At 41.4% G+C, this 57,671-nt stretch carries 52 protein-coding genes and 1 pseudogene (1 of these 53 cut by a window edge); 26 read left to right on the top strand and 27 right to left on the bottom strand.

The window, feature by feature from the left end; translation table 11 throughout:
* From FTT84_RS00860 to FTT84_RS00840, 5 genes are all read left to right on the top strand, one after another.
* Positions 1-239: the 3' portion of a DUF3060 domain-containing protein gene (locus FTT84_RS00860; protein ID WP_081410296.1), read on the top strand. It extends 118 nt beyond the left edge of the window; only the last 239 of its 357 coding nucleotides appear in the window; its start codon lies beyond the left edge, outside the window; its stop codon occupies positions 237-239.
* A 107-nt stretch (positions 240-346) separates the two neighbouring features.
* A complete protein-coding gene (locus tag FTT84_RS00855; protein ID WP_180079606.1) occupies positions 347-736 on the top strand; it encodes a hypothetical protein in 390 nt (129 codons plus the stop codon).
* A gap of 352 nt (positions 737-1,088) precedes the next feature.
* Complete coding sequence (locus FTT84_RS00850) at positions 1,089-1,736, top strand: hypothetical protein (protein WP_180079604.1); 648 nt, start codon at positions 1,089-1,091, stop codon at positions 1,734-1,736.
* A 209-nt stretch (positions 1,737-1,945) separates the two neighbouring features.
* Positions 1,946-2,488, top strand: a complete 543-nt coding sequence (locus tag FTT84_RS00845; RefSeq protein ID WP_067763997.1) for a hypothetical protein — start codon at positions 1,946-1,948, stop codon at positions 2,486-2,488.
* A gap of 114 nt (positions 2,489-2,602) precedes the next feature.
* Positions 2,603-3,112 carry a hypothetical protein gene (locus tag FTT84_RS00840; RefSeq protein WP_180079602.1) on the top strand — a complete coding sequence of 170 codons (510 nt, stop codon included), beginning with the start codon at positions 2,603-2,605 and terminating at the stop codon, positions 3,110-3,112.
* 82 nt (positions 3,113-3,194) lie between these two features.
* On the opposite strand, the gene FTT84_RS00835 is transcribed toward FTT84_RS00840, so the two are convergent.
* The 4 genes from FTT84_RS00835 to FTT84_RS00820 all read right to left on the bottom strand — a co-directional run bounded on the left by FTT84_RS00835 (position 3,195) and on the right by FTT84_RS00820 (position 6,356).
* Positions 3,195-3,620 carry a hypothetical protein gene (locus tag FTT84_RS00835; protein ID WP_180191830.1) on the bottom strand — a complete coding sequence of 142 codons (426 nt, stop codon included), beginning with the start codon at positions 3,618-3,620 and terminating at the stop codon, positions 3,195-3,197.
* Positions 3,621-3,675: 55 nt separating this feature from the next.
* A complete protein-coding gene (locus FTT84_RS00830) occupies positions 3,676-4,629 on the bottom strand; it encodes a 2-hydroxyacid dehydrogenase (protein WP_067764006.1) in 954 nt (317 codons plus the stop codon).
* A 109-nt stretch (positions 4,630-4,738) separates the two neighbouring features.
* Entirely contained in the window at positions 4,739-4,930 is a 192-nt protein-coding gene (locus tag FTT84_RS00825) for a hypothetical protein (protein WP_245668218.1), read from the bottom strand.
* Positions 4,931-5,048: 118 nt separating this feature from the next.
* On the bottom strand, positions 5,049-6,356 hold the full coding sequence (locus FTT84_RS00820) for a hypothetical protein (protein WP_180079598.1): 1,308 nt from the start codon (positions 6,354-6,356) through the stop codon (positions 5,049-5,051).
* Positions 6,357-6,440: 84 nt separating this feature from the next.
* Here FTT84_RS00820 and FTT84_RS00815 point away from each other — a divergent pair, with 84 nt between their 5' ends.
* Positions 6,441-7,217 carry a class I SAM-dependent methyltransferase gene (locus FTT84_RS00815; RefSeq protein WP_180079596.1) on the top strand — a complete coding sequence of 259 codons (777 nt, stop codon included), beginning with the start codon at positions 6,441-6,443 and terminating at the stop codon, positions 7,215-7,217.
* A 19-nt stretch (positions 7,218-7,236) separates the two neighbouring features.
* A complete protein-coding gene (locus FTT84_RS00810; RefSeq protein ID WP_180079594.1) occupies positions 7,237-7,812 on the top strand; it encodes a hypothetical protein in 576 nt (191 codons plus the stop codon).
* A gap of 76 nt (positions 7,813-7,888) precedes the next feature.
* On the opposite strand, the gene FTT84_RS00805 is transcribed toward FTT84_RS00810, so the two are convergent.
* The 3 genes from FTT84_RS00805 to FTT84_RS00795 all read right to left on the bottom strand — a co-directional run bounded on the left by FTT84_RS00805 (position 7,889) and on the right by FTT84_RS00795 (position 10,278).
* Positions 7,889-8,299, bottom strand: a complete 411-nt coding sequence (locus FTT84_RS00805; protein WP_180079676.1) for a GFA family protein — start codon at positions 8,297-8,299, stop codon at positions 7,889-7,891.
* A 116-nt stretch (positions 8,300-8,415) separates the two neighbouring features.
* On the bottom strand, positions 8,416-9,621 hold the full coding sequence (locus FTT84_RS00800; RefSeq protein ID WP_180079592.1) for a TIGR03862 family flavoprotein: 1,206 nt from the start codon (positions 9,619-9,621) through the stop codon (positions 8,416-8,418).
* 6 nt (positions 9,622-9,627) lie between these two features.
* Positions 9,628-10,278, bottom strand: a complete 651-nt coding sequence (locus FTT84_RS00795) for an SAM-dependent methyltransferase (RefSeq protein WP_180079674.1) — start codon at positions 10,276-10,278, stop codon at positions 9,628-9,630.
* 84 nt (positions 10,279-10,362) lie between these two features.
* Here FTT84_RS00795 and FTT84_RS00790 point away from each other — a divergent pair, with 84 nt between their 5' ends.
* Positions 10,363-10,548 carry a DNA gyrase inhibitor YacG gene (locus tag FTT84_RS00790; protein ID WP_067764029.1) on the top strand — a complete coding sequence of 62 codons (186 nt, stop codon included), beginning with the start codon at positions 10,363-10,365 and terminating at the stop codon, positions 10,546-10,548.
* Positions 10,549-10,649: 101 nt separating this feature from the next.
* On the opposite strand, the gene FTT84_RS00785 is transcribed toward FTT84_RS00790, so the two are convergent.
* From FTT84_RS00785 to FTT84_RS00765, 5 genes are all read right to left on the bottom strand, one after another.
* Positions 10,650-11,294, bottom strand: coding sequence for an MBL fold metallo-hydrolase (locus FTT84_RS00785; RefSeq protein WP_067764032.1), 645 nt, complete (start codon positions 11,292-11,294; stop codon positions 10,650-10,652).
* A 20-nt stretch (positions 11,295-11,314) separates the two neighbouring features.
* Positions 11,315-12,328 (bottom strand): ferrochelatase, encoded by a 1,014-nt coding sequence (gene hemH / locus FTT84_RS00780; RefSeq protein WP_180079590.1) that lies wholly within the window; start codon positions 12,326-12,328, stop codon positions 11,315-11,317.
* A 65-nt stretch (positions 12,329-12,393) separates the two neighbouring features.
* The gene (locus tag FTT84_RS00775) at positions 12,394-13,422 is read right to left on the bottom strand and encodes a DUF4062 domain-containing protein (RefSeq protein WP_067764038.1); all 1,029 of its coding nucleotides are present in this window, start codon (positions 13,420-13,422) and stop codon (positions 12,394-12,396) included.
* Between the two features lie 121 nt (positions 13,423-13,543).
* A complete protein-coding gene (gene murI / locus FTT84_RS00770; RefSeq protein WP_067764041.1) occupies positions 13,544-14,428 on the bottom strand; it encodes a glutamate racemase in 885 nt (294 codons plus the stop codon).
* 48 nt (positions 14,429-14,476) lie between these two features.
* Positions 14,477-15,085, bottom strand: coding sequence for a DUF1285 domain-containing protein (locus FTT84_RS00765; RefSeq protein WP_180079588.1), 609 nt, complete (start codon positions 15,083-15,085; stop codon positions 14,477-14,479).
* Between the two features lie 194 nt (positions 15,086-15,279).
* On the opposite strand from FTT84_RS00765, the gene FTT84_RS00760 reads away from it, so the two are divergent.
* Positions 15,280-16,992 carry an electron transfer flavoprotein-ubiquinone oxidoreductase gene (locus FTT84_RS00760; protein WP_067764047.1) on the top strand — a complete coding sequence of 571 codons (1,713 nt, stop codon included), beginning with the start codon at positions 15,280-15,282 and terminating at the stop codon, positions 16,990-16,992.
* A 179-nt stretch (positions 16,993-17,171) separates the two neighbouring features.
* On the opposite strand, the gene FTT84_RS00755 is transcribed toward FTT84_RS00760, so the two are convergent.
* The 4 genes from FTT84_RS00755 to tusA form a co-directional block, all read right to left on the bottom strand.
* Positions 17,172-17,687, bottom strand: coding sequence for a hypothetical protein (locus FTT84_RS00755; protein ID WP_180056271.1), 516 nt, complete (start codon positions 17,685-17,687; stop codon positions 17,172-17,174).
* Complete coding sequence (locus FTT84_RS00750; RefSeq protein WP_180079586.1) at positions 17,684-18,469, bottom strand: lipase family protein; 786 nt, start codon at positions 18,467-18,469, stop codon at positions 17,684-17,686. Before FTT84_RS00750 ends, FTT84_RS00755 begins: the two co-directional genes overlap by 4 nt.
* Positions 18,469-21,225, bottom strand: a complete 2,757-nt coding sequence (locus tag FTT84_RS00745; RefSeq protein ID WP_180079584.1) for a type VI secretion system Vgr family protein — start codon at positions 21,223-21,225, stop codon at positions 18,469-18,471. The genes FTT84_RS00750 and FTT84_RS00745 overlap by 1 nt, the downstream gene beginning before the upstream one ends.
* Before the next feature lie 148 nt (positions 21,226-21,373).
* Positions 21,374-21,628: a sulfurtransferase TusA gene (tusA, locus tag FTT84_RS00740; RefSeq protein ID WP_180079582.1), complete on the bottom strand. Its 255-nt coding sequence runs from the start codon at positions 21,626-21,628 to the stop codon at positions 21,374-21,376.
* A gap of 234 nt (positions 21,629-21,862) precedes the next feature.
* Here tusA and FTT84_RS00735 point away from each other — a divergent pair, with 234 nt between their 5' ends.
* Positions 21,863-22,702, top strand: a complete 840-nt coding sequence (locus FTT84_RS00735; protein ID WP_067761204.1) for an HlyC/CorC family transporter — start codon at positions 21,863-21,865, stop codon at positions 22,700-22,702.
* The gene (gene lnt / locus FTT84_RS00730; protein ID WP_180079580.1) at positions 22,699-24,258 is read left to right on the top strand and encodes an apolipoprotein N-acyltransferase; all 1,560 of its coding nucleotides are present in this window, start codon (positions 22,699-22,701) and stop codon (positions 24,256-24,258) included. The genes FTT84_RS00735 and lnt overlap by 4 nt, the downstream gene beginning before the upstream one ends.
* A 98-nt stretch (positions 24,259-24,356) precedes the next feature.
* Here the strand turns inward: lnt and FTT84_RS00725 are convergent, their stop codons facing one another.
* The 4 genes from FTT84_RS00725 to gspF form a co-directional block, all read right to left on the bottom strand.
* The gene (locus tag FTT84_RS00725; protein ID WP_180079578.1) at positions 24,357-24,695 is read right to left on the bottom strand and encodes a tRNA-binding protein; all 339 of its coding nucleotides are present in this window, start codon (positions 24,693-24,695) and stop codon (positions 24,357-24,359) included.
* Between the two features lie 228 nt (positions 24,696-24,923).
* The gene (locus FTT84_RS00720) at positions 24,924-25,259 is read right to left on the bottom strand and encodes a hypothetical protein (RefSeq protein WP_067761210.1); all 336 of its coding nucleotides are present in this window, start codon (positions 25,257-25,259) and stop codon (positions 24,924-24,926) included.
* A gap of 283 nt (positions 25,260-25,542) precedes the next feature.
* Complete coding sequence (gene gspG / locus FTT84_RS00715) at positions 25,543-25,980, bottom strand: type II secretion system major pseudopilin GspG (protein WP_180079576.1); 438 nt, start codon at positions 25,978-25,980, stop codon at positions 25,543-25,545.
* 26 nt (positions 25,981-26,006) lie between these two features.
* The gene (gspF, locus tag FTT84_RS00710) at positions 26,007-27,212 is read right to left on the bottom strand and encodes a type II secretion system inner membrane protein GspF (RefSeq protein ID WP_067761214.1); all 1,206 of its coding nucleotides are present in this window, start codon (positions 27,210-27,212) and stop codon (positions 26,007-26,009) included.
* Between the two features lie 150 nt (positions 27,213-27,362).
* On the opposite strand from gspF, the gene FTT84_RS00705 reads away from it, so the two are divergent.
* The 11 genes and pseudogenes from FTT84_RS00705 to FTT84_RS18220 all read left to right on the top strand — a co-directional run bounded on the left by FTT84_RS00705 (position 27,363) and on the right by FTT84_RS18220 (position 38,325).
* Positions 27,363-29,585: a primosomal protein N' gene (locus FTT84_RS00705; protein WP_180079574.1), complete on the top strand. Its 2,223-nt coding sequence runs from the start codon at positions 27,363-27,365 to the stop codon at positions 29,583-29,585.
* A 77-nt stretch (positions 29,586-29,662) separates the two neighbouring features.
* Positions 29,663-31,504 carry a monovalent cation:proton antiporter-2 (CPA2) family protein gene (locus tag FTT84_RS00700; protein WP_180079572.1) on the top strand — a complete coding sequence of 614 codons (1,842 nt, stop codon included), beginning with the start codon at positions 29,663-29,665 and terminating at the stop codon, positions 31,502-31,504.
* Between the two features lie 50 nt (positions 31,505-31,554).
* The gene (gene hslO, locus FTT84_RS00695) at positions 31,555-32,430 is read left to right on the top strand and encodes an Hsp33 family molecular chaperone HslO (protein WP_180056266.1); all 876 of its coding nucleotides are present in this window, start codon (positions 31,555-31,557) and stop codon (positions 32,428-32,430) included.
* 246 nt (positions 32,431-32,676) lie between these two features.
* Positions 32,677-33,132: a DUF2147 domain-containing protein gene (locus FTT84_RS00690; RefSeq protein WP_067761811.1), complete on the top strand. Its 456-nt coding sequence runs from the start codon at positions 32,677-32,679 to the stop codon at positions 33,130-33,132.
* Positions 33,133-33,416: 284 nt separating this feature from the next.
* Entirely contained in the window at positions 33,417-33,878 is a 462-nt protein-coding gene (locus tag FTT84_RS00685; RefSeq protein ID WP_180079570.1) for a DUF2147 domain-containing protein, read from the top strand.
* Positions 33,879-34,065: 187 nt separating this feature from the next.
* Entirely contained in the window at positions 34,066-34,530 is a 465-nt protein-coding gene (locus FTT84_RS00680; RefSeq protein ID WP_180079568.1) for a DUF2147 domain-containing protein, read from the top strand.
* Between the two features lie 106 nt (positions 34,531-34,636).
* Complete coding sequence (locus tag FTT84_RS00675) at positions 34,637-35,938, top strand: IS4 family transposase (RefSeq protein WP_039891156.1); 1,302 nt, start codon at positions 34,637-34,639, stop codon at positions 35,936-35,938.
* A 132-nt stretch (positions 35,939-36,070) separates the two neighbouring features.
* A complete protein-coding gene (locus FTT84_RS00670) occupies positions 36,071-37,021 on the top strand; it encodes a DnaJ C-terminal domain-containing protein (RefSeq protein ID WP_180079671.1) in 951 nt (316 codons plus the stop codon).
* 10 nt (positions 37,022-37,031) lie between these two features.
* On the top strand, positions 37,032-37,370 hold the full coding sequence (locus FTT84_RS00665; RefSeq protein ID WP_180079566.1) for a chaperone modulator CbpM: 339 nt from the start codon (positions 37,032-37,034) through the stop codon (positions 37,368-37,370).
* 71 nt (positions 37,371-37,441) lie between these two features.
* Complete coding sequence (locus FTT84_RS00660) at positions 37,442-37,705, top strand: YdcH family protein (protein WP_180056260.1); 264 nt, start codon at positions 37,442-37,444, stop codon at positions 37,703-37,705.
* Positions 37,706-37,875: 170 nt separating this feature from the next.
* Positions 37,876-38,325 (top strand): annotated as a pseudogene (locus FTT84_RS18220) (DUF2147 domain-containing protein).
* Between the two features lie 43 nt (positions 38,326-38,368).
* Here the strand turns inward: FTT84_RS18220 and FTT84_RS00650 are convergent.
* The 6 genes from FTT84_RS00650 to FTT84_RS00625 all read right to left on the bottom strand — a co-directional run bounded on the left by FTT84_RS00650 (position 38,369) and on the right by FTT84_RS00625 (position 52,696).
* Positions 38,369-39,637 (bottom strand): magnesium transporter CorA family protein, encoded by a 1,269-nt coding sequence (locus FTT84_RS00650; RefSeq protein ID WP_180079564.1) that lies wholly within the window; start codon positions 39,635-39,637, stop codon positions 38,369-38,371.
* A 93-nt stretch (positions 39,638-39,730) separates the two neighbouring features.
* The gene (gene pnp, locus FTT84_RS00645) at positions 39,731-41,818 is read right to left on the bottom strand and encodes a polyribonucleotide nucleotidyltransferase (RefSeq protein ID WP_171256641.1); all 2,088 of its coding nucleotides are present in this window, start codon (positions 41,816-41,818) and stop codon (positions 39,731-39,733) included.
* A 274-nt stretch (positions 41,819-42,092) separates the two neighbouring features.
* A complete protein-coding gene (rpsO, locus tag FTT84_RS00640) occupies positions 42,093-42,362 on the bottom strand; it encodes a 30S ribosomal protein S15 (protein WP_067761248.1) in 270 nt (89 codons plus the stop codon).
* A gap of 859 nt (positions 42,363-43,221) precedes the next feature.
* On the bottom strand, positions 43,222-44,937 hold the full coding sequence (gene recD / locus FTT84_RS00635; protein ID WP_180079669.1) for an exodeoxyribonuclease V subunit alpha: 1,716 nt from the start codon (positions 44,935-44,937) through the stop codon (positions 43,222-43,224).
* A gap of 194 nt (positions 44,938-45,131) precedes the next feature.
* Positions 45,132-48,902, bottom strand: coding sequence for a UvrD-helicase domain-containing protein (locus FTT84_RS00630; protein WP_257223341.1), 3,771 nt, complete (start codon positions 48,900-48,902; stop codon positions 45,132-45,134).
* Positions 48,899-52,696, bottom strand: a complete 3,798-nt coding sequence (locus FTT84_RS00625; RefSeq protein ID WP_180056257.1) for an exodeoxyribonuclease V subunit gamma — start codon at positions 52,694-52,696, stop codon at positions 48,899-48,901. The genes FTT84_RS00630 and FTT84_RS00625 overlap by 4 nt, the downstream gene beginning before the upstream one ends.
* Positions 52,697-52,875: 179 nt before the next feature.
* Here FTT84_RS00625 and FTT84_RS00620 point away from each other — a divergent pair, with 179 nt between their 5' ends.
* Positions 52,876-53,397, top strand: a complete 522-nt coding sequence (locus tag FTT84_RS00620) for a hypothetical protein (protein WP_180056256.1) — start codon at positions 52,876-52,878, stop codon at positions 53,395-53,397.
* A 71-nt stretch (positions 53,398-53,468) separates the two neighbouring features.
* On the opposite strand, the gene FTT84_RS00615 is transcribed toward FTT84_RS00620, so the two are convergent.
* Entirely contained in the window at positions 53,469-54,887 is a 1,419-nt protein-coding gene (locus tag FTT84_RS00615) for a phosphate--AMP phosphotransferase (protein WP_067761260.1), read from the bottom strand.
* Between the two features lie 209 nt (positions 54,888-55,096).
* Here FTT84_RS00615 and FTT84_RS00610 point away from each other — a divergent pair, with 209 nt between their 5' ends.
* From FTT84_RS00610 to FTT84_RS00600, 3 genes are all read left to right on the top strand, one after another.
* Positions 55,097-55,810: a hypothetical protein gene (locus tag FTT84_RS00610; RefSeq protein ID WP_067761263.1), complete on the top strand. Its 714-nt coding sequence runs from the start codon at positions 55,097-55,099 to the stop codon at positions 55,808-55,810.
* Between the two features lie 227 nt (positions 55,811-56,037).
* Positions 56,038-56,982 carry a bifunctional demethylmenaquinone methyltransferase/2-methoxy-6-polyprenyl-1,4-benzoquinol methylase UbiE gene (ubiE, locus tag FTT84_RS00605; protein ID WP_180056255.1) on the top strand — a complete coding sequence of 315 codons (945 nt, stop codon included), beginning with the start codon at positions 56,038-56,040 and terminating at the stop codon, positions 56,980-56,982.
* A 16-nt stretch (positions 56,983-56,998) separates the two neighbouring features.
* A complete protein-coding gene (locus tag FTT84_RS00600) occupies positions 56,999-57,667 on the top strand; it encodes an SCP2 domain-containing protein (protein ID WP_067761269.1) in 669 nt (222 codons plus the stop codon).
* The last annotated feature ends 4 nt before the right edge of the window (positions 57,668-57,671 follow it).

Here is a 57,671-nt window from a genome sequence, read left to right as displayed (position 1 = left end):
GTTATGATTGCGCGGGACGCTCAGTGAATATTCCTGCTCCAGATAGCCGTATTACTCTAAAAGGCAGTTGCCCGATGATTACGGTTGCAGGTCCAAATACAACGGTCTATGTAGAATCAGTCAATAAAATCAATATTTATGGGCCAAATTCGAAAGTGTATTATCAAAAAAGCACCCATCCATCACGCCAAGTCAGCATCAATGCCGTTGGTCCAGGAAGTGCAGCCTATAAACGTTAAATATTAAGTGAATGAAGTTGAATTTAGGATTAAGACTTAAATCTATAGCCAATAATTCACCAATTCCCTATACTCAACCTTAACAACACTCAACAAGAAAGAAACTTATGAAATTGAAAGCATTCATTTTGACTGGTCTTGCGGGTCTAACACTTTCTGCATGTACATCTGCACCAACAATTCCGCAACTTGAAACAGGTGTATTACAAGAAGTTCAAAACATTGATGTCTATCCAGATACCACGGATAACAAAGCAAAACTGACTAAATTTGTAGATAAATGCGTGATTGAATTTACAGGCAATTTAGAAGAAGCAAAATCGGTTGAACAATGGTCATTTAAAGGCTTAACCCTGATTTCAGGTGGTACAGCAACCTTTGCCAAAGATGGTACAAGTTCAGCGCACAATTTTGATTTAAATGCGGCGGATGTACAAAAGAACTTCCTTGCATTACGCAGTCATTTTGCTAAAGATGCGCTTACACAATGTGAATAAATAATAAAAACCATATCTCCAAAATGGAGGTATGGTTTCATTTTTCCTTGAATCTTGAACAATAATTCGTTCAAATCCATAATTTTTAATCATGAAAATCGTAACTAGCACCACACCACAGCAACGCGTAAAACACATATAAGCCACTGTATTTTCATAAAATTACAATACTGCATTAACTTAACCAAGTTTCCACACTTCAAACTTCCGCGTATCTGAGCTGTTATTGCATTGTGTGACTTATCGCACAAAACCACTTTTTGCTTTTTTTTACTCTTAAGATGTCCTCTGCTCCAAAAGCGCTAATGCTGAGTGCAACAGCAGCGTTCAATAAAAGAGGACAAATGCAAAGATGAAACCTTTATTTAAAACAACACTGATCACCGCAGCATTATTCGCAACCACTCCACTATTTGCGAACACCGCAGTAGAAGCCAATGCGAAAGTTGAAACACAGCAACCATCTGTACTGCAAAATTTAAAACAAGACATTAATCAATCTGCACATAAAGCAGGTGATAAAATTGAAAAAGGCGTCGATAAGACCAAAACATTCACTCAAGAAAAATGGCAAGACACCAAAGAATTTAGTGCAGACAAGAAGCAAGATGCCAAAGACAAATGGGCTGAACTAAAACAGTCTAAAGATGAGAAAGCCGAAGCATCTAAAGCTGAAATTGATGCCAAAAATGAACAAAACAAAGCCAAGCTAGATGAACGTAAAGCACAGCTTGATGAAAAAGCAGCAAAAGACAAAGCAAAACTGGATGAGCGTAAAGCCAAAGTTGACAATAAAGTAGATCAAACCAAAAGTTATTTAGGTGAAAAAGCGGATCAAAGTCGTCAATTTGCAAGTGAGAAATGGCAGCAAACTAAGGATAATTTCCAAAAAGGTCAACAAGCCAATGTCAGTGGTGGCAGCAATGTTCAGCTGAATACGCCTGTCGCTCAAGCAGAAGTTCATAGCTCACATGAAGCCTCTATTGGTGCGCATAAATAAGCATCTTTAGGCTTTCAAAATACTCTCCCTCCAGAGAGGAGGCTCACTTTCGCGTGAGCCTTTTTTATGCTGAAATGCTCCATACACCGTTCTTGTTTAAAGCTGTATTGATTTTGCTACCTTGGCTTTTTTCTATTCCGTTTTTTTCTATAATGCGTTAAAACCATTCATCAGTTAGAAAATCTATAAAATTCAGAGGTGAAGCCATAATGGATTTATTGAAAACGACTTTATGCCTTAGCCTAGCGCTGGCTGCACCCAGTTTATGGGCTCAGGTAGATGCAAATACACAACAAGGTACGCAAAGCGACACTAAAAAATTGGTCACACCTTATGGTGACAACCCAAACCTATTACATGTATGGGCTTATAAAGCACAAGAAGGTGTGGTTGGCGCAGCTAAAAATATTGGTGAAATGACTGAACGTGGCATTTCAAAAATCAAGCCGTCAGTTGACCAAGCATGGGACAACACCAAAACAGCGACCAATAATACAGTGCAGCAAGTTGATCAAGGCGCACAGCACGTCACTCAAAACGTAAATGAAAAACTTAAAGATACACGTGAAGCCATTACTGGAAAAAGCAGTCAGCCTGCACCTATTACGCAGCAATCTTTAAGTGAGTCATCTTCTGGCAGTCAAATCAATACCACGCCAAGCAACAATGCGGGACAAAATAGTAATCAATATCCGCAAAGTAGCTATCCATCAAGTTCTACTTCAACGACCTATCCAGTTACAGATTTATAATTTTTAGTCCTCTATTTTAAAGCTCAACTTTGGTTGGGCTTTTTTAAAGCCCAAATACAATCGTTTTGGTATTTGGCAATCTGCCTATAAAAACAATGATGTAATGAGAAAAAAATGCGAATTTTATTTGGTATGTTGCTAGGTATTCTACTCTGCGTTGGGTCTGTGATTGGCTTACAACGTTTTCCACAATTGCTAAAAAGTTATCCACAGTTGCAAGCTATTTTTCCACAATTGTATAACTCTCACCAATATAACCATGATGCCGAAGGTAAATTATTACAAACCTTAGAAATGCTAGATGACGAAGAATACAAATCGACTGAAGGCAATAAAGTGACACTGTATCAACTCGACGATCAATGCAAAATAAACCTTTATGTTTTTGGTGAATCCTATCAGAGCCTAACAAGTTATTATTTTCACAAAGGTCAGATTTTACGTGCCTATGAAACATATCTGACTTATCCAAACGGTGGCTTTTACGCTGAACCCAATACTAAAGAGCCTTTTAAACTTGAAAAAAGTTATTTACGAATCATGATGCCAAACAATATCGAGACTGAACTTGAATTTAAACAAATCAAAAATCATTTCAATGCTAAATTTTTGAAAAATTGCTAGAAGCTTCCTTTACATATTCTCTAAGATCTACCTAGCGAATAGGTGAATTTCATCAACTCAAATTTAGCTATTAAATTAAGCATTAAGGAGCAGGTTTGAGATATCGCCTACGTACAAACGATGCTGTACAGATTTGAATAAGCATCAACAGGCAAAATGGATAGTCAACCCAGACTGATAAATGATCAATATGAGCAACCAATCCAAAGACAGAAAAATAGACCTGTCCCACAATAATAGGTACTACAACAAGCCATAGTCCCCAATACCAATAGCGATTTAAAAAATCAATAAGTGCTAAGACGAAATGCGCAATAAAAAATACCGAAACCAGCACAACTTGTAAGGTCGGCATAAATTTATGAACTTCAAAATCGGGGTTCTGGAATAAATAATTTTCACTGATATTTAGTACATAACTGTACCATACCCAAGAGATGCATGCGGTAAAGAGAATCAGCATGCAAAATAATCTTAAACTTTTTTTATTGGCAAGATCGACCTGCATAGACATCCCTATTTATATAGAGCTTTGTTCAAAAATAAGGTTCCTTAAACTCGTTTTAATTCACCTGCCGAATGACCATCCCCGCTTTAAAGGCCTCTACATTTTCCACCAATTGCTGCACAATGCGTTGTCTTGCATCGACGCTGCCCCAGGCACTGTGTGGAGTAATGATTAAATTCGGAATGCTCGCATCTAACAGTACATTACCATCTTTGGGTGGTTCTACTGTCAGTACATCGGTCGCTGCACCAGCAATCTCCCCAGCTTTTAAAGCATCTGCCAAAGCGGCCTCATTCACGACACCACCACGCGCACAGTTAATTAGAAAGGCTGAGGACTTCATTTTTTCAAGTTCTTCACGGCCAATTAAATCACGCGTTTCATCGCTTAATGGGCAGTGTAATGACAGAAAATCAACCTGTGGTAACAGCTCAGCAAAAGGAATTCTTTTCTCACGTGCAGGACGGTTTGGTAAAGCTGCAATTTTAACTTGCATGCCGAAGGCCTCAGCGAGCTTTGCAACGGCCTGACCTAACTCACCATAACCGACTATGCCTAAGGTTTTTCCCGAAAGCTCCATAATTGGGTAATCCATCAAGCAAAACTGCGTGGATTTATTCCATTCACCCGTACGTACTGCACGGTCATATTTCAGTAAAGATGTTGCCAAATTCAACATCAGCATGATGGTATGTTGTGCTACTGCGGCAGTGCCATATCCCTGACAATTACACACCACAATGTCTTGCTCACGTGCAAATTCAAGATCCACATTATTGGTGCCTGTTGCAGAGATCAAAATAACTTTAAGCTGTGGATTGTGCTGCATGTGCTCGGCATTGATCTGTACTTTATTGGTGATAATCACCTCAGCATCAGCAATACGTTCTGCGACTTCAATCGGTGAAGTTGCAGGATAAACAGTCCATTGATCAAACTGTGCTGCTAGGGCACGAAAATCCAAATCATTTTTATCCAATGATTGATAATCTAGAAATACTGCTTTCATGCCCGCTCCTTGTTTGCTGCACTTTTCTCGTTTTAGATCTGTCATTATTAAACCCTGCTCATGCCATTATTTCAATGACTCGCAGTCCGTACAGATATTAAAAAACTCGCTATTTCGCGGGTTTATCAAGATGATGTCGGAGTGAATTTCTTATTTTCAGCACCACATAAATGGTTAAAATGGCTAAGACCATCATGCCACTGCTAAAGATTAAAATGGTTGAACTAAAACCCTGTGCATACACTGGATTTGTCACCAGTGACGCAATAAACAATACAGCAAGCATCTGTGCAGATTGCATACTGATACCCCTCATATTCCTTATGATGAATGGAATGGTATGACTAATTTTTATACCACCTTTCATTCATCATAATCCCTTATAAAAAATAAGCAATAGGGGCTTTTTGATCAAAAGTTTAAATTTGACTGTCTTCCAGCTCAGTCACAAACTGGCATTGTGATCCAGATTGTTCAGTAAATATGGCCTGCCCATATTCATCACTGCTGAGTAAAAGCTGTTTATAGTTCACCGTGTAGTAACCTGCATATTTCTGCATGAGTACAGGATGCATCCCTGAGGGCAAATCCTCCTGTGCAGAAATTAACTTCATGACCTGACGATCATTCATGACCACCATGTAGCGTTCATCTTGTAAATAAACATAAACCAAACCCGTACCTTTGGCTTGAAGTGGAATCAAAAATTTATGATTCAGCTCGATCACACCTGCGGCATAACATTCTATTTTTTGACTAATGACATTAAATACCAGGCCATGCGCATATTGATCCAACAGTAAGCTACGGCTTTCCTGTGGCATAAAAGTGTTAATCCCGAGTTTATTTAAATCCTGCTCACTTACCTGTTTATTATTAAATAAGGCACGCAACAAAGTCTGCTTTTGTTTAGCATCAAAAAACTGCGGATCGAGCTGAAAATGGTTATTTTTTAGAATTTGACCTAAGGCAATACGATGGCGCGAAAGTAAATTTTCAATCACTTTACGATAATAAAATTTACTATTCTTTTTCACTTTACGCATTTTTTGATAAAAATACTGCGCATCAAAAGTGTGACGTAAAAAGTCATTCAGTAGCTCGGAACTGGCAAGTACAGCAATTGCATCATGTCCGGTAAATGGTAAATGCAGCACATGTACATGCGGAATCAGTGCCTGCAATTTTTCAAAATGTGCACGATCTTCAGGACAGTATGGGTCATACACCACAATGTATTCACGCTCAGTCGAAACATCGTCGGCTTGAATCCGCATATTGGCATTTAAACTCGGCTGAAAGAACATGCCATAGCGCGTATCAACAATATCTTCAGGGTCAATCGAATACTGCGGCACCATACTGACCACACGCTGAAAATCAAATAATTTCGCGTATTTAATGGCCGCATAGCCGCCCATCGAGCCACCATAAGCAATACGAACTGTAAACTGCTCAAGGATGTGCTGAATTTCGGCAAACATGTTCTGCATAGATGCTGCTGGAAACCATGACTTTTGCTTTGGCATGACACCAATGACATTAAAATCATACTTTTGTAATGACTTTTCAGCATTGATACTTAGCCCTTTAGCACGGGTAATCAAATCACCAAATGAAAAGATCAGTTCACTGGAACTTCCAGGTTGAAAGATCACCCGAATTTGTTCATCTTCAAATATGATCTGCTTCTCTACGAGGGTTTGCTCAGTTCCTTGTTGCGTCACGCGGTTCCTTCCTGTCAGTTTCAAAGTTGTCATGCTGCGAATATGCTATTTTATAGAGGCCATACAGATAAAAAAGTGCAGAATATGACACAATCACTACATCCTGCCGCACAACAGGGCTTCAGTTCAGCAGCTGAACTGTATCAACAGGCTCGCCCTGACTATCCAGCGGCTATAACGCCATGGCTTCAACAACATTTAAATCTGTCTGAGCATGCGCGTTTACTCGACTTAGGCGCAGGGACTGGAAAATTCCTGAATTATATCCAACCACTCAGCCAACACATCACCGCCGTCGAACCTGTGGCTGAAATGTTAGCTGAATTGCAAAAAAAACATCCACATATCGAAACCCTCGCTGCACGCAGCGATAATATTCCCCTCAATAATCAGAGCATCCACGCAGTTTTTTGTGCCCAATCTTTTCATTGGTTTGCTAACCGCGAAACCTTACATGAAATTGCGCGTGTACTAAAGCCAGAAGGCTATTTAGTACTAATCTGGAATCAACGAGATATCAGCGTTGATTGGGTCAATGCGTTGGCCAATATCGTCAATGCACTTGAAGGAGATACACCACGTTATCATAGTGGTGAATGGCGAAAAGCCTTTGAACAACAGACGACTTTTCAATTGAGCGCTGAAACCACATTTAAACAACCGCATCAAGGTACAGTCGAACAAGTAGTTTCAAATCGTTTACTTTCGACCAGTTTTATTGCTGCCCTCCCAAGCGCAGAGCAACAACGCTTAAAGCAACAATTTGAACAAATCGTTGAACAATACACGGAAAAAAGTGCCCATGATGATATTGTTTTCCCTTATATCACTCATGTCTATGTCTTTAAAAAAATAAGTTAATCCTCAAGGAAATCATATTATGTCGAATCTGCCGTTAAAAAAACTCGCACTGATCATGTTATTGAGTAGTACATTCGGATTAACTGCTTGTCAAAAAACTTCAGAAAATGAACAGCAAAATGCTAACATTTCTGCGGATGATCAAATTATGCAAGAGCTCAACGCTGATCCAGTGAAAGTCTTTGCCAAAACGCCAGATGATAAACATGACATTCAGGCGCTGACGGATTTTGATACCCGTTTTACCGCCGTGAGCGATGACATGGAAGATGAGTTAATGCGTATGAAAGATGAAGGCTCATTAACAGCAGAGTTTGCTTTACAGCGTAAACAGGACAACATCCAATCTGCGCTCACCATGCTTAAAGCACTTGATTTAAAAAGCGAGCAAGGCCGCTATATTCAGGGTTTGATGTACCAATATTGGGATAATCAAGCGAATATGCTCAAGCAACAGCCCACAGATAAAGCCTCTGAAGGCGTTCCACAAAACGAAAGCATCAAAGGCTTAGGCCAGTTCATTCATGCTCAGGAACAATTAGGTCATTGGCAGGAACAATATCCCGAGCTTAAACATCCTGCTCAAGCTCAATAAATTAAATGTCTAAAAATGACTTAAATAAAAAGGGTTCCACGTGAACCCTTTTTATTTAGAAATACAACGCAAAAAATTAAGGACGCTCTGCATATTGCGGTAAATCATCATGAATACTGTCCCATTCTGCTTTTGAGCTAACGAATATATGGCAGACTGGCGCTTGCTGTATCGGTGTATCGAGTGTTCCTATCCGTAAGCGATAGTAATCTGGTGTATCGGCTTTAATACTGATAATCGGTGAACCACATTCCCCACAAAAGCAGCGCTGAGTGGTCGCTGTGGATTGAAATTTTTTCAGTACATCTTCGCCCGACACAATTTTGAAATCTGCTTTGGCTATTGGAGCATTGGTTGCATAGGCTGTTCCATTGGCTTTCCGACAACGAGAACAATGACACTCTACAATTTCACCAATGGGCCCATTAATTTCATAGCAGACCGCACCACATAAACAGCTGCCTGTATATTGTTGTTCTATGCGCATTATTCTGATGTCATTTGCTTTAAGAAGCATCAACATAGCACACTGCTCCGACGCATTTGTGACAATTTATGGATGCCTTAGGTAAAATAATTGCCCCCAATCCAGTTAAAACAAACCTAAACTGAATGAGCTAAATACTGATGTACACCTTGCCCTGCGGCACGACCCGTTGCAAAGCATGCCGTAAGTAAATAGCCACCTGTGGGCGCATCCCAATCCAACATTTCGCCACAGAGAAATACATAAGGATTGGTCTTTAATTGTAATTGCGAGCTTAAAGCATCACGTTTTACACCGCCAGCACAACTAATCGCTTCTTCAATTGGTCGAAATCCTGTTAGCGCGAGCGTTAAATGCTTAATCTTTTGTGCCAAAGCCATTGGATCATTCCAAAGATTTTTCGGCACCAACTCGCGAACGACAGCAGATTTAGTAGCATCTAAGCCCGCTTTACGCCAGACTTTACTCAACGACTGCTTTTTAGAAGGCTGTAATTTTTTTGCCAGTTGCTCAATACTTTGGTCTGGCAGCAAATCCAGTGACAACTGCATCGGCAGCGCATCTCGGAAGCGTTGACGTAGCGCTCGACCTTGCTTATAGATTAAACCACTTTCCAAACCATAATGTGAAATCACAATATCGCCTTGGGTCGCGGCAGCGCCTCCAACCCAAGCATGAACGCGTTTTAATGGCTGCCCAAAAACCGGCTGCATAAATGCAGACCATGGATATTCCACACCGGCATTGCTCGCTTGGAATGGCTCAATCGCATCCTTACTTAACCATTTTTGCCACGCACCATCACTACCTAATTGCGACCATGACACTGCGCCACAAGCCATCACAATCGCATCAAATTTTTCAGTCTGTACTGCATGACCTTCAAGTAAATTTTGAATGCGTAGTTGATTATCCTGCAAGTCTAAAATTTGATGACGATAATGAAATTTAATACCCTGTGCGGTCAAGCGCTTCAACCATGCTCGCAGTAAAGGGGCTGCTTTCATCTCAATCGGAAATACGCGACCCGATGAACCAATGTAGGTTTCAATCCCCAGACTTTTCATCCAGCTTTGAATCCACTGCACATTCCATTGTTTCACCCATGGACTGAGCCAATCAACTTGATCATAACGCTGCACAAATTGTTCTATAGGTTCGGCATGCGAAATATTTAACCCCGTTTTACCTGCCATGAGAAATTTACGCGCCGCTGAAGGCTTTTGCTCATAAACATGTATCTCATAGTCATGCTGACTTAAGACTTCAGCCGCCATCAAGCCTGCCGGACCTGCACCAATAATTGCAATACGCTGAGTCATGCCCAATTATTCCGCCTGTTCTTTGACAGGATTTTGTCCCTGTAAAGGCTGAAAATCATCAAAACGTGTTACATAGTCAGCCGGTTTGGTAATGATTAACTGCTGACACAATTCACCACGTTCCAAATACTTAATTTCAAAATGCGTGCGTGCTGAAGTAGTTGCAATTTTTTCCTTAACGAATGGCAGTTTCCATACATCAATCAATTGCTGCTGCGCTTCTTCAATATATTCAGGAATATTACTCGCCAAGGTAATTTGACCACCCGGCTGCAAACGTGACAATAAAAACTCAAAGAATGGCATATTTAACCAACGCTGTGCAGGATTATGCGGTTCTGGATTCGGGTACAGAATAAAAAACTGTTGTACTTGCGCAGGATGCAAGGCATGCACCACCCAAGGAATCGCATCTGCATGTACAGGGCTAAGATTTTGCTGCCCTTCAATTTGATGCTGTTTTTGCATCGCCACAAATTTTTCACGGGTGCGCTCTACTGCTATTAACTGAAACTCAGGATGTTGTGCAGTGAATAATAAGGCGTGCTTTCCTTTGCCTGCACCAATTTCCACACAAATTGGAGTTGGCTGAATGGATTGAAAATCACGGGGAGCATGCATACGCTGCGCTTGAAATTGACGAATAGGCATAAACAGATCAAACTAAACAGAACCGCATAAGTCTAACAACTGCGACTGTTTTTGCCTAATTGAATCATCCATTTTCGCTGGAGTTGCCCCATGCCAACCACCATGAACTGCCCTCGCTGTGGCAAACTCACCACATGGGAAGACAATGAATACCGCCCATTCTGCTCAGATCGCTGCAAATTGATTGATCTTGGTGCTTGGGCCAATGACGAATATCGCCTGCCAACCCAAGATGCGCCTCAAGCTGATGGTGGCCGTGAGGAAGATCAGTTCTAAATACGTTTAGCTCAGATTTAAATATAAAAAAAGTTCCAATAAAAAAAGGTCTACCGCAGTAGACCTTTTTTATTTTATCGAATCCAGTTAAAGCATATTGATTAACCGGCTTTACCCGCAACAAAAGGATTGTGCTGCTTTTCATAGCCAATGGTACTCATTGGCCCATGCCCAGAAATAAACTGAGTATCGTCAGGTAAACTAAAGCATTCGCGTTGAATCGAGTCTAACAACTGCTGATGATTGCCACGCGGAAAGTCAGTACGGCCGATAGAACCTTTAAATAACACATCACCCGTCCATAACACACCATATTTAGCGTTATAGAACATGACGTGGCCTGGGGTATGCCCTGGTGCAAAACGCACTTCAAACTCTTCTTCGCCCAACTTCAGTGTTTCGCCACCTTCTAACCACTGGGTCACATTGACATTTTCAGGAATCGGAAAGCCATATTTGGCTGATACGTCTTGAATCATGTCGAGCCAAAAAGCATCCTCTTTGTGTGGACCAATCACAGGGACATTCCACGCTTCGGTTAATGCACCCACTGCACCTGCATGATCTAAATGCCCATGCGTCAGCCACAATGCTTTTACTGTTAAGCCCAAAGCCTCAACTTCCGCTATCAGCTTTTCAGCTTCCCCACCCGCATCAATTAAAATGGCTTCTTTGGTTTCGGAATCCCAAACAATGGAACAGTTTTGTTGAAATGCCGTGACGGGAACGATTTTAACTTGCAACATAGGGCGACAACCTCAAGGCGTTAATGGGCTAATGTTTGCTTTAAGGCATCAAGATTAGCTTGAAGTAACAAATTGAGCAATCCAACATGATCCTCACGTGAGTTCAATGCAGGGATATAACCATAATGGCCACCACCCGCATTTTGGAAAATTTCTGCATTTTGCAATGCGAGTTCTTCTAAGGTCTCTAAACAATCTGCTGAAAATGCGGGGCTCATCACTTGAACCGATTGGATACCTTGTTGCCCCCATGCTTCTAAGGTGGCATCGGTATAAGGCTTCACCCACTCTTGCTTACCAAAACGCGATTGGAAACTAATCTCATACTGTTCAGCAGTTAAACCCAAAGCTTGTGCAACCAAATGACCCGTCACACGGCAACGATCTGCATAGGGATCGCCCTTATCGGCATAAGGCTGTGGAATACCGTGGAATGACATCAATAATTTATCTGGTACACCATGTTCAGCTTGATAATCACGCACACTTTGCGCCAAGGCATGTATAAACACAGGATGCTGGTAATAATCACGAATAATGCTCAGACCCGGCAAATTACGCTGCTGTGGAATCCATTTAGCAATGGCATCGTATAAAGGTGCCGTAGATGTTGCTGAATACTGTGGAAACAACGGAAATAATAGAATATGGTCTTGAGGCTGCTCAGCCAATTGCGCTAAAGCGGCAGAAATCCCTGGATTACCATAAGTCATGGCCGGAATCACATTCAGTTCAAATTCTGGATATTTTGCTGTGAGATGCTGTTTTACTGCCACAACTTGCTCAAATAAAATTTCACGCATGGGCGAATCATTACCCCAAACCATGTCATAAGCATGTGCAACACGTTTAGGGCGAAATGGCAAAATAAACAAACGTAGAATGATTTGCCAAATCGGTTTCGGGATTTCAATCACCCGCTTATCCGACAAAAACTGTTGCAGAAAACGACGCACTGCGGGCACAGTTGGCGCATCAGGCGTACCTAGATTCGCCAGAATAATGGTGACTTTAGCTTTCTCGGCAGGCAACATTACGCTTTTTCCATTAATTTGAATGACGCTAATGTAGCAGCTTTTTATCTATTTAATAAAATAGATTAATATGCAGATTTAAATTGAAAAACTCGATCATTATCTAGCAAATTACTTTCTAACAATTTTTGACCTTTACTGGTCACTTGCCACAACATCCGCTGACGGTCATCTCGGCCATTGGGCACAATCCAGTCATTCTGCCGCATCTGGCTTTTAATGCTGTGTAAAGCACGAATATTCACTTGTGCCCGCGCAACCGCATGTGCGCGTGGCATCTCAATACGTGCATCATCCAAACCTGTTTCATTCAAAAACTCATTCATACGTTTAGAGAAGAATTCTTCAGGGGTTGGATTAACAAAGGTTGCGCCTAAAATCGACAAAAGCTGCGCCCACGTCATTTTCTTCTGTACTTTTAATTCTTTGAAATTACCATCTTGATAAGCGTGCATGCGGTATTCAAATGAAAATAGTTCATGCATCGACACTTTTGGTAAAGATAAGAACGGATCAACTTCGCGTTTTCCAGACTCTGTTTCGAGTTGAACTAACTGGGCTTTTAAACGATCAATTTCATCATGTAGAGCTTGAGTATTCTGTGGGCGTACCCAACCTGTAACAGGATAGCGTTCTAGCATTTGTGGCATGTTCAATCGAACTGCCATTTCTAAATCACGCAAACTACGATAGGTAAAAACTTGATCGACTTCATTTTGTAATAGTTTTCTAAATTCTTTAAATTTTTCACGAAGTTCAGGTTTAGCATCATGTAACGCATCATCACGTGAATCTGGATCATCATGCATAAACACAATGACAGGTTTTTGCTTGGTCACCGCATAGATGTATTCAAGGTGCATATAGCCCACACCAGACACAGACTGCTCACCGTATTGACTGCCCAATAAAATCATCACATAGTCACAATCGTCAATTTGACGACGTGCAAAAGCAGTGCTCAATGGTGTGCGTTGTTCTAGCCCCCATGAGAAAAACCCCATTCCCACAAGCGTCTGAGCCAAAATAATCCGTTCTGGCTGCATTTCGCTACCAGATGTGGAAATGAATACTTGATAACGCTTATCGAGCATTAGTGATCCTCTCCCGCTGCATAACGCACTCAGCATCGAATTTATCTTAGCTGGAAAATGCGACATGACTACCCCAATATAAAACTAATTTTTTCATTTAACGTTGTCCAAAATGACTGATTTAGTCTTCTGAACTTATAAGTCCGATGTTGGCAATGTTCCAAGAAATATCATCTTGAATCAGGCGCGCCACAACCGGTTTTAAATTTTCCGCATTATTGCCACTGACATAGCATTCTATACGCAAACAATTTTCTCGTTTCTGATCAAATAATAACTCATTTTTAATCAAAATTCGGGCTGTTTGTCGTGCAACTGCAAAACCTGAGTCAATTAATGTCAGCTTCTGACCAAAAATATACTGAATTGCCGATTTTAGGAAGGGGTAATGTGTACATCCAAGCACTAAAAAATCTGCACCTTGATTTACAACTGGCTGTAAAACCTCAGTTAATGTGTTAAGACAAGCCTCACTCATCTGCGCGCCTGCTTCTACAAAGGGTACTAATTCCAAACTGGTAACAGTCAGAACATTGACCCCTGCCGGCTCAGCAAAACGATGCATCACATCTTTAATCAACTTTCCACGAAATGTCGCAGGTGTTGCAAGAACAGCCACTGTTTTACTTTTTGTTTGCAGAACGGCAGGCTTTAACGCAGGAACTAAACCAATAATGGGGAAGTTCTCCCCATAATGTTCACGCAAATAATCCAAACTAAAAGCAGATGCCGTGTTACATGCCACGACAGCGACTTTACAGCCTTGGCGGTATAACCACTCTATGGCATGTGCAGTCAATTCACGTATATTTTGATCATCACGTGGCCCATAGGGTACATGTGCAGTATCGGCATAATACACAATACGTTCATTCGGCAAATAGCGCGCAATTTCCAAGGCCACAGATAAGCCACCAATCCCCGAATCAAATAAACCGATCGGTGCATCTGCGCCAGCTTTCGGCATGGGTACATCCAGTGGGTAAATGGGGTGAATGGCGGTCATAGGGTCACTTATATGTTGTTCAGAATGACAAGGTGGAAAGCTTAAACCTCAGGTGCCTAATTGCAAGCTCAAATCACCACTTTGTAACACTAAAATGGATTCACCTTTTTCATTTTCAAGCAGTTCACCCATCTCAACCAAATGAAAGAATGCGGCACGCTGGATCAGTGCATTAATTCCAAAACGCACATGTACATAGGGGCGCAATTCACCTTGATATTCACGCATAAAAATAGGATGTTCATCATCCACAACAATCACGTCTTGTGTTGTGGTCGTAAACTGGATATAGCGCTTATTTTCTAGCTCAAGCGTATCGACTTGATTAACAAATAAAGGCTCATCTTCTACCTGTATTTCAATCTGCTCGACTGGGGTCTTTAAATAGAACTTGCTGTCTTCTTTCCATAGTACTGTCGAGAACAAGTCAATAAGCGCTTGGCGTTTGATCAATTGACCATCGTGCCACCATTCTCCATTGGCTAAAACCTTCAGATCCATTGCACCACAATGCTTTGGATGCCATTGATCTAATGGTGGGATTGACCTTTTGTGACCGGACTGTCCATCTTTTAAGTATTGTGCAATGTTCATTAAATTTCTATCATCCCTATTAATGACTTTTTTCGTCGGGTTTCCGATCAATTGCTGCTTCATCCGCCTAATAAATACCTTAGTGACGGAAAAATAATATGATTCAGCCAATTGGCTAGAACTCGGTTTAAAACTATACTAGCCCACAATATTCAAGACACGATAGAAAAATTGTGTCTGGGCATTAAGAACACTCATGGCAGCACCATTTAAATGAGTTAAATGGATGCCACCTTCCGAAATATGAGGAGTCCTACATGGAACACATCGAACGTGAATCGATGGAGTTTGACGTAGTTATCGTCGGTGCAGGTCCTGCCGGCCTATCTGCTGCGATTAAAATTCGTCAACTTGCAATTGAAAATAACCTAAACGATCTGTCCGTTTGTGTCGTGGAAAAGGGCTCCGAAGTTGGTGCGCACATTCTATCCGGTGCTGTGCTAGAACCTCGCGCAATGAATGAATTGTTCCCAGACTGGAAAGAACAAGGTGCGCCTTTAAATGTGCCTGTCACTGAAGATAAAACCTTCTTCTTATTGTCTGATGAAAAATCACAAGAAGCACCGCATTGGATGGTACCAAAAACCATGCATAACGATGGTAACTATGTTATTTCGTTAGGTAACGTGGTTCGCTGGTTAGGTGCTAAAGCTGAAGAATTAGAAGTGTCTATTTTCCCAGGCTTTGCAGCGTCTGAAATTCTTTACCATGAAGACGGGACTGTGAAAGGTATTCAGACTGGCGACATGGGTATTGGTAAAGATGGCGAACCAACGCACAACTTTACCCCTGGCTATGAACTGCATGCGAAATACACATTATTTGCTGAAGGCTGTCGTGGTCACTTGGGTAAACGTCTGATTGCTCAGTTCAACTTAGATAAAGATGCTGATCCGCAACATTACGGTATTGGTATTAAAGAACTTTGGGAAATCGACCCTGCTAAACACAAGCCAGGTCTGGTGATGCACGGTGCAGGTTGGCCTTTAAGTGAAACAGGTTCTTCAGGCGGTTGGTGGTTATACCACGCTGAAAACAACCAAGTGACGTTGGGTATGATCGTTGACTTATCATATACCAATCCACACATGTATCCATTTATGGAAATGCAGCGTTGGAAAACACATCCACTAATCAAGCAATATCTTGAAGGTGGCAAACGTATTTCTTATGGTGCACGTGCAGTTGTAAAAGGTGGTTTCAACTCTTTACCTAAATTCACTTTCCCAGGCGGTAGCTTAATTGGTGATGACGCAGGCTTCCTAAACTTTGCGAAAATCAAAGGCTCTCATACAGCGATGAAATCAGGCATGCTATGCGGTGAAGCTGTATTTGAAGCGATTGCTGCGGGTGTGGAAAAAGGCGGCGACCTTGCCATTGCACGTGTGACTGAAGGTGAAGACTTCTTCGCTAAAGAGTTAACTGCGTACACAGACAAGTTCAACAACAGTTGGTTGAAAGAAGAGTTATATAACTCTCGTAACTTCGGCCCTGCTATGCATAAGTTCGGTCAATGGATGGGTGGTGCGTTCAACTTTGTTGATCAAAACATCTTTAAAGTGCCATTTACACTACATGACTTACAGCCCGACTTCAGCGCTTTAAAAACTGTCGATGCTGCGAACTTCAAACCGAATTATCCAAAACCAGATGGTAAAATTACATTTGACCGTTTGTCTTCAGTATTCGTATCAAATACGGTACATGAAGAGAATCAACCTGCTCACTTGAAACTGACAGATGCTTCTATTCCTGTAAATGTGAACTTACCAAAATGGGATGAGCCTGCTCAGCGCTACTGCCCTGCCGGTGTTTATGAAATTATGGAAGAGAATGACGGTTCTAAGCGTTTCCAAATTAACGCGGCAAACTGTGTTCACTGTAAGACGTGTGATATCAAAGATCCGTCTCAAAACATTACTTGGGTAACACCTGAGGGTGGCGGTGGTCCAAACTATCCAAATATGTAATTTTTTTGAGATTGAAATAAACCCGCTTCGCGCGGGTTTATTCTCAGTTTAAAATAATTTATTCAAAGTTAGAATTCTTCAAATTTGAATAGTTAAATTATAAATAATATTTGAATACCAAAAATTCATAATCTAACAGTAAATATTCTAATTCTAGCTTCTACTCTATAAGAATATGCTTATTCCAATGCATACTCTTCTGCATTTAATATTTGATTCTTATCGATTTTAAATCGATTTGAAATAATTATTTTTGATTTAGTCATTCCACCAAAAACGACTTCACAACTTAAATTTGTTTTTATTCTATTCCTAAAATCTTCAATATTTTTAACACAATGCTCACTATTAGCATCATCTTCCGGACATATTTTCAACAAAAAATCCGATTGAAAAGTATTCTTCTTTCTTTTTTCATCTTTTACTTTTAAATACGCATAAGGTTTGAACTCATTCAACTTGTCACACTCAATACGTGCAAAGTCGAATTGTTCTTTTATCAAAACTTCTTTTAATGAAACTGAACTTATTAAATTTCCTGTAACTGCTAATGCAGGTTTTTCTTCTGAACCGATAATACTGTAGCTTAATTTAAGAGAAGGATTAACAGTAATTTTTCTATCTAAGCTTTGATGATTAGCATTTTGGCAACCCAAAATAAATACAACAAAAGCCAAAATGTATTTTTTTTTCATTTTATTTTCTTCAATTGAGTGAACATCATATCTTCAGCAGACTGGCCCATAAATATTTTTTCTTTCATCATTTCCTTAAATTCAGCATGACTATATTTTGTAGAATAAAAAACATTTGCTCTCTCTCTGGGTTTATCCCTCCACTGCCCTCCTGAATCTGCAACAGCATCGTTACTATCATACGACTTTGGCTCGCATGTTACACTTACCCAATAATTACAATTTGGTGAAGGTTCTCTAAAATAGATTCGAGCACTTACTGGAGTTAATGTACTATACGATAATAAAGTTCCAACAGGATCAATTGTTATAAGTAAATTAACTTTACATATCTTTTTCTTCACTAGTTCAGCTGCTAGGCCAGCTGCGTTCCATCCACCTAAACTATGTCCAATAATATTTACCTGAGTATTCGGGTTTTTTTCTAAGAATTTTTTAATATTGTCAAATGCATCTAATTTTTTCCCTCCAGCTTTCATGCCAGTATATGCTTCCTCATACCCGTAATATTCAATCGTCGCATTTTTAAATTTCTTCTTTTGTGATAAATCAAACTCATCAAAATATTCACCAACAAATCTATTAGGTCCTAAGCCTCTACCTCCTATATTAATAGGCAGATCGTTAGGAGCAAAAGAGTATTTATCAGATGCTCCACCAATAAATGCGGTATAACTATGTGTATATACCACCAGCTGAACAGGAACTACAGGTGGTGTAGGGTTTACATTTCCCATAGTTGTCCTAACTAAGTCAGCATAGGCTTGTTCTTCTAATCCCATCACATCACCACATGTATTTTATATTGTTTATTTAATTCTTCAGTTTCTAACCTAACAAGACCGGATTTATCTAATTTTCCACGTTCAACTTCTTTGTCTGTTTCATCGTAAATAATATATTCCGTACCTGAAGCAAGTTTCTTTCCTTGATGATCCATCACATCAAACCATACGCCATATTTTTGCTTTTCTTTTTCAGGCAAAAATGGAAGCGGCTTATTTACTTTTGCACCCTGTTTAAAATTATGCTGCCCCGCCTTCACTTCAAATTTACCGCTAGTTGTCGGTAATACACCCGCACTACTAATTTCAATCTGACTACCACCCGCAACTAAAACAATTTTTTTGCTCGCTTTGATTTCAACCTTATCTTCAGTCGAAATAATTTGAATACCCTTTCGTGCAATCAAGTCTGCCCCATCACCTTGAGCTTGGATTTCAACTTTGCCTTTGCCTGCATACGCACGTAATCCTTCTTGTGCTGCAAATAGACTGATCTTGCTTTGTGCATGAGCAATTAAGGATTTTTGACTGCTGAGGTTGATGCTCTCGCCTGCACTTTGGCTGATCTGCCCATCTGCTGAAAGATGAATATCTTCCTGACTACTCACAGCAATTGAGTTTGGTGCAGATAAAATCATTAAGGCTTGTTTAAAGGCATCGGCTTTTTCTTTACTGCCTTTTTCGATTTGTCCAAGGAAGTTTTTCAGATTATCCAAGACTTCAAGTGAGTCAGTTTGTTGATTTTTCGCCACTTCACTTAAGGCTTTGCTGCTGTTTAAGTTGGCTTCGATTTGCTCTTTCGCTGTTTGTGCATCGAGGTGCATTGCCGCTGCTTGTTGTTGTGGGTGTGTACTGACAAGGAGTCCTTGTCCTGCACGCACTGCGCCCCATTGGTCGGTTCTCAGTTCAAAGCCTTCGCCTCGTCCTTCACTTTCTGCAGTTTCTTTCGGATGACTGAGGTTACCGAGGTTGAGCTGAGTCGCGCCATGGGTGCTTTGTAATTGCGTAGAAATTTGTCCTGTGCTGTCATCAAAGCGTAGTTGTCCAAAGCCTTCACCTTGGACTTCCTTGCTTTTTATTCCAGCCAGTTTTTTGGTGTCTGGCAGTTTACCTTTACTATCAAATTGCGTCGGACTGCGCTGTGCTTCATGGATGCGCCCCACCACAAATGGTCGGTCAATATTACCGTCAAAGAAATCTATCACCACGATTTCATTAATACGCGGTAAGAAGCGTGCGCCATAACCGTCACCGGCCCATGGGGTAAGCACATCTACCCATGCAGAATCCGTATCATTGTTATTACTGCCTGCACCGCCATCATGGCTGTGGTCATCACCTCGGGTAAATAAGAAGCGAACTTTAATTCGTCCCCATTCATCGACATGGATTTCTTCACCACTTGGCCCAACCACTTTGGCGCGTTGCGGATGGGTACTTGGACGGTGTTCGAGTGGGTTATATGCAGGAACCGTAGGAATATTACGTCGTTGCAGAATTAAGTTATTGGCTTGCCGTTCTGCCTGTTCATGGATCGGTTTAATTTTCCACTGACTTTGTTCAATCAATTGATTGACTTGTTCGGCGAGATCTTTGGGTAAATTATTTTGGTTATAGAATTTCTTTTCGGTAATTAGAAACTCTTTATCTGCGCCAGTGTGTTGATCAATTTCTGGGTGTTCATTCAGTTCAAACCAATAGCCAACTTGAACATCACGCACGGTCGATTGTGCAGCGAATTGCTTGGACTGTAATTCGTTATAGCGTGTTAAGTTCTGATTCAGTTTTTCAATTTGGCTGTTAGATGAAGCGGTAGCTTGATCCTCACCTTTTAAGTCTTGCATCCATGCTGGGCTGACATGCCATGCTTGTTCGAGACTTAAGCTGGCATTGTCATGGCTTTGACTATGCTGATGTTTGCTTTGGACTGAACCAGCACCTTCTTCTTGACTAAGCCCATCAGCTTGCCAGCGTTGCACATGTACCGCAGTCGGTTGAATACTCCGTTCACTGATCAAGCTGGTAATGCTGTCTTGTTTTTCTGTGGCACTAGAGCGATGAAAGCGGATACTACGACGGCTGAGTGCTTGAAATTGGCTATTGTCATCGATCAGGCGAAGTTTTTGTTTTTCAATTGGGGCTGAGGAATGTGGCACTTTCAGCTGCGCTTCATCGATGAGCCAGTTAATGCCTTCACTGCGCCATAGCCGCGTTAAAAAGTCATAGTCTGTTTCATTCGACTGCATAATGAATGGTCGAACATCATAGTTCTCACTTAAACCGCTTAGATCAAGCGTTAGACTTGCAGCAAAGAGCGGGCTTTTGCTTTGCCATTCTTTAAACAGAGTCTCGCTAACATCACGAACTGATTTGTTCATAAACACACGGCTGTTGCGGCGTTTATGCCATAACGACGTTGCGTCTTCTAAACTAAGTTTATACAGCGTGAGTGAACCGTCACTCTGCCCTTGGGTGGCTTCAGTAATAATACCCGTGGTACGAAAGAGTTCGCCCTGATCGGTGACTTGATCAACTGCGACTTGTGCGCCAATAAATTGTTTTAATGGAATAAGGGCATTGGTGGATAGGCAAATCAAAGTCGCTTGCACGCCTTGGTTCAGCACATGCTCCCCATCAATACGTTGAATAAAAATCTCTGCGTTCAAAGCAGGATTGGAAAATTGAACATGAATAGCGCGTTTTTGGGCAGATAAGCCTAACTGATCCAAAATATTAGTAATTGTATTTAGCATAGTAAAAATTAAAAAATTTAATAGTTATTCATGATTATTGCGGCAAAATTATAACAGCCACGAAGCGCATCTAGTCTGCGATTTTTTTAGTCTTATGTAACTGGATCAGCTTGCTCAAGCCACTATAGAACAAGCTGTAGAGTACTCATTATCCTTTTTGCACCAAATAATGAAATTCTTTATTGCCATTTTCGTCAAGATATTCTTCTTGAAGTAAAAGCTCATGTCCTAAATGAATACAAAACTTTGGAATATCCCATGATGTTGAATTATCAGTCGCAAAAACTTCAACAATATCACCTGATTTAGATTTACGAATCGCTTGATGCAACATCATTACAGGTTCAGGACAGCGTAAACCACGCGTATTTAATTGAGTTTTAACTTCACCAAATTCAGACATGTATACAAAACCAAAACTTTATTAGGTCATGATTATAACCGTTTCCATTTATTTTTTCCGATCAAGCTGAGAGGATTTACAACATTCAAAAAATAGTACAACTCAACCTCAATCACATAAATTAAATATGAACGATGGGTAAATAGATTTCACACATTAATAGATAGACAACTGTCTAGACTACGGTATGATAAAATCATAATTTTTAGATAGTAAGAGTCTTCAGGAAAGATCATGCAAGAGGAATCAGGCCCGTCGTGGGGCATGCGCGGCTTACGTAAATGGCTGGGTACTGCACCAGAAACCCGTGACGAACTGTTAAAATTGGTACAAGATTCACGTCGCTTTTTAGAACCCGATACGGTGGCAATGCTTGAAGGTGTACTGGATTTACCAGCAACAAAAATTCGTGAAGTGATGACGCCGCGCACGGCAATGATCAGCTTACAAGAAGATGATCAACTACTCGACATTTTGCACGTCCTCGTAGAATCAGCACATTCTCGTTTTCCCGTGTTCTCTGCAGATCAACCCGACAATGTCGTGGGCATCCTATTAGCCAAAGATTTGTTGCCATTTTTGACCGAACCCACCACCAAAGTGGATATTCGCGCCCTGATGCGCCAACCCTTATTTGTCCCTGAAAGTGCTCGTTCTGACCAAGTTTTACGTATGTTGAAAAATACTCAAACCCATATTGCTGTTGTTATTGATGAATATGGTACAACTTCAGGACTGGTGACTTTAGAAGACATTTTGGAAGAAATTGTCGGTGAAATTGAAGATGAACACGACAAAGTTGATGAAGAAGCCCAATTCATTATTCCTGACGATGATCCACTCAGTGCAAACACATGGTTAGTTCAAGCACTTACACCAATCGAACATTTCAACAATGTTTTAGATGCTGAATTTTCTGATGATGAAGTAGAAACTGTTGGCGGCTTACTGCTTCAAGAAATGGGTCTCGTGAGTGATTTACAAGGTCAAGTGATTGAACTTGAAAATTGGGAATTTACCATTTTGGAAGCAGATGCACGAACTATTCATCTGATCCGAGCTGTCCGTAAATGAGAACCTATTTTGATAAGCTGCTAAACTCATCACAACAAAAAAAACAGCTGCCCATCATCTACCCTTTACTTATTTCTTTATTTTCAGGTGCCATCTTCAGCTTGTCGCTGGCACCTTATCATTATTGGTGGTTGGCAATTCTGTCGCCTGCCCTACTGTATGCTTGCCTCAGTAAACGAACAGCAAAACAGTCCTTTTTCATCGGCTTAGCTTATGGCTTCGGACTGTGGTTTGTCGGTGCTTTTTGGCTTTATACATCCATACATGTCTATGGTGATACCAATTCCATTCTAAGCGTCTTGATGATTGCTATCATGGCCATCATCATGGGTTTATTTACTGCACTACAAACTTGGGTTTATCGCCGTTTTTTCCCTGAAACTCCGCTGACCTTTGCACCACTCTGGGTATTCTTTGAGTGGAGTAAAACTTGGGTCTTTACTGGCTTCCCTTGGCTATTTGCAGGCTATGCTTTTACTGAACGTTTTCTTGATGGCTATGCACCCTTATTCGGGATTTTCGGCGTTTCATTTGTCGTCATCCTTTTAGCCTGCGCATTGGTTGAAATTTTACGTAAACGTATCTTTTGGATTGTGCCTTCTGCCATTGTACTTTTAGGGGCATGGGGTGCAGCACAACTGAAATTTGTGCAACCAAAAGCTGAAAAACCACTCAGCGTATCCTTAATTCAAGGTAACATCCCTCAAGATGAAAAATGGCTCATCGAAAAGCAAACCGACACCTTAATTAAATATGCTTCACTTAGCCGTACAGAATGGGGCCGAGACTTAATCGTTTGGCCTGAATCCTCTATTCCAATGTTCCAAACTGACATTGAACCGTTTTTAGATGCAATGAATATGCAAGCAACTAAAACTGGGACAGCATGGGTGACAGGCATCCCTTATTGGGATTTGGCTGAATCGCAGCAAAATAATCACCCAATGTACTACAACAGTATTTTAGCTACTGGTGATGAAGCTTCTGGTCTATACAAAAAGCAGCGTCTCGTACCTTTTGGTGAATATATTCCCCTCTCTGGTATGTTGAGTTGGGTTTTACCTGCATTGCAAAATGATCCGTCTATGAGTGGATTTTCGCGCGGTGCTAGTGATCAAAAACCATTACAGGTAAAAGGTCATGATTTAGGTACTGCGATCTGCTATGAAGTGGCCTATCCAAACTTAACGCGTCGTAATGCAAGTCAGAGCGATTTCCTCGTTACCATCTCAAATGATGCATGGTTTACTGGAACAGCCAGTCCACATCAACACTTACAAATGGTACAAATGCGCGCCAAAGAAAATGGCCGTTGGTTTATTCGTGCTACCAATACGGGTATTACTGCGTTTATCGATCATAATGGTCATATCGTAAAACGCGCACCAATGGATAAGGATGCGGTGTTACGCGGTGAACTTCCTGCAATGCAAGGTGAGACTCTTTATACCCGCTTAAGTGATTGGCCAGTGCTGATTTTCTCATTACTTTTATTGGTACTTGGCTGGATATACCGTCCACGTAAAGTAGATGTATCTTTCAAATCACGTCGTTAATCATTATGTGAAAGCTTATTTGTTTAATAAGCCATAAATGAATAAAAAAACCGAGCAGATGCTCGGTTTTTTTATTCATTTATTCAAAACTATTGGTTTCAAAGTAATTTCGCACCTAAGGGAACATCTTGATCGGGCACACAAAGCGCCACATGACCATCCATATTATGAAAACCTGTGACTAAACATTCGGACTGAATGGGCCCAATTTGTTTTTTAGGAAAATTAATCACTGCGACCACCAATTTCCCAATCAATTGTTCAGGCTGATATAACTGCGTAATTTGCGCACTGGATTTTTTAATCCCGATAACTTCTCCAAAGTCGACATGCAAAATATATGCAGCTTTACGCGCTTGCTCAAAAACTTCAGCCTGCACAATGCGCCCTACACGAAGCTCAACTTTAAGAAAATCCTGCCAATCTATTGTTTCCATCAGATCCACGCACTGTTTATTATTGTGATGGAACAGTATAAGTGTGAATAAATTCAACGCCATCCATAAGCATAGACAAAGCATCCTTCAATACAGACAAACAGCGGTTCGTCATCGCACCTTTGAAACAAAATATTAAATTAAATAGGGCTTTTAATTGGCATAAAAAAACCAGAGCGATCTCTGGTTTTTAAACGGGTCAATACTTAAGACTGGTGCAACCCTGAATTAAAATTGAGTGACTAAATACGACATCATTGCTGCAAGTGATAACATAGGAATATATCTGTAAATACGAACAATAACTTGTTCAAGCGCAGAGTGGTGCTGTTCATTCAGTGTCGCAACTGTTGCTTTTAGCGCAGACCAAAAACTTAAAGCCAATAAAGAGCTCATGAGACTAATTGCAAAAAAGCCCACCATAATTTGGCTACTGCCCTCTGTGCTTTGCCACAAATGAACAATGCCTTGGCTCAACGGCAATATGCTTAAAATCAAAAGAACAGATTTCAGCATTGACCAATGAAACTGGTTGATTTCATCCGTTAACAATAATGCTTTCATTCTATCCTCCATGGCTAAATAAGTACCATAAGAGATATTATGCGCGGTTTTATTTAAATGAAAAGTCCATATTCCTCCATATTTTACGATAATTGTAATCAATAAAATTGGGAATAATCCTTATTATAAATATCAACTTTAAGTTATTATATTATTTTAATAAAATTCAATAATTTAACATTATAAATATAATTAAGATTTATTATCACTTCACTCAAAATTGAATCAACCAATTAAGTGAAGTGATTAAATCCATAAAACCTGAATCTATAATTATTCTCAATTAATGCTTATAGAAAATATCTGCATCATTATCGGTACCACCGGATTGACCATCTGCACCAAACGAATAAAGATCATATGGGCGACCTTCCGATCCCGGAATCACATATTGAATATCATTATCCCAACTGTCTTTTGGATATTGCCCATTTAAGTATCCATCTGGTAACCAATTTTTTGCCGATTCTGGCTTAGTAATTAAGGCATTTAAACCACCATCTTGCATCGATGGATATTTACCATTATCAATTTTGTATTGCTTAAGTGCACCTGCCACAGTTTTTAGGGTAATCGCAGTGGTATCGACTTTGGCTTTTTCACCACGGCCCATCACATTTGGAACAATCAATGCAGCTAAAACGCCTAAAATGACGATCACCACCATGACTTCAATTAACGTAAAACCTTGTTGCTTCATATTTTTAATCTTCTGCTGCATGTTACATATCTCTGTTTAAGCAAGCTCTAAATCATATTGTTCATGTTTACGATTGGAAGCATCACTGCAATCACAATCACCAAAACAATGCTGGCCATAAACACCAACATCAATGGTTCCAAAAGTGCCAATAAGGTTGAAATCAGGGTTGTGACTTCGCGATCTTGCATGGTGGATGCACGTTCGAGCATACGATCCAATTCGCCTGAACTTTCGCCACTTTTGATCATTTGTACCATCATCGGTGGAAAATAACCACTTCGCTCAAGCTGTGTTGCCAAATTACCACCTTCAGTTACTTTCTCTGCAGCTAAATTGACAGAGTCTCGAATCACCCAGTTATTACTGACGGCTGCACCAATCTTGAGTGCATCGACCAGCGGAACGCCCGACTTGGTTAAAATAGACAACGTACTGGCAAAACGTGCCGCGTTAATCCCTTTCGACAATTTAGAAAATAATGGTAATTTTAAGGTCAGTCGATCAAAGGCATAGTGCCCTGCTGCTGTTCTTAAAAAACGTACCAACAGAAAAATACCCAGCACACTACCCACCAATAAAAATGGCCAGGCCATGCGAATGAAATCGCTGGCTTTCATTAACGCCACGGTAATCCATGGTAAGGTATCTTTGCTTTGATCAAATGTTTTGACAATATCAGGTACAACATAGGTCATGAGACCCATCACAATACCGAAAGACATCAACATTAGAATAATGGGATAGATCATCGCGCCTTGCACTTTCTTTTGCATGGCGAAGCGGTTTTCAGTGTAATCCGCAAGTTGGTCTAAAATTAAATCAAGATGCCCTGAACGTTCGCCTGCGGCAATGGTGGCAATATAAAGATCTGGAAAGCGCCCTGCCTGTTGTAGTGCATTGGCCAATGAATGACCTTCGAGTACTTTCGAACGAACCGACATTAATAAATTTTGCACATGGGCTTTTTCGTTTTGCTTGCCTACAGCACGAATTGCTTCTTCTAAAGGAATTGCAGCTGCTACTAATACAGAAAGTTGACGGGTTAACAACGCCAAATCATAGGCGGTTAGTCCCTTTTGAAACCAACCTTGCTGATGATGTTTGTCTTTTTGCTCAATTGGATCGACAGCAACAGGAATAAGCGACTGATCTCGAAGTTGCTGACGAATTTGTCGTGCAGAATCACCCTCAAGCACACCCTTCTGCTGCTTCCCTGAAGCATCTATGGCGGTAAACTGATATGCAGGCATTGTAATGCTCTAATTTTCCAAAATATCCATCAGCGCAGTTGCGTCTGACCATCAAAATCATTCATATTCTTAGATATAAAATATGAGCTCACTCTAACACAACTCTTTTACGATCTCGACGAAATTTAATCAGGAACTTATCCACATTTTATGTCAAATTCAGCGAACATTTCCCAGCCTATTTACCGTGTCCGTGTTGCTGTTCCGGTTTATCTGTATGACTGTTTTGAATACAGCTTAAGTCAAGAGCAATATCAACAAGCACAGGTTGGTGCACGTGTCGCTGTGTCATTTGGTCGACAAAATTTGACTGGCATTATTGTTGAAAAAATTACACCCGATGCCCCGCTTGATTCCAGCTTTAAACTCAAAGCCATTACAGAATTACTCGATGACCAAGCAATATTAGATGAGAAAGTTTTAAGTTTATTGACATGGTCAGCGCAGTATTACCAGTTTCCAGTTGGTGAGGTGATGCAAAGTGCCTTACCGACGCTGCTGCGCCAAGGCAAACCTTATAACTTATTGGCACGGACATGGAACCTGATTGACCATAATGCTGAAGCCAAAATTAAACGTTCAGAGCGTCAGCAAGAAGCGTATAAAATACTAAAATTACATCCCACAGGCACAGGTGAAAATCTTTTAAATCTGTCAGGTGTGGAAACAGCAACACTCAAAGCCTTAGAGAAAAAAGGCATCTGCGAATGTGTATTAGCAGAACAAGACTTTAGCCCGATGCCGATGAGCATGGCGCAAATGCCACTTACGGCAAACTCTGACCAAAAAAAAGCCATTGATACCGTATTAAAAGCACGTAAAAAATATCAGGCCTTCCTGCTCGATGGCTTAACCGGCAGTGGTAAAACTGAAGTTTATCTACAGATTATGCAAGAGGTACTAAAACAAGGAAAACAGGTATTGGTTTTAGTTCCTGAGATTGGACTTACTCCACAGACGATTAGCCGCTTTCAGTCCCGCTTCCACTGCAATATTGCCTTATTACATTCGGGGCTAAACGATTCAAAACGTATGCAAGCATGGCAAGCCGCACAAACGGGTAAAGCCTCTATTATTTTGGGTACACGTTCAGCCATTTATACGCCGCTGCCAAATCTAGGTTTGATTGTACTCGATGAAGAGCACGACCTTTCCTTTAAACAACAAGAAGGCTTCCGCTACCACGCACGCGATGTTGCTTTGTTCCGTGGGCATTTAGGGCAATGCCCTGTCATTCTAGGCTCTGCTACACCTAGTATTGAATGCTATGCCCTTGCCAAACAAGGCAAGATGACAATTTTGGAACTCAATCAACGTGCAGGCACCGCAGTGATGCCCAAAATGCATATATTAGATTTAAAAGTTGCGCAAAAACAGCATGGCATTAGCCAACTTTTGATTGGTGAAATTCGTAAACGTCTTGAGAAAAAAGAGCAAGTATTGGTGTTTTTAAACCGCCGTGGTTATGCACCTGTACTGATTTGTGAAAGTTGTGCATGGCAAGCCAAATGCCCACATTGCGATGCCAATTTCACGATTCACCGTACGCCTTATCAACATTTACATTGTCATCACTGCGGCACCATTCACCGTATGCCAGATCACTGTCCACAGTGTAATCATCAGGAGCTCAAATCTATTGGGATGGGCACAGCCAAAGTTGAAGAAAGTTTAAATGAGCTATTTTCTGAACATGACGTCATTCGAGTGGATCGTGACTCGACCAGCCGCGTTGGTAGTTGGCAAAAGATTTATGACAAAATTCAAAAAAGTGAACCTGCAATTTTGCTTGGTACGCAAATGCTGGCCAAAGGTCATCATTTCCCTTACGTGACGTTGGTAGCAATTTTAGATATAGACTCAGGTCTACTCAGCGTAGACTTTCGTGCCATAGAACGTACTGCTCAACTGATTGTGCAGGTCACAGGGCGTGCCGGCCGTGGCGAACGTAAAGGCGATGTATTCCTACAAACATTAAGACCCGAGCATCCCTTACTCAACACACTGGTTAACGAGGATTATCGCAAATTTGCACAGGAAACAATGAAAGAACGGGAAATGGCCTTGATGCCCCCATTTCGTTATGCCGCCTTGATTCGCTGTGAGTCCAAAGATCAACAAGTGAATACGGATTTTTTACAGCAACATGCCCAACAGCTACGTCAAGATTCGGACAATATCATCGATATTTGGGGGCCCATTCCTGCACCGATGGAACGCAAAGCTGGACGCTATCAAGCACATATGGTGCTTTTGTCGCAAGACCGTGCGCGCCTACATTATTACTTACGCTATTGGTGGCAAAACCTATTGCATAACAAGCCATCAAACATGAAGCTCAGTTTAGATATAGACCCACAAGAACTGAGCTAAACGAGTACACTGAATAAACATCAGTTCAGTCATACTGAGCTGATAAAAGCTGCTACACATGACCCTAGGACTGGCAAATGTCTCAACTGTTACAGATTACAATTTTCCTTGGCGCCTCCCTACTGCTTGTTCCCTTACTCAAGCGTTTCGGGATCGCCACCGTATTAGGTTATCTGTTTACTGGTATTTTGCTCGGCCCCGATGTATTTAACATAGCAAGTGACCCTGAAGCTATTCAAGAACTGGCCGAATTTGGGGTGATTTTGTTGATGTTCTTGATTGGCTTAGAGCTACGCCCGCAACGCTTGTGGAGTATGCGCAGCGCAATTTTTGGCATGGGCAGTTTACAAGTCGGTATTACCGGTATTGTACTTGCAGTGGTGAGTTTCTTTGCCTTACAGCAAGGTATTGCCGCGAGTGTAGTGATTGGTTTTGCATTAGCACTGTCGTCCACCGCTTTTGTTCTACAAATGCTGAGTGAAAAACAACAACTCAATACCACCTACGGGCAGCAATCATTTTCGATTTTGCTGTTTCAAGATATGGCGGCAATTCCCTTAATTGCTGTAATTCCACTATTGGCAGGCACAGAATCATCCCATCACGGCATCGCCTATTTTGCAGCGATAGTCGCCACCTTTAGTGGCTTGTTTTTGTTTAGCCGTTATCTGATGCGCCCATTCTTTCGCTTTGTGGCTAAAAGTGGCGCACATGAACTGATCACTGCCGTCGGCTTGTTCATTGTTTTGGCTGTGGTCGGTCTGATGGATGTACTTGGCATCAGTACCACACTGGGTGCTTTCCTCACAGGTGTGTTACTTGCGGACTCAGAATTCCGCCACGAACTAGAGGCCAGTATTGCGCCCTTTAAAGGCTTGCTACTCGGTCTATTTTTTATGACCGTTGGTATGACCACTGAATTATCTTTATTTATCGATATGCCTTGGTTGATTATTGGGGGGACGCTGGCTTTACTGCTCATCAAAATGATTTCACTGACTGCCATTGCCCGTTATTTGAAAAATTCATGGCGCAACAGTTTGTTGTTAGCAACATGTTTAGCACAAGGCGGTGAATTTGCTTTTGTCGTGCTGAGCGTGGCAAAAAGTGAAAACGTGATTCAGCAAGCCATTTTGCAGCCCATAACCTTGATCGTGACCTTGTCGATGGTGCTAACGCCAATGCTCTATTGGCTCATGCAATCACAAATTCTGCCGCGTTTTAGCATTAAAACCGTACCTGAATACGATGAAATTCCAGATGAACATAATCCTGTTATCATCGCAGGATTTGGTCGTTTTGGTCAGATCATTGCCCGCGTCGCCCACTTACAGCACCTATCATTTACCGCAATCGACAGTAATCTTGATAAAGTCGATTTTGTACGAAACTATGGCGGACACCTATATTATGGCGATGCCACCCAGCCCGACATTTTGCGTGCTGCCGGAATTGAACATGCCAAGATATTCGTACTTGCCATTGATGATATTGAAGATTCAATGAATGTGGCACGCCATATTCGTCTCAACTATCCGCAGTTAAAACTTTTGGTTCGTGCACGTGACCGTCATCAAGTACATCTGCTACGTGATTTAGGCATTGAACATATTTGGCGTGAAACCTATTTATCATCTTTAGGCATGGCCTATCACATGCTGTGTGATTTAGGGGTCAGTGAAGATGATGCCTATAAGAGTATTGAATTATTCCGTGATTACGATGACAAACTATTAGCCCAGCAACAACAGTTCTATACTGATGAGCAGAAAATTTATGAAACCCATCGTAATGCGTTAGCAGAGCTTGAACATCTATTTGAAAGTGATGCATTGGCTCGTGAACAGCCAACAGGTGTAGATTTGCAGCGTGGCTTACACCGTCACCGAATTGACGTCACAAGAGATGATAATGAATGACTTGTGTTTTACAATATCGTCACCATTAATGCTGGGTTATGGAGAATTTTATGTCTGATTTACGCCAACGCTTTTTTATCGAAGATAGCCCTGTACGTGGTGAAGTGGTTCATCTTGAAGAAACCTTGAATACAATTTTTGCGCAACGTGACTATGCACCTGCGGTTCAAGTTCTTTTAGGTGAAATGCTTTGTGCAACTGCTTTATTGGCAAGTACCCTCAAAATTAAAGGTCGTATTAGCTTGCAAATCCAAGCTGCTGGTACATTTAAATGGGCGATGGCTGAATGTAATCACCTTGGTGAAGTACGTGCCCTTGCAGACTATGAAGAAGATCCTCATTTCCAAGCAGCAGATGACAGCAGTATTGTGCTGAAATCATTGGTAAACCCAGTTTTATTTATTAATATCGAACCTGAATTTGGTGAACGTTATCAAGGGATCGTTCCTTTAGATAAGCCAACACTCGCTGGCTGCCTAATGCAATATTACGATTTGTCTGCGCAGATTCCGACACGTATTGTCTTGGCATGTGACAACACATTAGCTGGCGGTTTATTAATTCAATTGTTACCTCGCAACAGTGAAGAAGAACAACGCCGTGTAGACGAAGACTTATGGCCTCGTCTTACCATGTTGACAGAAACACTAAAAGCGGAAGAATTGACTACCCTGCCAGCCAACGAAATTTTATACCGTTTGTACAATGAAGAAGAAGTTCGTCTGCCTGAAGTTGAAGCATTAAAATTTGGTTGTACTTGTTCGAAGGAGCGCTGTGCCACTGCGCTTGAACAAATTGGTGTCAGTGCTGTACGTGAAACCTTAGAACATCAGAATCCAATTGAAATGGATTGCCAATTCTGTAACACCAAGTACACCTTTACCGCCGAAGAAGCCTTATCTCTGTTTGGTGAACATCTAAGTTAATTCACCTACTCAGTCCAAATAAAAAACACCCTTCGGGGTGTTTTTTTTATTTCACATCTTTATGGACTACAGTGTCATCCATCTAGAAGTTGACCATACATATGCCATTTACTTAAATCATAAAGTGACGAACAGATCTTGATATCTAAATGTATTCTTGTAGAATCGCGCATGAAATTTAGCCACTAAAATCAATACATGCTGAATTTCAAAATTAAAAAAATAGCAAAAAAAATGGACAATAAAATGGATAAGAGAACGATCCCTCTACTTTTCAGTTTAGCACTCTCAAGCACAGTCTCTGTGCAAGCAGCAGATCTAGCTGGAAAATGGAAAACGATTGATGATAAAACGGGCTATGCCCGTGCCGAAGTGCTTATCAGTAAACTCAAAGATGGTAGCTATAGCGGAAAAATCACCAAAGTACATGCGATACCCAACCGCCCCGCAATCAGTCATTGTGAAAAATGCGAAGGTAAATTGAAAAATGCGCCTTTACTTGGTTTACCGATTTTATCGGGCTTCCAACTTAGTGGTAAAAAGGACAACGAATACATCAATGGTAAAGTCATCGACCCACTGTCAGGCCATATGTATCAAGGTAAAGGCCAGCTCAATGCACGTGGTAATGTCCTGACTCTCCGAGGCTACGTCGGTACAACGCTACTTGGACGCACAGTGTCATGGATACGAATTGAATAAGTATTAATTGCATTATTCAGGCTTTCATTGCCGTAACAACTTGAACTCCAGAGCAAGAAGCTACGGCAAACTTAAATCTAAACGCGGTAAATTCCGACTAAATTACTAGTGTGATTAAATTCATATTTTTATAGAAATTAAATAATTAATTAAAACAATTGAGTGAAAAATAAATTAAATTTCTCATAGGATGAGTAGCAATTTTCAAATTATTCAGGCTATATTAATTCCATAATTTTTTTATGCCTTTATATTGTTAGGCATTTCTTTATGGGGTACATCCGATGACATCTCACAAAATTTCCACTCTCCTCTTTGGCCTATGTACAACCTTAAGTTTGAGTACATTTGCGGCAGGTGATCCCTTAGTTGGTACATGGAAAACGATTGATGATCGGACAGGATATTCACTGTCAGATGTCGTGATTCGTAAAGACAAAGACAATCACTACAGTGCAACCATTATCAATACCCGTAACATCCCAGGTGCAACCCACTACGATATCTGTGCTAAATGTAGTGGAGCACAAAAAAATCAGCCACTGATCGGCCTAACCACCATGACAGGACTTACTGCTGATCCAAGCCAAGAAAATAGCTTTGTTGGTGGCGTCATACTCGACCCAAAATCAGGACAACATTATCATGCGCGCGCTCGTTTAATGAGTAATGGTAAGCATCTGGTGATCCATGGTCGCTTAGAAGGCTCATCACTCGGAAGAAATGTCACTTGGGTCAAAAACTAAAATTAATTAAGCCTTCTTATCTGAGGGCTTTTTTAGCAAAATAATTCGAGCAAAAACTCTATATTATTGCAATATTCAACCAAATAATGCCAATTAAATCACACCTATCAATTTGATTTAATATATTTTTATATATAAATTAGGCGACTTACTCTAAAAACATAAAACTGAATTTTCAGGGGATGAAATGAACAAAATATATAAACAGTTTTTAGCAGGTTGTGTTTTTTCTGCTATGTCAGCATTGTCAATTGCTGCTGAAAATGATCCCTTAGTCGGTAAATGGAAAACCGTTGATGATCGTACAGGCTATTCACGTGCAGATGTAGAAATTCGTAAAAAAGCGGATGGTACCTATGAAGGTGTTATTGTGACCACACGCAACGTGCCGGGCACAGATAAAATGGTGATTTGCTCAAACTGCCCTGGTGAATTGAAGAATAAACCATTTATCGGCTTACCTTTTATATGGGACTTTAAACAAGACCCTAAGAATCCGCGTGAATACCAAAATGGTAAAGTACTCGACCCGATTGGCGGTAAAATTTACAAAGGTAAAGCACGACTCAGTACCACCGGTCGTCACTTAACCTTACGTGGATATGTTGGGGTTTCAGTCATTGGTCGTAGTGTGACTTGGATAAAATACTAATTTCAAACAGTATTTTAAAAGGCCCCGCATCGGTAATGCTGATCAGTTAAGACAAAATAGCTGAAATGCGGTAAAAATGAGCGTATCCAGATACGCTCATTTTTTTATGACTTTTTCTCAGAATTTAAGTTCAGCATTTCAGCAGACAGCTCCTTCACTTTCTAATTTTAGCGAATTAATTGATTTAAACTGGATTGAAGACTGTTTAAAACGGACCGGGAAAGCATCGGTCAGAAAAAGAAAACTCCCCGCAGAGCATGCTGTATGGCTAGTTATTGGACTTGCATTGTTCCGCGACCAGCCCATCTGGTATGTTGTTCAGCAGCTGCAGCTGGTTTTTGGCACGGCTGAAAGCTGCGCCCCAAGCGCATCAGTGCAGGCCAGACAGCGCTTGGGTCTGGAGCCTTTAAATGTCCTGTTCAATACACTGAGTCAGACATGGTTTGAAGATTCTCAGCCGCAATATTCCGCCTTTCATGGCCTAAGCATCTGCGCTGTAGATGGAGCCGTCTGGTCCATGCCCCACACAGATGAGAACTTCAGGCACTTCGGTTCTTCCAAAGGCAAAACGATAGCAGCACCTTGGCCGCAAGCCAGAGCGGTTTGCCTGATCAACACCAATACTCATGAAGTGATTGATGCCGGGATTGGAAGTATGGATCAAGGCGAGCTGACTTTAGCGAAGAAATTGAAAGTGCCTGCAAATAGCCTGACTTTATTTGACCGGGCCTACTTCTCTGCTGATTTCTTATCAGGGTGGCAGTCTCGGGAAAACTGCCATTGGCTTATGCGGGCTAAAGACAATCTGCGCTATGAAATTATCAGGAAAAACTCAGCGCATGACTTTCAAATCAGAATGCCTGTTTCTCCAAGAGCGAAGAAACTGAATCCGGATTTAGGTGACTATTGGGAAGCCCGCCTGATTGAAACTGAACAGTCTGGAAGGGTTAGACGATACGTTACATCATTATTAGATTCAAAGGCTTATCCTCTGGAAGAGGTCAGTACGCTGTATGCTCAGCGCTGGGAAATCGAGATGTGCTACCGTGAAATCAAGAGCGACCTGCAAGATGGGATGCATTTAAGAAGCAAGCAGCCTGAATTGGTGTATCAGGAATTATGGGGTGTATTGATTGCTTATAATATTCTTAGAAGGCAAATGAAATTTATGGCTCAACGGGCGAAAGTCAGCCCTTTGCGTATCAGTTTCCATATTGCTTCAATCAGCATTATCAATATATTAAGGCATACTCCGCTGGAATCGGCAGGGAATTTGCCCAAGCATTTAGAGCGTTTGCTGGAACAGTCTAAAATGTTTGTTTTGCCTGAAAGAAGATCAAGGCAATGCCCTAGAGTCGTCAAAATAAAGCCTCAAAAGTACCCAAGAAAATGCCAGTCAATTTCTTAACTGACTGGCATTACCCGCATCGGGGCTTTTTTGTTGTCATGTTTTGAAACAATAAGCTACAAATATGGACTGTTGCAGTTTGATGAACCCTCTTATATTGATTAAAACATGATCAATATTTATACAGAGAGTATGCCTGACAATCACTATCAAACTCTCGGTGTAGCACGTGATGCTTCAGCCGATCAAATTAAGAAAGCCTATCGCAAACTGGCGCGGAAATACCATCCTGATGTCAGTAAAGAAGCGGATGCCGAAGCGCGGATGCAAGCCATTAATGTTGCCTATGACACACTTAGTGATACTGAAAAGAAAAAGCAGTATGACTTTGAGCTTGACCATCCACAGGGTTTCACTGGCAATGCGCAAGGCTTTGATCAATCACAATTTTACCGCCAAGCGGGATCACAGGGGAAAAGTGCTGATTTCAGCGGCTTTGAAGATATTTTTGGGCGCTTTGGCCAAGGCTTTGGTGGCGCAGATTATCAATATCAACGTAATCAACGCCAAGCACAGAGCTTCCGTGGTGAAGATCAACATGCCAGCTTAGAAGTTGATATTGATGTGGCCTATCATGGTGCGAATCAGACCATAACACTTCAAATTCCAAGTTTGAATGCCTATGGCGAACCTGAAGTTCAACGCAAAACCTTGGCTGTTAAAATTCCTGCGGGAATGAAATCGGGCCAACAAATTCGTTTAGCTGGTCAAGGTCAAAGTGGTTATAACGGTGGCGCGTCTGGCGATTTATATATTGAAATCCTCTATAAGCACACTGAAAAACTTCGAGTTGAAGGTTCTGATATTTATCAACAATTGAATATTAGTCCCTGGGAAGCAGCACTTGGGCAAAAAATTGAAATTCAGACACCCGATGAAAAAACACTCGAGCTCCAAATTCCTAAAAATGCACGTGAGGGTCAGCAGCTACGATTAAAAGACAAAGGGATACCAAATAAAACACCTGGTCATCTTTACCTGATCTTAAATATAGTGATACCTCCTGCCCAAACTGAACAACAGCAACAAGCCTATAGCGCATTTGCTGAGGCCTTTCCGTCATTTAACCCAAGACAGTCTTAAGGAGAGCGTTATGACCACCATTCATTATCGTGAAATTGTCTGTGACGGTTGTAAACAGACTGAAATTGTAGATGAGAAAATGAGTTTTGATCTACAGCATTTTGCCTCTGCCTGTGGGCAAAGCCCTGAATGGGTACTCCAACTACTCGAATACGATATTTTGCCCAGCCGTTCCGAAGAACGTATTCATCAATTTTTTGGTGACGATATTTCTAGAGCGCGGCGCGCATACCGGCTACAACGCGACTTCGATGCCAGTTTCACTGCCGTCGCAATGATGTTGGACTTAATTGATGAAGTACAACAATTACGTCGCCAAGTAAAACATCAACAATTTCAAACACACTAAGAAATCACACGAACGCTCTGCATTGCAGGGCGTTCTTCTTTTTTTACCTGCAGAGAGAACTGTCGACCATCATGAAAACAAGAGATTGCAATAAAAAAGTCAAAAACATGTTTCCAGAGTTTCGAGAGTTAGTCACACAATTACGTGATGAAAACCCTCACTTCGCACGAATCTTCGAAGAACATGATGAATTAGATCGTGAGATTATTCAGCTTGAGCTTGATCCTGTGAATCATCACAACAGTGATATTGAGGGTATTAAGCGTAAAAAACTGAAATTAAAAGATGAAATTTATCGTTTACTGAAAAGTAGCGAAAATAATGATATACCTTAAATATTCATGCGCTTAAAGGAGTTCCCAAAATGATGCATGTTTTGCGCGGCACAGGCAATTCTACATGACACGATAATATCAGTACTTACTGAGACTGTTGTCACGATGAATTCACTTGTGCTGCTTGCCAACCTTACTTAATAAGAACAAACATATAAAAGGAAGAATTCATGTCAATACGTCGTATCGTGTTTGGATCATTGCTCTGTGTCAGTGGATTATTACAGGCCAATGATATTACTGGGGTATGGAAAACAATTGATGACCAAACCGGTTATTCTCGGGGTGATGTCACCGTCGTCAAAAATGCAGATGGAACTTATAGTGGTAAGCTAACGGTGATCCGACCGCTACCCTATAAGCCCTTAGTTGACATTTGCGTAAAATGTAAAGGCAAGTAAAAAAACACACCTCTCGTCGGCTTAGAAATTATGCGTGGTTTTAAGCAGGACAGCAAAAACCCATTGGAATATAGCGGCGGCACCGTACTCGACCCCTTATCTGGAAATGTCTATAAAGGTAAGGCCAAACTCAGTAGCACAGGTAAACGTTTATCCATGCGTGGCTATATTGGCGTGTCAGCGCTAGGACGAAGTACGACATGGATTCGCGCAGAATAAAAATGTATTAAGCACTCAATCAAGTCAGCAAGCTGACTAACAATCATTTTATTTTCGTCAGCTTTTCAATTTCTTTCATGGTCTTGACCGTGCCTTTCACTGTTCCCTTCACCGTCTGCTTAATGGGTTCATAGTCCATAAACCAAAATAAATTCATATGTTGATCGCCATGTTGCTGTGCCAACATATCAATCACGCTCTTTTCCCCACGCCCAACCAAATGTCGTCGATAGAAATAATACAGCAGCAATATTGTGGTGATGAGCATGATAGCCAACATCAACCAAAAGCCTGTCGGTGATTTTAAGCCTGGAATAAACTCAAAATTCATTCCATAAATACCTGTCAATAAAGTCAGTGGTGCAAATATGGCGGTAATAATCGCCAGAATCCGCATATTTTCATTGGTTTGGTTGGCCACTGCCGAAAAGTGTAAATCGATTGCAGCCTGAACTGCACTGCGTAAACGTGTGGTATGTTTTTGAATCCGTTCAATATGACTGGACAAATCATCCACGCGTACCAACATAATGTCCTGCTTTTCACTACGTTTTTTACCCTTTAGATGCGGGTAATTATCGACAATTTCATCACGTAATTCTTGTAAAGTCTCGATCTGCTCTTCACACAGATTTTCGACCTGTTGAAAGGCCATATTTTCTTGTAGCAATTGATGCCACTTAGTAAAACATCGATGTCCTTGCAATAGTTCTTGTTGCCAAAATTCTACACGACGCGTGAGTGGCACCCTTAAATCTAAATAACCATCTACCATATTGTTGAGTAATCGCAGCGCCAAATCGAGCGGTGTAGTAGCCAGCTTTCGCGGTTTATTTTGCTCATCTATCGGTCGGGTAATCAACGTTTCAATTCGCTGTAAATAACTCTCAATGGCTTTATTGCCTTTTTCGCGAATGGTAATTAAAACTTGCGGGGTCAGCATAAAACTAATCGGTGTTGTGGCTAAACCAAAAACTCGCTCATGCTTTTCTAGCGCTTGTTCACCAGCAACGATTTGATCATCTGGCGTAATCATTTTGCGAAAAATCAGCAGATCATAGTCATCTAAAGTATCAAAAGCACATGGATGTTCTAAATTTAAAATATCGCGTAAATGGTATTCATTGACGCGTAGTTGGCACTGTTGAAAAATTTCATTTTGCCAAGCTTCTGGTCGATTCACCACATCTTCACGGGTGCAATCAATCCAGATAAATTCTGGCTCTTGATCGGCTTGCTGTTCGCGCTGCGCTTGGTCTTGGACATAAATATGTGAAGCGGTCGGATGCTGAAAAAAATAGTAGCTTTGCATGACTCATTTTTTATTGTGTTTACATTTGCATAATGCCATAAAAAAAGCCCTCAAAAGAGGGCTTTTTTTAGACTTTAAACATCATTCAAAGTATTAAGCTTGTTCGATGTCTTTCATAGTCAATTTAATACGGCCACGGTTATCAACGTCAGCAACCTGAACTTTGATTTCTTGACCTTCAGACAATACGTCTGAAACGTTCGCAATGCGTTCGTTAGAGATTTGAGAGATGTGAAGTAAACCATCAGTACCAGGAAGGATGTTTACAAACGCACCGAATTCTACAATACGAATGACTTTACCAGTGTAGATTGTACCTGGTTCGATTTCAGCAGTAAGCGCTTGGATTTTCGCAACAGCAGCAGAAGCAGCCGCTTTAGTTTCACCAAATACGCGAACTGTACCGTTGTCTTCAATATCAATCGCTGCTTTCGTTTCTTCAGTGATTGCACGGATTGTTGCGCCGCCTTTACCGATTACATCACGGATTTTGTCCGGATTGATGTTAATCACTTGGAATGTAGGTGCGTGCATAGAGATTTCAGGACGAGCGCGTGAAATCACTTGGTTCATTTCGTTCAGGATGTGCATACGACCAGCATACGCTTGGTTCAATGCAGACTCCATGATCTCTTCAGTAATACCTTCGATCTTGATGTCCATTTGAAGCGCAGTAATACCGTTTGCAGAACCTGCTACTTTAAAGTCCATGTCGCCAAGGTGATCTTCGTCACCCAAGATGTCAGAAAGCACTGCGAAACGCTCGCCTTCTTTCACTAGACCCATTGCGATACCCGCAACTGGTGCTTTAAGTGGAACACCTGCATCCATAAGTGATAAAGAAGCACCACATACAGAAGCCATTGAAGATGAACCGTTAGATTCAGTAATGTCAGATACAATACGGATGACATACGGGAAGCGGTCAGCTGCAGGAAGAACAGCTTGAACACCACGACGTGCTAGACGACCGTGACCAATTTCACGACGTTTAGGACCAGATTCACGACCAGTTTCACCTACTGAGTATGCAGGGAAGTTGTAGTGAAGCATGAAGTTATCTGTTTTAGTACCTGCAAGCGTATCAACCATTAACGCATCACGAGTATTACCAAGTGTAGTCGTTACTAATGCTTGAGTTTCACCACGAGTGAACAATGCAGAACCGTGAGCACGGTCTAGAACGCCAACTTGTACGTCGATTGCACGAACAGTTTTTGTATCACGACCATCAATACGTGGTTTACCAGACAAGATGTTGTCACGAACTGTACGGTATTTAAGGTCTTCAAATAATTCGTTTACTTCATCAGCAATGCCAGTTTCGTCATTTTCAGGAACGAATTGAGCCAAAGCTTCTTCTTGAAGTGCATCAAGGGCTGCATAACGATCGTGCTTAACAGCGATAGTGTATGCTTCAGAAATTTTCGCTTCGAATGCTTCTTTTAATTTGCCAAGAAGTTCTTCGTTTTTAACTGGAGCAACCCAAGTTGACTCAACTGCACCAGCAGCTGCAGCAAATTCTTTGATCGCTTGGATCGCGATTTGCATTTCGTCATGACCGAACAATACAGCACCAAGCATTTGGTCTTCTGAAAGTTCTTTCGCTTCAGATTCAACCATCAATACAGCAGATTCTGTACCTGCAACAACAAGGTCAAGATCAGATTCTTTTAACTGTTCGTGGTTAGGGTTAAGGATGTATTCGCCGTTGATCAAACCAACACGCGCGCCACCGATTGGACCACGGAAAGGCGTACCTGCAATCGATAACGCAGCAGATGTACCCAACATTGCAGCAATGTCAGCATCCATCGTTTTGTCAGAAGAAATAACAGTTGCTGTTACTTGGATTTCGTTGAAGTAACCTTCTGGGAACAATGGACGGATTGGGCGGTCAATCAGACGTGAAATTAAAGTTTCAGCTTCAGACGCACGGCCTTCACGCTTACCGTAACCACCTGGAATACGACCTGCTGCATATTGTTTTTCTTGATAGTTAACAGTCAATGGGAAGAAGTCTTGACCTGCTTTTGCTTTTGGTTGAGCAACAACAGCAACGAGGACTTGTACGCCGCCCATAGTAATCACAACTGTGTTTGCTTGACGTGCAACACGGCCAGTTTCTAACACAACATTGTGCTGACCAAACTGGAATTCTTTACGAATAATATTAAACATCGACATGTTTTATTTTTCCTAGTTCTTTTGAACAATTATTCTAGTGGAGACCCCTAAGGTTTGGCATTCACAACATAGTTTTAAATGACAAAGCTTAGAAGCCGACCTCACCAGACAATTAATTACCCAAAAAGAGTAAAATTTGAATTTAAGACACAAAGAAGGAGCGAATCATCGCCCCTTCTCCATTATCCAGCCAAAGCTAGATAGACTTTAGTTTTCAGTAATACAGCACTTAGCATGCAATAATCCGAAAATAAAAGTTTAAATCGAATTAACGACGTAAACCTAAAGCAGCGATCAAAGCGCTGTAACGAGTAGCGTCTTTACCTTTAAGGTAGTCAAGAAGCTTACGACGTTGGTTAACCATACGGATAAGACCGCGACGGCTATGGTGGTCGTGTTTGTGCTCTTTGAAGTGACCTTGTAAATCATTGATTTGAGCAGTTAAAAGAGCTACTTGAACTTCTGGTGAACCAGTGTCGTTTTCAGCGCGAGCAAATTTAGCGATGATCTCTGCGCGATCTGCGTTAGTTAAAGCCATTCGATTTCTCCGAGATGCTTAAGGTTAAAATTTGATACGAATCAACTGATGAATCAGCTGACTGCCGTGCATCACTACAGCAAGTGCATTATATTAAGGGAAAATGGGTCTGATTGCAAAAAGAGATGACCATCAGCACAGGGATTTTCACCTATAAATTTAGGCTCAGCGCTTGAGTCATTTATTCTGCACACCACATCAGCTTTTCTTATTGTTTTTTATATAAATATTATTCTAAGCTGAATTAAAAAATATATCGCTCCAAAGACTTTGCCATTTAATGGTGAATTCTTTTTACTCACTTAAACTCCATATCCACTCCTAATGGCTCAGGTTAAAAAAAAGCCCGAGCTAGGCTCGGGCTTTTTTGCGCTGTAGTTTCTTCTTTTTTAATTATTGTTTTATTATTTATTGTTTTATATGGCGCTTTTTCGCGTCCTTATGTTAAACATTCCATGTTTTAACTCACACTTCCTTATGTGGTAGATTTTGCCACAACTCCTTGAAGTTAAAAGTCGTATTTTACGTATCTATATGTAAGCCATTTCGTACAAAACTTAAACAGTATTAAACCAATGTTACATTGAGACATATCGCGATTTTCAGACATAAAAAAGCCCTGTAGTCTCTCCCAAAACTACAAGGCTTAGCGGCTGTAAGTTTCCTCTTTCCTTACTTCACTGTAAGTTCGCTGTCTTTTGACGTTATCATTATATTTATGCGATTTTACTCAACTGTCCGTGTTGAGTTCTTTTTGTGTGAAGTCATCTTCTCAAAAACAGTACAAAAGCTCCATGCGCAAATCTCCTGAATCAATGTAAGCATTTTCTTACAAAGCACGATACATTTTGCCTATACTTTATAAAGACAACTGATTGTTAATTTTTTCTAAAAGACCGCTACTCCGTGTTGTACGTTTGGTGAGCGCTTTTGCAAAAGCCTCTTTTGCAACCAAAAGGCTGACAACTTTTTTCGCCCGCGTGATCCCGGTATAAATCAGCTCCTTACTCATCATGGCTGTGGCATGATTTTCTAGCACCACAGCTGTATGGGTAAATTCAGAACCTTGCGACTTATGAATGGTAAGTACGTAGGCAGTTTCAATATTTTTAGGTAACCGTGTCGCCATGACCCACTTATTTAAACTTGGAAAATAGACTTCAAATTGGGCTGAATTTTCTGATGGTCGTTGTAAACAAATGCCAATATCACCATTCGACAGACCGAGTTGATAATCGTTATAGGTCATCATCACAGGACGCCCCACATACCAGTCCCCTTGCTTTAATATCCCAAGTGCATCCAATACGCGCAGCTCAATTTGCTGATTAAGCTCATGTAAGCCCAACTTGCCAAAACGAATCGCAGATAAAATACGATAATGATCAAAATTTTGAATCACTTGCTCTAGCCATTGATCAAATTGATCTTTTTGCTGCTGTGCCTGCTTTAAAATCTCGACAAAGGGCTGAAAGCCATACATCAACTGATCATAGTACTTGCCCCATTGGATATTCTCTTGTGTATCCTCGGGTAAGTATTCCAATTGAATCACATCTGACATTTCGGCGCGCAGCGGCACAGGAACCAATGTACTTGGCTTAACCACATCGTGCTCAAATTGAGTCAGGACTTGTGTCGTGCTTTGCTGTTCAGCTTGCCTTTGAATAAAGGCTGCAAACTTACCAATGGCGGCATCTGAAACAAAACGGCGACTGTTTTTTAAATGAGTGCGATTTTCTGCTAAGGCATCAACATCTTGTAAATTTGCCAACACGGCACCCACATCCACAGAAGCCAATTGTTCCGCATCACCCAGTAATATGAGCTTGGCTTGATCTGGTACAGCAGCGAATAACATTTGCGCCAAACTTAAATCGAGCATTGAGGCTTCATCAACCACGACCACATCATAAGGTAAGCGCTGACGTTCATTAAAGCGAGGGATATAACGAGTGCCTAAACCGAGTAAGCGATGTAGGGTCACTGGCTTTAAGGTTTTCTTTAATATTGAATAGTGCTGTAATGCAGGATCTTTAAATGCTGCTTGCAAGGCTTCTTCCATACGCTGCGCGGCCTTACCCGTTGGTGCTGCCATAGCAATACGTAAAGTTGGATTGGCTTCATTTAATACGGCAATAATACGTGCCAAGGTATAGGTTTTTCCTGTACCAGGCCCACCGGTAATAATATTTAAATGCTGCTGATACACCATATTCAGCGCTTGAACCTGAAACGTATCTGTTAATAAATCTTTCGCAATATCAGCAGCCAGTGCTTGAGTTGGCTGTTGTTTTAGCCGTTTTACTTGCACTGCCAAAGCATACTCAAGTGACCAATAACGGTATAAATACAGGTATTGATCATCATAAACAAAAGGACTCGGTTGTTTCAGGGCGATACTTTCAGGCTGAGCCAAATGCTTTAAGCAACTGACTTGTGGAGTATTAATCTGAATACAACTGTCGCCATTTTCAATTGCTTGCATTAACTGTTGAATTAACTGCGTGGCTTGGGCTTGATCGCTAATATCCGATGCAAATTGCTGCAGTAAATAGGCGATCCAATCTGGCATAACGAGGTCATTTTCAGCCGGATCAAGCACATTTTTAGCGCTTAAAACCGTGCTTTTTAATGAATTTTTCTCTGTCGTGCTCAAACCCTGTACAGATAAGCTTTTCTGATCATTTTCCACACAGTTATCCTCAAACTTATCCACAAAGCAATCTATTGTTTTCATTTCATTATTTTGCTGGCCAAGGGATTTATTCACGCCTGAACCTCAGCTTTTGCACTTAAAATTTCATCTAATTTTTCAATGAATGCATCGTCTGGTTTCCAATAATGCACTCCTGCATTGCTTTGACCATCCATACCACGCAGGTATAAATAGCTCGCTCCACCCAAATGCTGTCGCATATTGTAATCTTTCATCACCACTTTTAAATAGCGATGTAGAGCCACCAAGTACAATGCAGCCTGTAGCCAATAACTAGAATGGCTCATGCTTTCACGTATATGCTGACTGTCATACTGCGCAGTAGATTCGCCTAAATAATTACTCTTATAATCGGCAATGTGATAACGCTGACCATCAAAATAAACCAAGTCAATTGAACCAGTTAGATAGCGTGCAGTAAACACATCATTCAAGTCTTGAATGTTCAAATCCGCTTCTTTTAAGCTTTCAAACAATGTACGAATTTTGCGGATTCCAAGTGCTCGATCCGCCAAACTCATATGGAAATCCATTTCTGAACGGTATTCACCATCTTGCAATTGGCTCAAACTAAAGCCGCCATGCAGCGGTGTGTGAATGATTTGTGAATACCATTCGTGCATTAGATTCACTACATTTTCAATGTCTTGCTCATCATTCCCTGTTGGCCCCAATTGCTTAATCAGTTTTTGTAGCATGTGGGGCGAATCAAACTCCACATCACTTTTAAAACGGGTCGTAATGGATTGTGCCAAACGATCGTCAGGGGTACTGAATTTGACTTTTTCCATGAGTTTATGCAGAAAACTCCCTGGCTTTGTGCCTTTTGGAAAGTTTTTCTTAATCCATGAAATGGGTTCAGAATGCGTTGCGATTTGCATTTCAGCCTGTTCCACTTCATCTGCCGCACTCTCATCCGTCTCGGTGATTACAGCTGCAAGTTGATCTCGCTGTGCATAAACTTTATGTTCAGTTCGCGTTAACGCAGTAAAGCTGGTTTTCTCTCGTGGGTAAAAATTTCCTACAGGTATCACATCTGCCTGTAGTGCTATGGTTTCTTCTTTCAGCAGAATCATGTGATCCAAAGCAGCTTTGAGCACTTCAGCCTCACAACTTTCATGATGATTGAAGGATGTCGCGGTTAACCCACGCCAAAAAGTCAGCCCTGAACGCTCTGCCGCTTGTTGCTTTTTCTCATCTGATAAGTGTCTAAGCACCGCATAAACACGATAACTGGCGCGGGTAAGCGCCACATACCAAAGGCGATGATGTTCTGCTTCATTTCGTGCTTCATGCTGCTGTCGGTCATCTTCAGGTAAATCAGATGTTTTGACCGCAATCACGCGTTCGAGCCCAAGGCTTTTCTTATGATTTTCCTTTAAAGAAAAATTCAGACTGCTTTTTTCACTTAAACCTGCATTGGCGCCTAACAGAAATACACAACCAAATTCCAAGCCCTTTGAGGCATGAATAGTCATGAGCTGCACACCTAAATTTCCCGTCAGTTTGCGCTCTTGGGTACTTTCATTATTAATGCCTAAATTAATCTGCCGAATAAACCACTGATACAGCTTATGCGCACCGGTGTAATGCTCACTTTGCTGACTCAATAATTCGGTCAGATGCCGCAGATTCACTACAGTACGTTCATTGTCACGACTTTGACCGGCTACCAACCGTGTCCACACTTGAAATAGAGTCATGCAGCTATTCCATGCGCTACGAAAACCTTGCTCATTCCAAATCAGGCGGATCTGTTCAAGCTGCTCAATTATTCGGGTTAAACCGTCAGGTTGCTGTTCTAATTCAACCAGTGCTTTTAAATCGTAGCCCAATAAGCGACTCAGTAAGGCACGTTTCACTTTGGATTCTTGGTAAGGGTTTAAGATGGCTGTCAGCAATGCGGCAACATCTTGCGCTATTGCACTCTTATAAACGCTTTCACGAGAGGCTTTGTAGCAAGGAACGCCTAAATGTTGCAGCGCCTTTTGCACCTGTTCTAATTCAAAATGGTTTTGTCCCAATACTGCAATATCGTCCGCTTGCAGCGCCCGAGCACCGGATTTTTCCTGAAAATATAAGTGTCCCTGCTGTGCCTGATTAAGTAAGGCTTGTATTTGCCAAGCCACTTGATCTGCTTCGTTCGAATCTTCTTCAAGCTGTAACCAACGTAGAGGCTGTGGATTGACTTGTTGATGATCAATTAAGGGTGGATGTTCACGTTCACCGGCTTGGATTGGGGTGTATTCGACCTGTTCACCAAAGTCCATCTGCCGATGAAACAAGGCATCAACCACTTCCACCAAGTTTTTCACTGAGCGATGGTTTTTATTTAAGGTATAACAACATCCACCCTTGGTTTGTATGTCATGTCGTGCTTTACGATAAGTCAACATATCACCACCACGGAAACCATAAATCGCCTGCTTGGGATCTCCAACCATAATCATACAACCTTGCTGTAAGCGCGTTTTTTCCCGCCAAATACTCGACAGCATGTCATCTTGATCTTGGTTGGTATCTTGGAACTCATCCACTAAAATCAGAGGATAACGAGCCAAGACATGTGCAGCAAAGCTATCTTTCCCTGCTGCTGAAGTCTGTTGCAATGCATCCGACAAAGTCCGGATTTGCTGAGAAAATGTGGTTTCACCTGCTTGCTGAAGAACTTGTGGTAGACGCTTTTTCACTTCCTGCGCCAAATAGAAATTCAGATATTGTTCCGCTTGATTGAGATGATCAAACGCTTCAATAAAGGCACGAAGTTGCTGTACAAACACATGTTGATAAAACGTGGTTTGCACATTCGGTTGTTCCTCAACGACTTTGTCTTTAAAAGCACGATCCTTCCAAAATTTTTTGGTAGGATCAAAAAACAACTTACGAACACCTTTTACAATCGATTGCAAGGAAGTCGTTTCTGCAAGGACAGCTTGGCTTCCCTGCTGTTCAAAATGTTGCAAGAAGGTTGGTAATTCAGTATTAAATAGCGTGAAAAAAGAGCCTTTAGTAAATCGTTTCGCTTCGACATAATTTTTATATTCGCTATTAGCATCAAAACAGCCTGCTAACTCCTCTTTGGCTTTTGGCAGCAATTGCACCAATTGTTGACAGATATTTTCAAAATGCAGAAGCGTATTTTCAGGTAATTCAGGTACGCGCAAATCAACTGAAGGGAAATTTAAGCTTTCCTTCACCACACTCAAATAATAGTCTGGCCCTTTGAGCTGATTATTCAGCATCAAATACTCAATTAAATGTGCAGACTGCTGCTGTATCCAATCACGCAATAAATCGTGAATTAAACGCTCAATATGCAGGTCTTCATCATCACTAATTTGTACCTGTTCAATACGACCACTTTCAAAAGCAAACTCACGTAATAACTTTTGGCTAAAACTATCGAGCGTACCGACAAACAGCTCTTCATACTGTTGTAGTACTACATTTAAACGATGATATGCATAGTCTAAATGATGCCCATGATCTTTTAATACCTGCTGATACAATGGATCGCTAATCGTTTGCTGTAAGGTTTGTAATTCAGACGCAGAAGTGGCCAGTAGCCCATAAATAAAATCACGGGTTTCTTCTGTGCGTAAACGAACACGTGCCTTTAATTCAGCTGTAGCTTTACGGGTAAATGTCGTCGCAATCACCTGATTTGGCAGATATCGATCGAGAAAAATACGCACCATTAAGCTTGATAAGGTATAAGTTTTACCAGTCCCAGCTGAGGCTTCAATCCAATGCAGACCAGTGAAATGCATATCCGCAATCGGGTTGGTCGAAACGTTGATATTGTGCTGCGGCATATTCATTTTTTACCCTCAGGCTTAATCAGCTCTAGTTTTTTCACTCCATCCTGTTCATCATCCATGACCTGATATAGGCGTTCAGCATAGTATGTGCTGGACAATTGAAATAATTCATCCGCTGCCTGCTGCTGTAAAATAAAGCGCCAATCGCGATGGTGACAATTGGCTTCATCAGATTCTAGCTCAATACCAAAACTATGATTATTCAGCCATTTATCTTGTAATTTTTGCAGATTGTCTGGAACAACCTGTCCATTTTCATTTTCTACCCATTGGGTCTTTTCTTGACGAATCAGTGCCGCCGGCAGTATCACAGGACGTTTTTGTGCATGCCGCCACAAACCGAACCAACTTGCTAATTGCTGTTTGGCTTGTGCAGAACTCAAGCCATGACAGATGATGGTTTTATCATTACAAATCACCTCACGGACGTATTGCGCCCCATCTTCACCTAAGTCCAAATAACTTAGCCAAAGTAAATATTCCAACCACGTTTGGGTTTGGCGCTTCGGCTTGGCACTCGAGGCCATGCAACTCAACCAAAGTGTTGTATGCTGATCTTCAGGTACTTGAATACTTAAGAGTAAATTGTCCTCAATATTTAAGTTTTGCTGTGTGGTCGCAGTGATCTGACGACCATCCAAACGCTGCACTAATTGTGCTTGCTCTGCTAAGCTAATTTTCCATGTACCTGTGCGGGTATGTCCGACAGGCAGCACATCTTGGAACAACGCAATATCTGGCTCAATTCGGCCGTCTGTTTCATCATCTGTTTGTGTTGTGGTATGAAGTACTGCATTGGGCTGAACATAATGTTTTTGTAGTAGTTCACGCACATGATATTGCTGCAATTTATCGAGCAATAGAGGCTCTTGCTGCGGCAATTGATCACCCGTGTAAACACTGGCCACCCCAAGTGTTTTTAGGTACAAACGTGCAGGAAATACTACATCTTTAATCCACTCCTGCCCATCCAACACTCGTATTTCAGTATCTTCCACGACTGGATAATCACGGTTAATCCAAGGCTGACGTGGGCCAGCACTGTGCTGAATTTGCTCCGCCACCGCAAACCATTGGTCTTGAAAACGTAAACTTTTACTTGGCTGAAAACCTTTCGGATCAAACGGTTGTAAGGGATGAACGTGATAGAGCGCTTCAAGCTGCTGAGGTATCCGTAAGCCCTCTAAATCCAGCATAGCTTCATGCGGCTGATCTAATGTTTGAGGACAGATCATCTTGGCTAAAAATTGGCTAAATTCATATAAAACCGAAGACGGCTCACGGCTTTCACCATCATTGACATCGAAGCCGTTATAGAACAGCCAGAGCGACTGCCGTGCAAATAATAAGGCGTCTAGAAATGCACCCTTATCGTCTTCTAAGCGTGAACGATCACCCAAGACCGGTTTAAGCAACTCCATCAAATCAAAAGGCACTTGCTGATCACGGCGTGGAAACTTGCCACTATCCATATTCATCAAGACCACCAAGTCATACGGTACTTGGCGCACTTTACCAATATCGGCAAAAGTAACTGATCCGGTCGGTTCAGCCTGCTCAGCCGAAGCCTCTAAACTTTGCTGTATTTCTTTTAAAATCAGCATCAAAGGCAAATCAAAACTCTCTGGCAATGAACCCACTTTTTCACTTTGCGCATTATGTAGTCGCTGTGTCACTGCGCGTAATACTTTACGAATATCCTCAAAAGCACGGCCACCTGTTTCAGCAAAAGGCTTCAAATCTGCATCTAAATGTTCAAGCCACTGTTGCACTGAATGACATGGCAATGTTGTTGCCTGTGGATTTAACCACTCTCGACGTTCTGCAATATCTTGATAAATTTGGATAAGTGTCTGCACCAATTCAAAGTCGGCACTTAAAACGCCTGCAAAACTCAAGGTGCCACCAAAAACCATATGCTGCGGAATCGCCACTCCCAAAACCAAACGATCTAAGGCAAATTTAAAGGTGTAGCGATAGTCCTGATCATTTTCAGCCAAATAGGCCTGCATATGCTGTTCGTCTAAGCCACGACGGAAACCAGCATTGATCAACAATTCCATCATGCGTTCCATTTGCACATGATCAAGTTGATAATAATGCTGTACTGCATTTAAATTCAGCCAATCGTGAAAGTCTTCAGCGCTAAATCGCCCTTGGCTAATTTCAATACGCCCAACAAAAGCTTGCCACGCATTATTTACATCTTGGCTAATCACCCCAGCAATTTTCACTGGAATATATGGCAAATCTTGAGCCGTGCGTGCAATACCACGGGTCGTTGAAAACACCGTACGAATATGTGGTTCCAGCTCTTTTAAATTCGGCACCAAAATCAAAATATCGCTCGGATGACGAGGTGCTTCAGGTGTTCCTGCTGCCAACCATCGTACCAATTGGTCTCGCAACACTTCCAGTTGACGCAAACTAGAATGACAAACATGGAATTGAATGGATTGATCTTCTTGCGCTAAAGCATAGCCATGTTTTTCTGGCTCTTGCAAAGTCATAATGTCATGCTGAATCTGCCCCAGTAATGTATTGGGTTCATCTTCAGGAAAAACATCTTCCCAACCTTCACCACCTGACATATTCACCAATAAGGCAAAATTATCACGCGCACGCTTCCCTAAACGGGTTAACAGCGAATGTTGTGACTCACGTAGCTCTGCATTGGTGGTATTTAAATAGGCTTGGATTTGTTCCGTCGTCACCTTAGGGTTTCGCTCAATATAACGCTGCTGTAATTTCAAGTTATAGCGGTCTTTCCACACCGGATCGACCATATCTGCCCAATATTCACGCGATGGGTTGAAATAAAGTAAGTGAACTTCTGTGAACTCACCAAGTCGATACAGAAATTTCAACTGTGCAGGCGGTAATTCCAAGGTGGTAAAAACAAAAATTTGTGCAGGTAAGCCATTATAGGTTTGGTGACGTTCATCATCTTCATCGACAGAACCATCCCCTAAAGAGAACTCTAGTTGCTGCTGATGATGGTATTCAGCTTGGCGTAGCGCCTGCCAAAATTTGTTATCAATCTCAAACCGATCATTAAAGTCTTTTTGGAACAATGCATGCCAAAGCCAGCGTTGCCATTGCTCCAATTGAGCAGCTTGAGTCGGTAAATATTCCGCTGCTTGATCAGGCTTAAATCCAGTTAATTGCAATACATCGAGTGGCTTATTTTTTGTCCACGCACTGAGCCAATCGGTATCACAATGTGGACATACCCATGTTTCTACACCTTCATCTGGGGTATGAATACAACTGCCACGATAGGTTGCATAGTTTGTAAATAATCGTGTGACTTGCGCTGCAATCCAATACAGCATTTCCTGACGTTTACTTTTTCGTTTATTAGGATCAGATAAACTGGAGCTATTGTCATACACACGTTGCAACAACACCTGTAAATCGGCAGGTGTATTTGCGGTGTCCAGGCTATCCGATTGAATGAATTGCGCTAGGCCATGATAAATACGCCACTGCATAATCAAAGGCGGCGTGTTAATCCCTTTAATCCGCTCACGATCTTGTTTGGTCGGTAGCGCCCACTCATAGGCTTTCCACTGTAAGCCTAAAATTTTGCGGTGATGCTGGATATTGGCACTGATGCTGATTTTTTCTGAAATCTGCTGTTCTAGCCACGTGGCAATAGCTTGATCGGGGACAACAATATGGCGCTCTTGTAACACAGACAGCGCATTGGTTGATTGCTGGGTTTTGAGCTGATCAATCAGACAATCCACCAATACTTCGATGCGCTGACTTTGAATTACGTGTATTGCCATGTTTTACCTATACCGCCTACGTGACCAACTACTACAAAATAACAATGATTATTTACTATACATCTTCGACTGTCTATGCGACTTTGACAAGATAATAGATTGCAAAAAATGCTTTTAAACAAGTATCTTAATGATACTTTATGAGAAAAAATCCAATATTGCTTTAAGGGTATCTGCTTATGAAAATAGACAACATTCCAGAATCAATTGATCCCAACCTAAATCTGGAAATTATTCGTGCCGAATGCCTTGAACTCGTCAAAAAACGTGCTTACTTTTCTGCAGGCGCTGCGATTATTCCTGTGCCATTTTTAGATGTGGTGATTGACGTTGGCATCTTGTCACAGTTAATTCCAGAAATTAACAATCGCTTTGGTTTAGCACCTGAACAAATCAGTGTCTATGACCCCAAAACCAAACAAATTCACTGGAGTGAGCTACGTAAACGTGGTGTCGAGTTCTCTGGTCTCGTGGTTGCACGAACTGCCATGAAGAAATCACTCAACAATATTGCAGCGAAGTACATCACCAAACAAGTGACGAAATTTATTCCACTCGGCGGCCAGGCCATAGCAGCCACTTTGGGCTATATTGTGATGAAAAAAGTCGCTGAAACCCATGTTGAAGAAAGCTACCAACTGGCTAAACGCATTCAACAAAAATTTCCAAATCAACCGACACCCACCCCACAAAATGGCTAAGACGGATAGATCTATTTAACAATATAAACCCCGCCATGTGCGGGGTTTATATTAAGTGTACACGCTTCAACTTAATCCGCTTTTAATTGCTTTAAAATGGTTTGCAAAATTTCTAAACGAGCACTGTGTTTATCATTGGTCGAAACAATATGCCATGGCGCATATGCAGTATTGGTTCGCTCAAACATATCAGCCGCGGCCTTCAAATAATCATCCCACCGCTCGCGGTTACGCCAATCATCTGGAGTAATTTTAAAACGCTTATGTGCTGCTTCCTCACGTGCTTTAAAACGCAGCGCCTGTTCATCTTTACTAATGGCCAACCAAAACTTTATGACCACCGTTTGACTGTCAAATAAGTCCTTTTCAAAACGATTAATTTCATCATAAGCGCGTTGCCATTCCACATCGTTAGCAAAGCCTTCAATTCGCTCAACCAAAACGCGACCATACCAACTGCGGTCAAAAATAGTGATCTTTTCTTCTGGCAAAATTTTATTCCAAAAACGCCATAAATATGGTCGACGCAACTCATACTTTTCAGGTGCGGCGATAGTGTGAATTTCATATTCACGAGGGTCGAGTTTTTTCACAATGCGCTTAATTGCCCCACCTTTGCCGGCTGCATCCATGCCCTCAAATGCAATCACCACATTGCGGCTATCAAAGCGTAACGCTTCAGCAACTTTACGACTGAGCTTTTTCAGTTCTTGCTTATAGGCTGCCGCATCAGCAACTTCCGTACTGGGTTGTAATAATGCTTCAGGAATCTTCGCTTGTTTCCAACGCCCGACTGCTTTGTTCGGATGCACTGGACAATGCTTCAACGTCGTTAAAATATGCTGCGCAAATTGCTGATCACGTACCTGCTCATCTTCGCAATCAATGATTATCCAATCGTTTGTAAATCGCTGACGTAAGCGCTGTAAATTGTCATACTGTTTTTTATTACGCCAGTCTAAGCTATGCAATTTATGCCAACGCGCTTCGCTTGGGTCCATATCATCCAAACGCTTCTGCAACGATTTCCAAGACAGATCAAACCAAATCTTAATCACATCGACATTGTTATTTTTCAGGTCTTGTTCATACGCTCGCATATTTTCAACATAGTCATCAAATAGCGTTTCATCCAAGGGCTTAGAAACATGCATGGCGGTACTGAGCAAATCACTGTACCAATTGCCAAACAGCACCATAATCTGCCCTTCTGCAGGAATAAAACGTGCGTAGGACTGCCAAAAGGTTTGTTTCTGATTAAACATAACTGGCGCATCGGCTTTTACCCGCAGGTAACGTGGATCAACCCATTCACGTAGTTGTTTAACTGCTTCACCTTTACCCGCCAACTCAATTCCACTCACTAAAATCAGTACACTTTTCGCATTCGGCTGACGACTGGTATTTTTCAGTTGATACTGGGCTTCAATTAAATCAACAGAGAGTTGTTCTTCATCCATTAATTGAAATTCTGTTTCTTCTTCGCGCATGATTAACCTGTTTATTTTCGTTCTGATTTCAGTATAACCACGCCTTTAAATTTGCAACAATGCATTTCATGTCAAATTAAGTACGCCTAAACTGGCTATTTCTGCAACAAACTGACCCAGTTTGTATCGCTCTTTGATCAGTTTGTCATAGCAGGAAGCCGAAACACCTACTAAGATTCATTCATCTGAAAAAATAATTGAGACACCGAATGTCCAAACTTGCGGTACTAGATGATTTACTTGAATTGTATTACCAATTGAATTATCACAAAAAGCCAGAAATTTTAGCGCGTTTACAAGATGTGCAGCAGTGGCAAAAGCAGCGTATGCAACACACCCATGCCAAACAATTTGCAGAAAAGCACAATGTGTTAATGTCGGAATATTTTATTAATCGTTTATATGGCGGCCCCGACTTCGATGCGTTAGCACAACAGATTGCACGTCTGACCCGCTATGCACACAAAGCAGAAAAACTCATTCCTGATAACGCCATTAAAACTGGCACATCTGGTGTGCAATTGGCCATTTTAGCGGTGCAATTAGATGAGCAAGTGGCAATGCAACTGTTAGAAGATTATCCATCAAATCCCCCCTTAACAGATGAGATGATGCGCCTTACCTATTTAAAGTTAGATCAAGGAAAAGACCGTTTATTACAATTACAATTGCTTGATGATTTAGGTCGTAACCTCGATAAATATATGCGTTCATTTATGGTTTATACAGCGTTCAAAATGTGTAAAGGTGCAGCCAGCAAATACAACTTTGAAATCATGTATGACTTTATGCAAGACGGCTTCCTTGCCATGAAACCACTGAAGTCCGCAGAAAAATTTGTCCGTGAATTTACCGCGGTAGAACGTCAAATTGTTCAGCGTGTGCATGCTGGTGATCCAAACCCGTTTCGCCCTGCGGCATAAGGCAAAATGCCTGCACTTTGGCGCAGCATGGGTTATGCTAAGACGCAAAGTGCAGCAGTAGAATTCAGATTTTTTATAGGGGATTTGCAAAGCAATTACAGCAGATCCTTATTTTTTCTGTATATTATTCATAACAAATGCAATATGACTGCTGTATAAGCACAGAGAATCTGTCATCATGCTTGCAAAGCAACATTAACCCTATTTATATGTTAGGAGTGACTCTAATGTCTAACGAGAATCAAACGCCTGCCCCTACACCTGAGTCGGCACAAAATACAGACAAAGCGAGTCCATTCTTAACTGAGCCATTACCACAAGGGACAGCACAAGGTCAGCAACAATCTTTAGAACAACGCCTAACCGATACGCCTGTGACTGGTTCAGTACCTAAATACAATTTGCCACGTGGTGCTAATACCGGCAACGTCGGTGTAACAACGCACTTCGGCTATCAAACCGTAAACAGTGAAGATAAAGCACAAAAAGTAGCTGAAGTTTTCCACTCTGTTGCAAGCAAATACGACATCATGAATGACTTAATGTCATTTGGTATTCACCGTCTTTGGAAACGTTTTGCCATTAATATGTCGGGTGTTCGTCGTGGTCAACACGTGCTTGATATCGCAGGTGGTACTGGTGACTTGGCTAAAGTCTTCAGTCGTGAAGTCGGCCCAACAGGTCATGTCGTACTGTCAGATATTAATGAATCAATGTTGAATGTTGGTCGTGATCGTCTAATTGATGCTGGCTGTACCAATGTTGATTTCGTTTTGGCCAATGCTGAAACGCTAGAACCATTTGCAGACAACAGCTTTGACCTATTGACTATTTCATTTGGTCTACGCAATGTGACAGACAAAGATGCAGCGCTTGCTGCCATGTACCGCGTGCTTAAGCCAGGTGGTCGCTTATTGATTTTAGAGTTCTCAAAACCTGTGTTTGAGCCATTCTCAAAACTCTATGACATGTACTCATTCACTGCGCTACCAATTATGGGCAAGCTGATTGCAAACGATTCAGAAAGCTATAAGTACCTTGCAGAATCAATTCGTATGCATCCAGACCAACGTACCCTGAAAGGCATGATGGAAAATGCAGGCTTCCAAAACTGCGACTACCACAACTTAACAGGTGGTATCGTTGCGGTACACCGTGGTTTCAAACTTTAATACCGCAGGCTGAACTATGTGGTCGATTCTAGCACTCGGTGCAGTTGAACGATTAATTCATCATGTGATTGATTTGGATGCGATTACCCGCATCCAGCTCAATGAATTGCAAGGCAAAATGCTGCGTGTGGTGATCGACTCACCACAGCTATCAGTGGATGTATTCTTTGACCAAGAAAAAGTTCGCTTAGAACCTACACCAACAGGCCATACTGAAGCCGCATCCATCTTCGAACAGCGTCCGTTTGAACAGCAAAAGCAAATTACAGAAGCCACAGCGACGCTGCATGTCAAAACCGTGATTGAATTGTTAAAACTGCTGTTAGCTGAAGATGTTGGCAATATTCCACTGCAAGGTGATTATCACTTATTGCAAGATATTCAGCGCATCATGCAGCAAGCTGAACCGGATTTGGCTGCACATTTAAGTCCATGGATTGGCCCGAGCCTTGCTCATGAAATTGGCAAGCTGCAACTTGCACCGAAACATCTTAAACGTACTTTACAAAGCCATTTGTTCTTTGCTGAAGACGCATTAAAAGAAGATTCAGGCTTGCTTGCCCCACGCTGGCAGATGGACGACCTGAATCAAGACACCCGTATTTTGAATCAAAATTTAGACCGTGCAGAAGCTAAAATTCAGCAACTGCAAAATCAAATTGATTCCTTACAAGACAACATTTAAGACT

The sequence above is a fragment of the Acinetobacter sp. YH01019 genome (assembly GCF_013420285.1).
In the GTDB taxonomy this organism is placed as follows: Bacteria; Pseudomonadota; Gammaproteobacteria; order Pseudomonadales; family Moraxellaceae; genus Acinetobacter; species Acinetobacter gandensis.
The sequence above is the reverse complement of the archived record's forward strand: the minus strand, read 5'-3'. Positions and strand labels throughout refer to the sequence as shown.

Excerpts from the sequence above, each read along its gene's own strand:
- FTT84_RS00805 (WP_180079676.1), bottom strand. The coding sequence starts at position 8,299 with ATGCGCATAGAACAACAATATACAGGCAGCTGTTTATGTGGTGCGGTC.
- FTT84_RS00735 (WP_067761204.1), top strand. The coding sequence starts at position 21,863 with ATGCAAGAGGAATCAGGCCCGTCGTGGGGCATGCGCGGCTTACGTAAA.
- FTT84_RS00835 (WP_180191830.1), bottom strand. The coding sequence starts at position 3,620 with ATGCAGGTCGATCTTGCCAATAAAAAAAGTTTAAGATTATTTTGCATG.
- FTT84_RS00615 (WP_067761260.1), bottom strand. The coding sequence starts at position 54,887 with ATGCGCGAAGAAGAAACAGAATTTCAATTAATGGATGAAGAACAACTC.
- FTT84_RS00700 (WP_180079572.1), top strand. The coding sequence starts at position 29,663 with ATGTCTCAACTGTTACAGATTACAATTTTCCTTGGCGCCTCCCTACTG.
- murI (WP_067764041.1), bottom strand. The coding sequence starts at position 14,428 with ATGACCGCCATTCACCCCATTTACCCACTGGATGTACCCATGCCGAAA.
- FTT84_RS00660 (WP_180056260.1), top strand. The coding sequence starts at position 37,442 with ATGAAAACAAGAGATTGCAATAAAAAAGTCAAAAACATGTTTCCAGAG.
- FTT84_RS00665 (WP_180079566.1), top strand. The coding sequence starts at position 37,032 with ATGACCACCATTCATTATCGTGAAATTGTCTGTGACGGTTGTAAACAG.
- tusA (WP_180079582.1), bottom strand. The coding sequence starts at position 21,628 with ATGTCTGAATTTGGTGAAGTTAAAACTCAATTAAATACGCGTGGTTTA.
- FTT84_RS00685 (WP_180079570.1), top strand. The coding sequence starts at position 33,417 with ATGACATCTCACAAAATTTCCACTCTCCTCTTTGGCCTATGTACAACC.
- lnt (WP_180079580.1), top strand. The coding sequence starts at position 22,699 with ATGAGAACCTATTTTGATAAGCTGCTAAACTCATCACAACAAAAAAAA.
- FTT84_RS00765 (WP_180079588.1), bottom strand. The coding sequence starts at position 15,085 with ATGAAGCAGCAATTGATCGGAAACCCGACGAAAAAAGTCATTAATAGG.
- gspF (WP_067761214.1), bottom strand. The coding sequence starts at position 27,212 with ATGCCTGCATATCAGTTTACCGCCATAGATGCTTCAGGGAAGCAGCAG.
- FTT84_RS00680 (WP_180079568.1), top strand. The coding sequence starts at position 34,066 with ATGAACAAAATATATAAACAGTTTTTAGCAGGTTGTGTTTTTTCTGCT.
- FTT84_RS00625 (WP_180056257.1), bottom strand. The coding sequence starts at position 52,696 with ATGGCAATACACGTAATTCAAAGTCAGCGCATCGAAGTATTGGTGGAT.
- FTT84_RS00725 (WP_180079578.1), bottom strand. The coding sequence starts at position 24,695 with ATGGAAACAATAGATTGGCAGGATTTTCTTAAAGTTGAGCTTCGTGTA.
- FTT84_RS00755 (WP_180056271.1), bottom strand. The coding sequence starts at position 17,687 with ATGAAAAAAAAATACATTTTGGCTTTTGTTGTATTTATTTTGGGTTGC.
- FTT84_RS00670 (WP_180079671.1), top strand. The coding sequence starts at position 36,071 with ATGCCTGACAATCACTATCAAACTCTCGGTGTAGCACGTGATGCTTCA.
- FTT84_RS00620 (WP_180056256.1), top strand. The coding sequence starts at position 52,876 with ATGAAAATAGACAACATTCCAGAATCAATTGATCCCAACCTAAATCTG.
- FTT84_RS00800 (WP_180079592.1), bottom strand. The coding sequence starts at position 9,621 with ATGACTCAGCGTATTGCAATTATTGGTGCAGGTCCGGCAGGCTTGATG.
- FTT84_RS00690 (WP_067761811.1), top strand. The coding sequence starts at position 32,677 with ATGGATAAGAGAACGATCCCTCTACTTTTCAGTTTAGCACTCTCAAGC.
- FTT84_RS00845 (WP_067763997.1), top strand. The coding sequence starts at position 1,946 with ATGGATTTATTGAAAACGACTTTATGCCTTAGCCTAGCGCTGGCTGCA.
- FTT84_RS00855 (WP_180079606.1), top strand. The coding sequence starts at position 347 with ATGAAATTGAAAGCATTCATTTTGACTGGTCTTGCGGGTCTAACACTT.
- FTT84_RS00830 (WP_067764006.1), bottom strand. The coding sequence starts at position 4,629 with ATGAAAGCAGTATTTCTAGATTATCAATCATTGGATAAAAATGATTTG.
- FTT84_RS00790 (WP_067764029.1), top strand. The coding sequence starts at position 10,363 with ATGCCAACCACCATGAACTGCCCTCGCTGTGGCAAACTCACCACATGG.
- hemH (WP_180079590.1), bottom strand. The coding sequence starts at position 12,328 with ATGTTGCCTGCCGAGAAAGCTAAAGTCACCATTATTCTGGCGAATCTA.
- FTT84_RS00745 (WP_180079584.1), bottom strand. The coding sequence starts at position 21,225 with ATGCTAAATACAATTACTAATATTTTGGATCAGTTAGGCTTATCTGCC.
- FTT84_RS00760 (WP_067764047.1), top strand. The coding sequence starts at position 15,280 with ATGGAACACATCGAACGTGAATCGATGGAGTTTGACGTAGTTATCGTC.
- FTT84_RS00610 (WP_067761263.1), top strand. The coding sequence starts at position 55,097 with ATGTCCAAACTTGCGGTACTAGATGATTTACTTGAATTGTATTACCAA.
- FTT84_RS00630 (WP_257223341.1), bottom strand. The coding sequence starts at position 48,902 with ATGAATATGCCGCAGCACAATATCAACGTTTCGACCAACCCGATTGCG.
- FTT84_RS00840 (WP_180079602.1), top strand. The coding sequence starts at position 2,603 with ATGCGAATTTTATTTGGTATGTTGCTAGGTATTCTACTCTGCGTTGGG.
- FTT84_RS00850 (WP_180079604.1), top strand. The coding sequence starts at position 1,089 with ATGAAACCTTTATTTAAAACAACACTGATCACCGCAGCATTATTCGCA.
- FTT84_RS00750 (WP_180079586.1), bottom strand. The coding sequence starts at position 18,469 with ATGGGATTAGAAGAACAAGCCTATGCTGACTTAGTTAGGACAACTATG.
- recD (WP_180079669.1), bottom strand. The coding sequence starts at position 44,937 with ATGCCAGATTGGATCGCCTATTTACTGCAGCAATTTGCATCGGATATT.
- FTT84_RS00785 (WP_067764032.1), bottom strand. The coding sequence starts at position 11,294 with ATGTTGCAAGTTAAAATCGTTCCCGTCACGGCATTTCAACAAAACTGT.
- rpsO (WP_067761248.1), bottom strand. The coding sequence starts at position 42,362 with ATGGCTTTAACTAACGCAGATCGCGCAGAGATCATCGCTAAATTTGCT.
- pnp (WP_171256641.1), bottom strand. The coding sequence starts at position 41,818 with ATGTTTAATATTATTCGTAAAGAATTCCAGTTTGGTCAGCACAATGTT.
- FTT84_RS00650 (WP_180079564.1), bottom strand. The coding sequence starts at position 39,637 with ATGCAAAGCTACTATTTTTTTCAGCATCCGACCGCTTCACATATTTAT.
- FTT84_RS00810 (WP_180079594.1), top strand. The coding sequence starts at position 7,237 with ATGTCGAATCTGCCGTTAAAAAAACTCGCACTGATCATGTTATTGAGT.
- FTT84_RS00775 (WP_067764038.1), bottom strand. The coding sequence starts at position 13,422 with ATGCTCGATAAGCGTTATCAAGTATTCATTTCCACATCTGGTAGCGAA.
- FTT84_RS00705 (WP_180079574.1), top strand. The coding sequence starts at position 27,363 with ATGTCAAATTCAGCGAACATTTCCCAGCCTATTTACCGTGTCCGTGTT.
- gspG (WP_180079576.1), bottom strand. The coding sequence starts at position 25,980 with ATGCAGCAGAAGATTAAAAATATGAAGCAACAAGGTTTTACGTTAATT.
- hslO (WP_180056266.1), top strand. The coding sequence starts at position 31,555 with ATGTCTGATTTACGCCAACGCTTTTTTATCGAAGATAGCCCTGTACGT.
- FTT84_RS00815 (WP_180079596.1), top strand. The coding sequence starts at position 6,441 with ATGACACAATCACTACATCCTGCCGCACAACAGGGCTTCAGTTCAGCA.
- FTT84_RS00600 (WP_067761269.1), top strand. The coding sequence starts at position 56,999 with ATGTGGTCGATTCTAGCACTCGGTGCAGTTGAACGATTAATTCATCAT.
- FTT84_RS00825 (WP_245668218.1), bottom strand. The coding sequence starts at position 4,930 with ATGCAATCTGCACAGATGCTTGCTGTATTGTTTATTGCGTCACTGGTG.
- FTT84_RS00675 (WP_039891156.1), top strand. The coding sequence starts at position 34,637 with ATGACTTTTTCTCAGAATTTAAGTTCAGCATTTCAGCAGACAGCTCCT.
- FTT84_RS00720 (WP_067761210.1), bottom strand. The coding sequence starts at position 25,259 with ATGAAAGCATTATTGTTAACGGATGAAATCAACCAGTTTCATTGGTCA.
- ubiE (WP_180056255.1), top strand. The coding sequence starts at position 56,038 with ATGTCTAACGAGAATCAAACGCCTGCCCCTACACCTGAGTCGGCACAA.